Annotated in this window: 56 protein-coding genes and 4 tRNA genes (2 of these 60 only partly in view); 30 read left to right on the top strand and 30 right to left on the bottom strand. The window is 67.9% G+C overall.

The features are described from left to right. The 3 genes in view from pstC to pstB are tightly spaced (at most 9 nt apart) and all read left to right on the top strand, a layout consistent with a single transcriptional unit that may run on beyond the window. Positions 1-333, top strand: partial view of a phosphate ABC transporter permease subunit PstC gene (pstC, locus tag AB0M22_RS36165; protein WP_364736639.1) — the 3' end only. The gene continues 639 nt to the left of window position 1, outside the view; only the last 333 of its 972 coding nucleotides appear in the window; its start codon lies beyond the left edge, outside the window; the stop codon is at positions 331-333. Beyond that, positions 330-1,232 carry a phosphate ABC transporter permease PstA gene (pstA, locus tag AB0M22_RS36160; protein WP_364736547.1) on the top strand — a complete coding sequence of 301 codons (903 nt, stop codon included), beginning with the start codon at positions 330-332 and terminating at the stop codon, positions 1,230-1,232. Before pstC ends, pstA begins: the two co-directional genes overlap by 4 nt. Positions 1,233-1,241: 9 nt before the next feature. Then, on the top strand, positions 1,242-2,018 hold the full coding sequence (gene pstB / locus AB0M22_RS36155; protein WP_150403887.1) for a phosphate ABC transporter ATP-binding protein PstB: 777 nt from the start codon (positions 1,242-1,244) through the stop codon (positions 2,016-2,018). A gap of 69 nt (positions 2,019-2,087) precedes the next feature. Here pstB and AB0M22_RS36150 read toward each other — a convergent pair whose 3' ends face one another. From AB0M22_RS36150 to AB0M22_RS36105, 10 genes are all read right to left on the bottom strand, one after another. Next, entirely contained in the window at positions 2,088-2,510 is a 423-nt protein-coding gene (locus AB0M22_RS36150) for a hypothetical protein (protein ID WP_364736544.1), read from the bottom strand. Between the two features lie 178 nt (positions 2,511-2,688). Then, the gene (locus AB0M22_RS36145) at positions 2,689-4,242 is read right to left on the bottom strand and encodes a hypothetical protein (RefSeq protein WP_364736542.1); all 1,554 of its coding nucleotides are present in this window, start codon (positions 4,240-4,242) and stop codon (positions 2,689-2,691) included. Next, the gene (locus AB0M22_RS36140) at positions 4,239-4,532 is read right to left on the bottom strand and encodes a type VII secretion target (protein WP_364736540.1); all 294 of its coding nucleotides are present in this window, start codon (positions 4,530-4,532) and stop codon (positions 4,239-4,241) included. The genes AB0M22_RS36145 and AB0M22_RS36140 overlap by 4 nt, the downstream gene beginning before the upstream one ends. Before the next feature lie 159 nt (positions 4,533-4,691). Next, complete coding sequence (gene phoU / locus AB0M22_RS36135; protein WP_150403891.1) at positions 4,692-5,354, bottom strand: phosphate signaling complex protein PhoU; 663 nt, start codon at positions 5,352-5,354, stop codon at positions 4,692-4,694. 100 nt (positions 5,355-5,454) lie between these two features. Then, positions 5,455-7,683, bottom strand: a complete 2,229-nt coding sequence (locus AB0M22_RS36130) for an LCP family protein (protein ID WP_364736537.1) — start codon at positions 7,681-7,683, stop codon at positions 5,455-5,457. Between the two features lie 190 nt (positions 7,684-7,873). After that, positions 7,874-9,016, bottom strand: coding sequence for a tRNA dihydrouridine synthase DusB (gene dusB, locus AB0M22_RS36125; protein ID WP_364736637.1), 1,143 nt, complete (start codon positions 9,014-9,016; stop codon positions 7,874-7,876). A gap of 160 nt (positions 9,017-9,176) precedes the next feature. Further along, the gene (locus AB0M22_RS36120; protein ID WP_364736535.1) at positions 9,177-10,055 is read right to left on the bottom strand and encodes an SDR family oxidoreductase; all 879 of its coding nucleotides are present in this window, start codon (positions 10,053-10,055) and stop codon (positions 9,177-9,179) included. A 28-nt stretch (positions 10,056-10,083) separates the two neighbouring features. Then, complete coding sequence (locus AB0M22_RS36115; protein ID WP_364736533.1) at positions 10,084-10,518, bottom strand: SRPBCC family protein; 435 nt, start codon at positions 10,516-10,518, stop codon at positions 10,084-10,086. A 45-nt stretch (positions 10,519-10,563) separates the two neighbouring features. After that, positions 10,564-11,763 (bottom strand): lipid-transfer protein, encoded by a 1,200-nt coding sequence (locus AB0M22_RS36110; RefSeq protein WP_364736531.1) that lies wholly within the window; start codon positions 11,761-11,763, stop codon positions 10,564-10,566. Then, complete coding sequence (locus tag AB0M22_RS36105; RefSeq protein ID WP_364736529.1) at positions 11,760-12,680, bottom strand: MaoC/PaaZ C-terminal domain-containing protein; 921 nt, start codon at positions 12,678-12,680, stop codon at positions 11,760-11,762. Before AB0M22_RS36105 ends, AB0M22_RS36110 begins: the two co-directional genes overlap by 4 nt. Before the next feature lie 123 nt (positions 12,681-12,803). On the opposite strand from AB0M22_RS36105, the gene AB0M22_RS36100 reads away from it, so the two are divergent. After that, positions 12,804-13,838, top strand: a complete 1,035-nt coding sequence (locus tag AB0M22_RS36100) for an AraC family transcriptional regulator (RefSeq protein ID WP_364736527.1) — start codon at positions 12,804-12,806, stop codon at positions 13,836-13,838. 24 nt (positions 13,839-13,862) lie between these two features. Here AB0M22_RS36100 and AB0M22_RS36095 read toward each other — a convergent pair whose 3' ends face one another. Beyond that, positions 13,863-14,729, bottom strand: a complete 867-nt coding sequence (locus AB0M22_RS36095) for an SDR family oxidoreductase (protein WP_364736525.1) — start codon at positions 14,727-14,729, stop codon at positions 13,863-13,865. 145 nt (positions 14,730-14,874) lie between these two features. Next, on the bottom strand, positions 14,875-16,020 hold the full coding sequence (locus AB0M22_RS36090; RefSeq protein WP_364736523.1) for an acyl-CoA dehydrogenase family protein: 1,146 nt from the start codon (positions 16,018-16,020) through the stop codon (positions 14,875-14,877). 95 nt (positions 16,021-16,115) lie between these two features. Here AB0M22_RS36090 and AB0M22_RS36085 point away from each other — a divergent pair, with 95 nt between their 5' ends. Beyond that, complete coding sequence (locus AB0M22_RS36085) at positions 16,116-16,292, top strand: hypothetical protein (protein ID WP_364736521.1); 177 nt, start codon at positions 16,116-16,118, stop codon at positions 16,290-16,292. Between the two features lie 203 nt (positions 16,293-16,495). On the opposite strand, the gene AB0M22_RS36080 is transcribed toward AB0M22_RS36085, so the two are convergent. The 3 genes from AB0M22_RS36080 to AB0M22_RS36070 form a co-directional block, all read right to left on the bottom strand. Next, entirely contained in the window at positions 16,496-17,467 is a 972-nt protein-coding gene (locus AB0M22_RS36080) for an acyl-ACP desaturase (RefSeq protein WP_364736519.1), read from the bottom strand. A 284-nt stretch (positions 17,468-17,751) separates the two neighbouring features. Then, positions 17,752-18,342 carry a DUF937 domain-containing protein gene (locus tag AB0M22_RS36075; protein WP_364736517.1) on the bottom strand — a complete coding sequence of 197 codons (591 nt, stop codon included), beginning with the start codon at positions 18,340-18,342 and terminating at the stop codon, positions 17,752-17,754. Between the two features lie 243 nt (positions 18,343-18,585). Beyond that, positions 18,586-18,658 (bottom strand) — tRNA-Lys (locus AB0M22_RS36070). Positions 18,659-19,518: 860 nt separating this feature from the next. On the opposite strand from AB0M22_RS36070, the gene AB0M22_RS36065 reads away from it, so the two are divergent. From AB0M22_RS36065 to AB0M22_RS36025, 9 genes are all read left to right on the top strand, one after another. Next, complete coding sequence (locus AB0M22_RS36065) at positions 19,519-20,184, top strand: TetR family transcriptional regulator (protein WP_364736515.1); 666 nt, start codon at positions 19,519-19,521, stop codon at positions 20,182-20,184. 95 nt (positions 20,185-20,279) lie between these two features. Further along, positions 20,280-20,352, top strand: a tRNA-Glu gene (locus tag AB0M22_RS36060). 28 nt (positions 20,353-20,380) lie between these two features. Further along, positions 20,381-20,454, top strand: a tRNA-Asp gene (locus tag AB0M22_RS36055). 59 nt (positions 20,455-20,513) lie between these two features. Continuing rightward, positions 20,514-20,587, top strand: a tRNA-Phe gene (locus AB0M22_RS36050). Between the two features lie 221 nt (positions 20,588-20,808). Next, positions 20,809-21,126 (top strand): metalloregulator ArsR/SmtB family transcription factor, encoded by a 318-nt coding sequence (locus AB0M22_RS36045; protein WP_364736513.1) that lies wholly within the window; start codon positions 20,809-20,811, stop codon positions 21,124-21,126. Continuing rightward, complete coding sequence (locus tag AB0M22_RS36040; RefSeq protein WP_364736511.1) at positions 21,123-21,617, top strand: SRPBCC domain-containing protein; 495 nt, start codon at positions 21,123-21,125, stop codon at positions 21,615-21,617. The genes AB0M22_RS36045 and AB0M22_RS36040 overlap by 4 nt, the downstream gene beginning before the upstream one ends. A gap of 94 nt (positions 21,618-21,711) precedes the next feature. Further along, on the top strand, positions 21,712-22,392 hold the full coding sequence (locus AB0M22_RS36035) for a GAP family protein (protein WP_364736509.1): 681 nt from the start codon (positions 21,712-21,714) through the stop codon (positions 22,390-22,392). 79 nt (positions 22,393-22,471) lie between these two features. Next, positions 22,472-22,639 carry a hypothetical protein gene (locus tag AB0M22_RS36030; protein ID WP_191094086.1) on the top strand — a complete coding sequence of 56 codons (168 nt, stop codon included), beginning with the start codon at positions 22,472-22,474 and terminating at the stop codon, positions 22,637-22,639. Positions 22,640-22,880: 241 nt separating this feature from the next. Beyond that, positions 22,881-23,600, top strand: coding sequence for a polyprenol monophosphomannose synthase (locus tag AB0M22_RS36025; RefSeq protein WP_364736507.1), 720 nt, complete (start codon positions 22,881-22,883; stop codon positions 23,598-23,600). Between the two features lie 60 nt (positions 23,601-23,660). Here the strand turns inward: AB0M22_RS36025 and AB0M22_RS36020 are convergent, their stop codons facing one another. From AB0M22_RS36020 to AB0M22_RS36010, 3 genes are all read right to left on the bottom strand, one after another. After that, positions 23,661-24,098, bottom strand: coding sequence for a DUF6069 family protein (locus tag AB0M22_RS36020; RefSeq protein WP_364736505.1), 438 nt, complete (start codon positions 24,096-24,098; stop codon positions 23,661-23,663). Positions 24,099-24,255: 157 nt separating this feature from the next. Further along, a complete protein-coding gene (locus AB0M22_RS36015; RefSeq protein WP_364736503.1) occupies positions 24,256-25,680 on the bottom strand; it encodes an HAD-IB family hydrolase in 1,425 nt (474 codons plus the stop codon). Continuing rightward, entirely contained in the window at positions 25,677-28,139 is a 2,463-nt protein-coding gene (locus AB0M22_RS36010; RefSeq protein WP_364736501.1) for a glycerol-3-phosphate 1-O-acyltransferase, read from the bottom strand. Before AB0M22_RS36010 ends, AB0M22_RS36015 begins: the two co-directional genes overlap by 4 nt. A gap of 133 nt (positions 28,140-28,272) precedes the next feature. Here AB0M22_RS36010 and AB0M22_RS36005 point away from each other — a divergent pair, with 133 nt between their 5' ends. Together AB0M22_RS36005 and AB0M22_RS36000 are read left to right on the top strand one after the other, a co-directional pair. Continuing rightward, complete coding sequence (locus AB0M22_RS36005; protein WP_364736499.1) at positions 28,273-29,037, top strand: DUF2127 domain-containing protein; 765 nt, start codon at positions 28,273-28,275, stop codon at positions 29,035-29,037. Positions 29,038-29,141: 104 nt separating this feature from the next. Then, the gene (locus tag AB0M22_RS36000; RefSeq protein WP_364736498.1) at positions 29,142-30,458 is read left to right on the top strand and encodes a salicylate synthase; all 1,317 of its coding nucleotides are present in this window, start codon (positions 29,142-29,144) and stop codon (positions 30,456-30,458) included. A 54-nt stretch (positions 30,459-30,512) separates the two neighbouring features. Here AB0M22_RS36000 and AB0M22_RS35995 read toward each other — a convergent pair whose 3' ends face one another. Beyond that, positions 30,513-32,126 carry an AMP-binding protein gene (locus tag AB0M22_RS35995; protein WP_364736496.1) on the bottom strand — a complete coding sequence of 538 codons (1,614 nt, stop codon included), beginning with the start codon at positions 32,124-32,126 and terminating at the stop codon, positions 30,513-30,515. A gap of 107 nt (positions 32,127-32,233) precedes the next feature. On the opposite strand from AB0M22_RS35995, the gene AB0M22_RS35990 reads away from it, so the two are divergent. Next, positions 32,234-33,112 carry an oxidoreductase gene (locus tag AB0M22_RS35990; RefSeq protein ID WP_364736494.1) on the top strand — a complete coding sequence of 293 codons (879 nt, stop codon included), beginning with the start codon at positions 32,234-32,236 and terminating at the stop codon, positions 33,110-33,112. 9 nt (positions 33,113-33,121) lie between these two features. Here AB0M22_RS35990 and AB0M22_RS35985 read toward each other — a convergent pair whose 3' ends face one another. Further along, entirely contained in the window at positions 33,122-33,751 is a 630-nt protein-coding gene (locus AB0M22_RS35985; protein ID WP_364736492.1) for a disulfide bond formation protein B, read from the bottom strand. Next, positions 33,751-33,915, bottom strand: coding sequence for a DUF5993 family protein (locus AB0M22_RS35980; protein WP_364736489.1), 165 nt, complete (start codon positions 33,913-33,915; stop codon positions 33,751-33,753). The genes AB0M22_RS35985 and AB0M22_RS35980 overlap by 1 nt, the downstream gene beginning before the upstream one ends. Before the next feature lie 143 nt (positions 33,916-34,058). On the opposite strand from AB0M22_RS35980, the gene AB0M22_RS35975 reads away from it, so the two are divergent. From AB0M22_RS35975 to AB0M22_RS35960, 4 genes are all read left to right on the top strand, one after another. Further along, on the top strand, positions 34,059-34,529 hold the full coding sequence (locus tag AB0M22_RS35975) for a carboxymuconolactone decarboxylase family protein (RefSeq protein ID WP_364736488.1): 471 nt from the start codon (positions 34,059-34,061) through the stop codon (positions 34,527-34,529). 227 nt (positions 34,530-34,756) lie between these two features. Continuing rightward, positions 34,757-35,848: a 3-deoxy-7-phosphoheptulonate synthase gene (locus tag AB0M22_RS35970; protein ID WP_364736486.1), complete on the top strand. Its 1,092-nt coding sequence runs from the start codon at positions 34,757-34,759 to the stop codon at positions 35,846-35,848. 127 nt (positions 35,849-35,975) lie between these two features. Continuing rightward, positions 35,976-36,620, top strand: a complete 645-nt coding sequence (locus tag AB0M22_RS35965; protein WP_364736484.1) for a LysE family translocator — start codon at positions 35,976-35,978, stop codon at positions 36,618-36,620. A gap of 54 nt (positions 36,621-36,674) precedes the next feature. Then, positions 36,675-37,382 carry a trimeric intracellular cation channel family protein gene (locus AB0M22_RS35960; RefSeq protein WP_364736483.1) on the top strand — a complete coding sequence of 236 codons (708 nt, stop codon included), beginning with the start codon at positions 36,675-36,677 and terminating at the stop codon, positions 37,380-37,382. Between the two features lie 4 nt (positions 37,383-37,386). On the opposite strand, the gene AB0M22_RS35955 is transcribed toward AB0M22_RS35960, so the two are convergent. Next, the gene (locus AB0M22_RS35955; protein WP_364736481.1) at positions 37,387-37,932 is read right to left on the bottom strand and encodes a dihydrofolate reductase family protein; all 546 of its coding nucleotides are present in this window, start codon (positions 37,930-37,932) and stop codon (positions 37,387-37,389) included. A 43-nt stretch (positions 37,933-37,975) separates the two neighbouring features. After that, complete coding sequence (locus tag AB0M22_RS35950) at positions 37,976-39,148, bottom strand: pyridoxal phosphate-dependent aminotransferase (RefSeq protein WP_364736480.1); 1,173 nt, start codon at positions 39,146-39,148, stop codon at positions 37,976-37,978. 174 nt (positions 39,149-39,322) lie between these two features. Here AB0M22_RS35950 and AB0M22_RS35945 point away from each other — a divergent pair, with 174 nt between their 5' ends. Beyond that, positions 39,323-39,526 (top strand): hypothetical protein, encoded by a 204-nt coding sequence (locus tag AB0M22_RS35945; RefSeq protein WP_364736478.1) that lies wholly within the window; start codon positions 39,323-39,325, stop codon positions 39,524-39,526. Positions 39,527-39,570: 44 nt separating this feature from the next. Here AB0M22_RS35945 and AB0M22_RS35940 read toward each other — a convergent pair whose 3' ends face one another. Further along, complete coding sequence (locus AB0M22_RS35940) at positions 39,571-40,476, bottom strand: sigma-70 family RNA polymerase sigma factor (RefSeq protein WP_364736477.1); 906 nt, start codon at positions 40,474-40,476, stop codon at positions 39,571-39,573. A 106-nt stretch (positions 40,477-40,582) separates the two neighbouring features. On the opposite strand from AB0M22_RS35940, the gene AB0M22_RS35935 reads away from it, so the two are divergent. From AB0M22_RS35935 to AB0M22_RS35915, 5 genes are all read left to right on the top strand, one after another. Then, a complete protein-coding gene (locus AB0M22_RS35935; protein ID WP_364736475.1) occupies positions 40,583-41,170 on the top strand; it encodes a GNAT family N-acetyltransferase in 588 nt (195 codons plus the stop codon). Positions 41,171-41,251: 81 nt separating this feature from the next. Further along, on the top strand, positions 41,252-42,910 hold the full coding sequence (locus AB0M22_RS35930) for a DNA repair helicase XPB (RefSeq protein WP_364736473.1): 1,659 nt from the start codon (positions 41,252-41,254) through the stop codon (positions 42,908-42,910). Between the two features lie 41 nt (positions 42,911-42,951). Beyond that, positions 42,952-43,620: a DUF3239 domain-containing protein gene (locus AB0M22_RS35925; RefSeq protein ID WP_364736471.1), complete on the top strand. Its 669-nt coding sequence runs from the start codon at positions 42,952-42,954 to the stop codon at positions 43,618-43,620. A 50-nt stretch (positions 43,621-43,670) separates the two neighbouring features. Beyond that, the gene (locus AB0M22_RS35920; RefSeq protein ID WP_364736469.1) at positions 43,671-44,309 is read left to right on the top strand and encodes a LysE family translocator; all 639 of its coding nucleotides are present in this window, start codon (positions 43,671-43,673) and stop codon (positions 44,307-44,309) included. Positions 44,310-44,370: 61 nt separating this feature from the next. After that, a complete protein-coding gene (locus AB0M22_RS35915; RefSeq protein ID WP_364736467.1) occupies positions 44,371-45,774 on the top strand; it encodes a M1 family metallopeptidase in 1,404 nt (467 codons plus the stop codon). A 708-nt stretch (positions 45,775-46,482) separates the two neighbouring features. On the opposite strand, the gene AB0M22_RS35910 is transcribed toward AB0M22_RS35915, so the two are convergent. Next, positions 46,483-47,298 (bottom strand): hypothetical protein, encoded by an 816-nt coding sequence (locus tag AB0M22_RS35910; protein WP_364736465.1) that lies wholly within the window; start codon positions 47,296-47,298, stop codon positions 46,483-46,485. 300 nt (positions 47,299-47,598) lie between these two features. Here AB0M22_RS35910 and AB0M22_RS35905 point away from each other — a divergent pair, with 300 nt between their 5' ends. Beyond that, complete coding sequence (locus tag AB0M22_RS35905; RefSeq protein ID WP_364736463.1) at positions 47,599-48,120, top strand: hypothetical protein; 522 nt, start codon at positions 47,599-47,601, stop codon at positions 48,118-48,120. On the opposite strand, the gene AB0M22_RS35900 is transcribed toward AB0M22_RS35905, so the two are convergent. After that, a complete protein-coding gene (locus AB0M22_RS35900) occupies positions 48,121-50,415 on the bottom strand; it encodes a helicase-associated domain-containing protein (RefSeq protein WP_364736461.1) in 2,295 nt (764 codons plus the stop codon). A 205-nt stretch (positions 50,416-50,620) separates the two neighbouring features. On the opposite strand from AB0M22_RS35900, the gene AB0M22_RS35895 reads away from it, so the two are divergent. After that, positions 50,621-50,809, top strand: coding sequence for a hypothetical protein (locus AB0M22_RS35895; protein ID WP_150403929.1), 189 nt, complete (start codon positions 50,621-50,623; stop codon positions 50,807-50,809). Between the two features lie 74 nt (positions 50,810-50,883). Here the strand turns inward: AB0M22_RS35895 and AB0M22_RS35890 are convergent, their stop codons facing one another. Together AB0M22_RS35890 and AB0M22_RS35885 are read right to left on the bottom strand one after the other, a co-directional pair. Continuing rightward, positions 50,884-51,516: a resuscitation-promoting factor Rpf1 domain-containing protein gene (locus AB0M22_RS35890; protein ID WP_364736460.1), complete on the bottom strand. Its 633-nt coding sequence runs from the start codon at positions 51,514-51,516 to the stop codon at positions 50,884-50,886. Positions 51,517-51,983: 467 nt separating this feature from the next. Then, on the bottom strand, positions 51,984-52,250 hold the full coding sequence (locus AB0M22_RS35885; protein ID WP_364736459.1) for a hypothetical protein: 267 nt from the start codon (positions 52,248-52,250) through the stop codon (positions 51,984-51,986). Positions 52,251-52,452: 202 nt separating this feature from the next. Between AB0M22_RS35885 and AB0M22_RS35880 the strand changes: the two genes are divergently transcribed. Next, on the top strand, positions 52,453-52,884 hold the full coding sequence (locus tag AB0M22_RS35880; RefSeq protein ID WP_191094095.1) for a cold-shock protein: 432 nt from the start codon (positions 52,453-52,455) through the stop codon (positions 52,882-52,884). 68 nt (positions 52,885-52,952) lie between these two features. Here the strand turns inward: AB0M22_RS35880 and AB0M22_RS35875 are convergent, their stop codons facing one another. Together AB0M22_RS35875 and AB0M22_RS35870 are read right to left on the bottom strand one after the other, a co-directional pair. Beyond that, a complete protein-coding gene (locus AB0M22_RS35875) occupies positions 52,953-53,468 on the bottom strand; it encodes a DUF2771 domain-containing protein (protein ID WP_364736458.1) in 516 nt (171 codons plus the stop codon). After that, on the bottom strand, positions 53,465-54,833 hold the 3' portion of the coding sequence (locus AB0M22_RS35870; protein WP_364736457.1) for an MFS transporter. Its footprint extends 485 nt past the window's final position; 1,369 of the gene's 1,854 nt are visible here — the last part of the coding sequence; its start codon lies off the right edge, out of view; the stop codon is at positions 53,465-53,467. The genes AB0M22_RS35875 and AB0M22_RS35870 overlap by 4 nt, the downstream gene beginning before the upstream one ends.

The raw sequence follows: 54,833 nt of genomic DNA, 5'->3' as shown, positions 1-54,833 counted from the left end.
GCGCTCGGCGCGACGAAGTGGGAGATGGTGCGGATGACCGTGTTGCCCTACGGCCGCAGCGGTGTGATCGCGGGCTCCATGCTCGGGCTCGGGCGCGCACTCGGTGAGACCATCGCGGTCCTGGTCGTGTTGAAGACCTCCGCGCAGGCAGGCGGCTGGTCGCTGTTCGACGGTGGCTACACCTTCGCCTCCCGGATCGCCGCCTCGGCGTCGGAATTCAGTTCACCGCTGCCGACGGGTGCCTACATTGCGGCCGGTTTCGTGTTGTTCGCGCTGACCTTCATCGTCAACGCCCTGGCACGGCTCACGGCAGGCGGAAGGGTTAACGGATGACCACCACAACGCTCGACAAGCCGATCAAGGCGCCGACGTTCCGCGATGTGAGCTTCAGCCGCAAGATCCGCAACAACATCGCGACCGTGGTGGTGTGGCTCTGCTTCGGCATTGCCCTGATACCGCTGGTCTGGGTGCTGTTCACGGTGATCAGCCACGGCATCGAAGCGGTCGCGTCGCTGGACTGGTGGCAGAAGTCGCAGAAGGGCATTCTGCCCGAGCAGACCGGTGGCGGCGTATACCACGCGATCTACGGCACCATCGTGCAGTCGGCGGTCGCCGCGGTGATCGCGGTGCCGATCGGCGTCATGGCCGCGGTGTATCTGGTGGAGTACGGCCGCGGCACGCTGGCCAAGGTGACCACCTTCATGGTCGACATCCTCGCGGGTGTGCCGTCCATCGTCGCGGCGCTGTTCATCTTCGCGCTGTGGATCGCCACGCTCGGCTTTCCGCAAAGCGCGCTGGCGGTGTCGCTGGCCATGGTGCTGTTGATGCTGCCGGTCGTGGTGCGCAGCACCGAGGAAATGCTCAAACTGGTGCCGGACGAACTGCGCGAGGCGTCCTACGCGCTCGGCATTCCCAAGTGGAAGACCATCGTCCGGATCGTCGTGCCGACGGCGCTGCCCGGCATGATCAGCGGCATCCTGCTGGCGCTGGCCCGGGTCATGGGTGAGACCGCGCCGGTGCTGGTGCTGGTCGGCTACAGCAAGTCGATCAACACCAACCTCTTCGACGGCAACATGGCCTCGCTCCCGCTGCTGATCTACCAGGAGCTGGCGAACCCGGAGGCGGCAGGTCGCGAGCGTGTGTGGGGTGCGGCGCTGACGCTGATCCTGCTCATCGCGCTGCTGTACGCGGCGGCCGCGGTCGTCAACAAGCTGCTCACGCGGAATCGATAGGAAACTCAGATGGCCAAGCGGATCGACGTCAAAGACCTGAACATCTTCTACGCGAAATTCCACGCGGTCGCCGACGTGGACCTGACCGTGCTGCCGCGCAGTGTCACCGCCTTCATCGGCCCGTCGGGTTGCGGCAAGTCCACCGTGCTGCGCTCGCTCAACCGCATGCACGAGGTGACGCCGAACGCCCGCGTCGAGGGCGCGGTGCTGCTCGACGGCGAGGACATCTACGGCTCGCAGGTCGACCCGGTGGGCGTGCGCCGCACCATCGGCATGGTGTTCCAGCGCCCGAACCCGTTCCCCACCATGTCGATTCGCGACAACGTGGTGGCCGGGCTGAAGCTGCAGGGCGTGCGCAACAAGAAGGAACTCGACGAGGTCGCCGAGCGCTCGCTGCGCGGCGCGAACCTGTGGAACGAGGTGAAGGACCGCCTGGACAAGCCGGGTGGCGGCCTGTCCGGCGGTCAGCAGCAGCGTCTGTGCATCGCCCGCGCGATCGCGGTGTCGCCCGACGTGCTGCTGATGGACGAGCCCTGTTCGGCCCTGGACCCGATCTCCACGCTGGCGATCGAGGACCTGATCACCGAGCTGAAGAAGGAATTCACCATCGTCATCGTCACCCACAACATGCAGCAGGCTGCCCGCGTGAGTGACCAGACCGGCTTCTTCAACCTGGAGGCCCAGGGCAAGCCCGGCCGCCTGGTCGAGATCGACGACACCGAGAAGATCTTCTCCAACCCGGGCCAGAAGGCGACCGAGGATTACATCTCCGGCCGCTTCGGCTAGGCCACGCGCTGCGCTCGAAAAAGCCCCGGTGCCAGACCTTTCGGTCGGACACCGGGGCTTTCGCGTCGGCTACTGGTTCCAGACGCTGTTCTGGAACTTCCAGCCGCTGCAGCTTTGGCCGTCGCACACCTGCAGGCCGATCCGCCACACCCGGGCCAGGCCGTTCGAGTAAGGGCTGTCATGGGCCGGACGGCTGCTGCCGTACTGCACCGTGTCGATCTGGCCCGACTGCAACTTGAACTGGGCTTGGACCTCGAAACTGCAATTGGCTTTCGAATTGTCGTTTCGGCCCGTCTTGATATACCAGGAATTGCCGTAACCGTCGCGGGGAAGCCCGCCGATGTGGACGACGTCCGCGGACCATACGCAGCTGCCCTGCGATTGACTGACCACCGGACTCGCGCTCGCCAATCCGGTGCCGCCGATCATCATGCTGAATGCCGCTGCCCCTACGGCGGCACTCGTGATCAGGCTCGTCTTGGTACGTGACATGGTTTCCCCTCCATTGGTGAATTGTGTTCTCGAGGCGGATATTTCGGTGCGCTTCCGGCCTCGGTGACAACTATGCTTTGTCGCGCTTAACGAGACCTTGGGATGATCTTGTCAACGCTGCGCATGAAAAGCGAAGGCGCGGTACCGCTTTGCGATACCGCGCCGAATTCGAGGCTGATTATTGTTGGGCTGCTTCGGGTTCCGCTGGTTGGATCACGTAATTGTTCGGGCGGTGCTCGCGATCGGATTCGTTGCCGCGGGTCGGCGACGGGAGGCCGAAGAGGCTGCTGCTCGCGGGTGTCGTCGCGGCGGGGTTCCCGGTGTAGGTGGCCGGGTTGCTCGGGGCGGGAGCTTGCTCGGCTGACTGGGTGTGGGTGTTGGCCGGTGGTGTTTGTGGTTGGCCGGTCTGCGTGTTGGCCGGCGGAGTCTGCGGCTGCCCGGTCTGGGTGTTCGCTGGTGGTGTCTGCGGCTGCCCGGTCTGGGTGTTGGCCGGCGGTGTTTGTGGTTGCCCGGTCTGGGTGTTCGCCGGTGGGGCTTGTGGCTTGTCGGTGGTGCCGGGCTGCGTGCTGTCCGGAGTGCCTGGGGCGCTGGGCTTCTGCGGATCGGCAGGTGTTGTGTTGTCGACCGCGTGATCCACACTGGTGATGATCTTGTCCGCTGCGCTGGCCAACTTTTCGGCCGCGCCGCCCGCCGAGTCGACAAGGTTCTTGCCTGCCTCGCCGCCGGCCTTGATGATGTCGTCCCAATCGTCGTCGAGTTTGCCGATGGACTCGATCAAGGTGGGCACATTGCCGGTGATCGTGCCAACCGTGCTGATCAGGCTGATGACATTCGCCGGTGTCCAGGAATTCGGATCATTGGCCGAACCGGACCCGACCTTGGTGGTATCGGGGGTAGTCGGTTCGACCTTGGTGGGTTGGTCCTTCGTATCGGTCTTGACCGGCTGGTCTTTGGTGTCGGTCTTGACCGGCTGGTCTTTGGTATCGGTTTTGACGGGCTGGTCTTTGGTATCGGTTTTGGCCGGAGCCGCCGCACTGGGATCTACGGTCTTCTGCTCCGTAATATTCTTCGGGCTGCCCGCCGCAGGCACCTGTTCCTGGGCCTTCTCCTGAGTGGCCGCGGGAACCGTGCTCGCGGGCTGGTCGGCGCTGATCTGCTGCGCGGTCAGCGTCGACTTCGGTGAGCCGGTGACCGTGTCGATCGGATCGCCCTCGCCGAGCGCCGCGCTCTGCGTCTGCACCGCCGTGTTCGCCTGCTCGATGGCGGTGGTGATGCCGGCCTGGGTGCCGACCATCTCGTTGAGCGCGGTGGTGATCGCCGTCTGATGGGTGTGCAGGTCCTCTTCGCCGGCGCCGTCACCCGACGCGGTGACTTGCCAATCGTCGGACACCTTGAAACCGGCGGTGGTGGCCTCGGTGACCTTGTCCAGCAACGACTGCCGGTATCCGGTGAGCGTGTTTCCGCCGTTGATCAACGCATTGGCGAGCTCGGTCGTCTCCTGTGCCATTTTGTTGGCAGTGTCGCGATCACCGGCTATCCGGTCGTAGGCCGCGTAATAGGCGTCGCCGCTCCAATGCGAACCAGCGTCCCTGATCTGGGTGACCGTCTGATCGATCAGCGTCCCGAACTCGGTATTGCGCGTCTTGATTTCTTCGCCGGCCTCGTTGAGTTTCCAAGGCTGCCATTGGTTTTGGACCTGGCTGAGGGTCGGGGTCTGGTCGCCGCTCTTCATTGCCCGTTCCCCAGCTTCTTCAGACTCGCCTGGAAGTCGGTGTCCGTCACCTCGTAGTCGGCGGCACCGCCCTTGGCGATATTGGATATCGCCTTGCCGCGCTGCGCCATGCGCAGCCAACCGGCCTCGATGGTCGCGCCGGCCGTGGTGCAGGCGTCGGTCACCGTGGAGCCGGGCAGCACGGTACTCAGCGCGGTGATGGTCGTGCTCACCTTCAGCGCGGCGATCTCGCCACTGATTTTGTCCATCGATGCGGCCAGCGCGCGCAGCTCGGTAGGATCGACCTTCATTTCCGCCCCCTCTGTGCCGTAACTCCCATAACGGCATCCGCGTAGCGAGTCATCCAACGCTCAGCTACGCGGCTAATCTTTCATTCTTCGCCCGTGAGACGTCAAGTCCCACAACGTGAAACTGCCTGCCATCTTATTCGGACGGCAGGCAGTTCCCGATCAGGACTCGGCGTCCGGGTCCGGCGGCAACACGCCCGTAACCAAGAAGATGACCCGGCGGCCGATCTCGACGGCGTGGTCGGCGAAGCGCTCGTAGTAGCGGCCGAGCAGGGTGACGTCGACGGCCGCGGCGACACCGTACTTCCAGTCGCGGTCCATCAGCAGCGTGAACAGGTGACGATGCAGATCATCCATCGCCTCGTCGTCCTCGTTGAGCTGCGCGGCGCGCTCCGGGTCGCGGGTCTCCAGCACCTCTTTGGCGCCCGCGCCCATGTTGACCGCGATCCGGCCCATCTCGGCGAAGTAGCCGTTGACCGCCTCGGGCAGCGCGTGATTGGGGTGCCGCCGCCGGGCCACCTTGGCCACGTGCAGCGCGAGCGCGCCCATCCGGTTGACATCGGCGACGATCTGGATCGCGCTCACCACCTGTCGCAGGTCACCCGCGACCGGCGCCTGGAGCGCGAGCAGGGCGAACGCCCGTTCCTCGGCATCCTGGATCAGCTCGGCGATCCGGTCGGACTCGGTGATCACCTGCTCTGCCAGAGCGAGGTCGGCCTGGAGCAATGACTGGGTGGCCCGGTCCATGGCCGAGCCCGCCAGCCCGGCCATCTCGCCCAACAGGTGGGCGAGATCGGCCATTTGCTCGTTGTAGATGACACGCATAAAACCAGACATTAGTTCCCAGCGCTGACCAAGTCACGAACGGAGGGTGAATGACCGGTGCCGAAGGTTAGCGCCGGTGTTGCCGCAGGTCCCGTCCGGCTTACTTACAGGTCTCGTCGGCCGCGTTGACGTGCTCCAGATCCGACGGCAGGGTGACCGGCGTCGCAGGGGCCATCGAGGGCATGTTCGAGATCGGATCGCCGACCGGCGTCGGCGTGCGCACCGTGCCGTTGAAGTCGCCGCCGATGACCACCTCGACGATGCCGCCGAGATCGCTGGCCGATTCCATCAGCGCGCCGGGGATCGCGCTGGCCACCGTCGCCGCGGCGGCCTCCTGCCCGGCCCCGTACCTGACCTTCGAGGTGACCTCGCTGCCGCCGGAGTAGTTGCCGATGTTGAAGATGCCGAAGCCCTGGTTGCCGAGCTTGGTCGCGGCCCGCTGGGCCAGGCCCGAGGTGCCGGAACCGTTGGAGACCAGCAGCGAGACCGTGCTCGGATCGACGGCGGTCAGCTTGGGCGGGGTCGGCGGCGCGGACGGGATGGAGCCGGGGGCCGGGGTGATCTTCTTCTCGCCGGGCAGCGGCTGATCGTCGCGGACCGCCTTGAAGATCGCCTTGATGTCCTGCTCGCGCGGGATCTCGTTGCCGTAGGAGGTGGTGCCCGCGGTCGGGATGGTCAGGAAGGTGACGGTGCCCGCGTCCAGCTTCTGCAGTGAGCGGCCGAGGGTGAGCAGGTCCTGGGGGGTGACCCGGTCGACCGAGGTGTGGTTGGTGAACGCGTTGATGAAGCCGTTCAGCTTGCCCGGATCGAAGAGCACCTTGCTGGAGAGCGCGCCGCGCAGCAGCGAGGCCATGAAGCGTTGCTGCCGGTTGATCCGGTCGTAGTCGCTGCGCTCTTCGCCGTAGACGTGCCGGGCGCGCACGTAGTTCAGCGCGGTCGCGCCGTTGACCTTCTGCTTGCCCGGGGTCTCCAGCACGGTGCCGAGGATCTCGTCGTTGATCGGCTTCGGCGAGCACACCTCGACGCCGCCGATCTGATCGACCATGGCCTCGAAGCCGGCGAAGTCGACCGCGATGAAGTGATTGATCGCGCTACCGGTCATCCGCTGGATCGTGGTGAACAGGCACTTGGGGCCGCCGAGCGCGTAGACCGCGTTGAGCTTGTCGCCGATCGCCGACGGGAAGGTCTCGGCGGTGTACTGGGCCTTGTCGTTGTCCCAGCCGTTGCACTGCGGCCGGGTGACGTCGAGGTCGCGCGGGAACGAGACGACCACGACCCGCGAGCGGTTCTTCGGGATGTTCACCAGCATGACGGTGTCCGCGCGGGAACCCTCGGCGTCGTCGAGCGTGCCCGCGCCGACCTGACTGTTCACGCCGGCGCGGGTGTCGGTGCCGACGAGCAGATAGTTCTCGTCACCGAGCTGCGCGTCCGAGTCGACCACGTCGTCGCTGTTGTCGTCGATCGCCGAGATCTGGGTGAAGTTGTTGCCGGTGGAGCGCAGGTAGCTCCAGCCGCCGCCGGTGACCAGCAGGCAGAGCACGGCGAACATGGTCAGGGCACTGCGGCCGGCCAGGCGTAGCCGCTTGTTGCGGCGCTGCTTGCTGGCGGCCAGCCGGGACAGTGGCGCGGCGCCGACGGACTTCGGTTGTGCGGCACCGGATTCGTCGTTGGTGGGCCACTCGGTCTGCTTGCGCTTGGCCCGGGTGGTCTCGGCCAGCGGCGGCAGGATGTCGGTGACCTCTTCGGCCGTTTCCTGCTTCGCCCTGGGCGCGGCCGGGGTGGCTTTGCGGCTGTCCTCGCCGCGCCGGTTCGGCGTGCGGGGCGCGGGCGCGCCCGCGATGTCCTGGACGACCGGTGAGCCCGCGGTGCGGGTCGGCGGGGCCTCGGCGGGGCGCCGGGGTGGCTGTTCGGGCGGGCGGCCCGGCGCGGGCTGGCGACGGGTCGGCTCGCTCGGGCGCCGGGCGGCCTGGTCCGGCTGGCGCGGCGGGTCCTGTCGGCGCGGCGGTTCGGCCGGGCGGCGCTGGGTCGGTTCGGCGGGGCGCGGTTCGGGTCCGGCGGGGGCGGGCTGGCGTGGGCCGCGACTCTGCGCGGCACCGGTCTCCGGCGGCTGGGCGGCGCGCCGACCACGGCGGCCGGAGCGCTCGTTGTCGACCTTCTGCACCAGGTCTTGCACGGTCAGCGGGGCGGAGCCCGCGTCGGCGGTGGCGTCGGTATGCCGGGATCGCCGGGACGACCGGGAGCCGTCTCGGTCGTTGTCCTCCGTGGGATAGCGCTCCCACGGGGCGCGATCTCCGGGCCGTGGCGAACGCCCGTGCCGATCGTCACCCACCAACGAACCTCGCTTTTCGTCTACGTCGCCGCCTCGGGCCGTACTCGACCGGCTTGACCGATTCCGCAATGATAACGATTCCGCCACGGTGAGCCACCTGAGTGCGAAATCGAATTTGCCACACGGTGGTTTGGATACCCGAACCGGCGTCGCTTCGCCTGGGTATCAGCCGTGCGCTATCGTCCGGTTCTCAGCCGCCACTGTGCATTACGTCGGCGGCGTGCGGTACGGCCGGGTCCTGCGGGTCGTCCAGCCAGCCGTGCGGCAACGCGACTTTGCCTGGGGAGCCTTGTCTTCCGCGCGGACCCTCGGCGTCCTTGGGGAACGGCGCGGTCGGATCCAGCTGCCCGACAAGGTCTTCCAGCTCGGTGAGCTGGGACACCGTGGCGAACGCGCGGCGCAGATCGGCGCCGACCGGGAAGCCCATCAGGTACCAGGCCATGTGCTTGCGCAGGTCGCGCATGGCCTTGTCCTCGCCGAAGTTCTCCGACAGCAGCGCGCCGTGCCGGTACAGCACCTCGCCGACCTTGCCGAGATTCGGCGGCTCGGGCAGCGGCTCGCCGCGCAGCGCCGCCTGGAGCTCGGCGAACAGCCATGGGCGGCCGAGGCAGCCGCGGCCGACCACGACACCGTCGCAGCCGGTTTCGGCCATCATCCGGACCGCGTCGGCGGCGGAGAAGATATCGCCGTTGCCGAGCACCGGAATCGTGGCGACGGCTTCCTTGAGTCGCGCGATGGCCGACCAGTCGGCCTGGCCGGAGTAGCGCTGCGCCGCGGTCCTGGCGTGCAGCGCGACCGCTTGCGCCCCTTCGGCTTCCGCGATGCGCCCGGCGTCGAGATAGGTCAGGTGCTCGTCGTCGATGCCGATGCGGAACTTCACCGTCACCGGGACGCCGGCCGGTTCGGCGGCGGCCACCATGGCGCGCACGATCTGGCTGAACAGCGCCCGCTTGTACGGCAGCGCGGCGCCGCCGCCGAGCTTGGTGACCTTGGGCACCGGGCAGCCGAAGTTCATGTCGATGTGATCGGCCTTGCCCTCGCCGACGATGATCCGCACCGCCTCGCCGAGGGTGGCCGGGTCGACGCCGTAGAGCTGCATCGAGCGCGGCGACTCGTCCGCGTCGAAGGCCATCATGTCCAGGGTCTTCTCGTTGCGCTCGACCACCGCCCGCGCGGTGATCATCTCGCAGACATAGATGGAGGTGGGGCTACCGAACTCGCGGCACAGCTTGCGGAACGCCAGATTCGTGATGCCCGCCATCGGCGCGAGCACCACCGCCGGATCGACCGGATACGGCCCGATCCGCAGCGCACTCTTCGCCCCGGTAGTCATCGTCACGCCGTCCAGTGTCTCATTTCCGCACGTAAGGGGCCTGTGCGGCCCCAAAAGGGCTGCTGAGACCCGCAATGTCGGCTGGTGCGCGGGACCGGTTGTGGTGCACCTCACGTCCTGTGCTCGCCGGCGCATCGTCCACGCCGGCGAGCACGATGCGTCAGACGATGTCCGGGAGGCGTTCGGCGAGATCGGACAATTGCCAAGGGCCGTCGGTCTCGATGGTTTGAGTGGCGGTCCAGCCGTTGAGGGCGGAGATCGCGCCCCCTTGGACGGCGAAGACCTGGCCGGTGATCGGGCACTTCTCCTGGGCCAGGTAGGCGACGATGGGGGAAATGTTCTCCGGGGCAAAGGCATCGAACTCGCCTTCGGGGACCTCCTCGGCGAACATGGCGCCCATGCCGGGGGTGGCCAGGGTGAGCCGGGTGCGGGCGACGGGGGCAATCGCGTTGGCGCGCACGCCGTATCGCTCCAGTTCGAGCGCGGCGACCTGGGTGAGGGCGGCGATGCCCGCCTTGGCCGCGCCGTAGTTGGCCTGGCCCGGGTTGGGCATGAAGGTGCCGGACGCGGAGGCGGTGTTGATCACCGACGCCGCGACCTGCTGCCCGGCCTTCGACTGCGCCTTCCAGTACGCGGCCGCGTGGTGCAGCACCGCGAAGTGGCCCTTGAGGTGCACCGCGATCACCGCGTCCCACTGCGCCTCGTCCATCGCGGCGATGAACGCGTCGCGCAGGATGCCCGCGTTGTTGACCAGGATGTCCAATCCGCCGAAGGCGGTGATCGCCTGCTCGACAAGGGCTTTCGCGCCCGCCCAGTCGGCGATGTTCGCGCCGTCGGCGACCGCGCGCCCGCCCGCCGCGACGATCTCGTCGACCACCTGCTGCGCGGGCCCGGCGTCGGCGCCGACGCCCTCGTTGTCGCCGCCGAGGTCGTTGACCACGACGGCGGCGCCTTCGGCGGCCAGCAGCAGCGCGTGTGCCCGGCCGATGCCGCGCCCAGCGCCGGTGACGATGGCGACGCGTCCGTCCAGCGAACCCATGATGTTCCTTTCGAGGGGGAGAGCCAGGTCAGGCGAGCAGACCGGCGAGGTTGGCGAGCGAGGCGTCGAGTTCCTTGGTGGAGGCGCGCTCGATGGCGCCGCCGATCGCGCCGACCATCATCTGGCTGATGAACTCCGCGTCGATGGTGACCAGGGAAGCGTTGTCGCCCTTGGCTTCCACAGTGAGGGTGAAGCTGATCTGCGCGCCGGCCAGGCCGACGCCGGAGAACTTCGTCGAGTTCGGCGCGTCGTAGGCGTCCACGGTGAAGGTGATGGTGTTCGCCATCCCCATGATGGTGAGCACCTCGGTCATGGTGGCCCCGGTGGACAGCTGCGCGGGTGGCAGTTCCTTCCACTTGGTGTGCACGGTCAGCCACTCCTCGAACCGGTTCGGGTCGGACAGCACCGCCCACACCTTCTCCTGCGCGGCGGCAAACTCCTTGGACACCTTGGCTTGTGCCATGGTCGTTCTCCTTACTTCGGTAAAGCGATTGGCGTGGTGCCGATTTCAGCGTTCGGCGGGGCGGTAGGCGGTGACGATGGCCGCGCCGCCGAGGCCGATGTTGTGTGCGAGTGCGACTTTCGCGTCGCCGACCTGGCGGGCGTCCGCCTCGCCGCGCAGTTGCCAGGTCAGTTCGGCGCACTGGGCCAGGCCGGTGGCGCCGAGCGGATGTCCCTTGGAGATCAGGCCGCCGGACGGGTTGACCACCCAGCGCCCGCCGTAGGTGGTGTCGTCGGCGTCGATCAGCTTGTGTCCCTCGCCCTCGCCGCACAGGCCGAGCGCCTCGTAGGTGAGCAGCTCGTTGGGGGAGAAGCAGTCGTGCAGCTCGATCACGTCGAGGTCGTCCGGGCCGATGTCGGCCTGCGCGTACACCTTTCGCGCGGCCGCGGCGGTCATGTCGACGCCGACGAGTGCGCGCGCGGTCTTGGTGGCGAAGGTGGATTCGAGGTCGGTCACCATGGCCTGGCCGACGATCTCCACGGCTCGGCCGCCGAGGTCGTGCTCGTCGACGAAACGCTCGCTGGCCAGCACCGCCGCACCGGAACCGTCGGAGGTCGGCGAGCATTGCAACCGGGTCAGTCCGAGCGGCTCGTAAACCATTTTGGCGCTTGCGATCTCGTCGAACGTGTAGACATCCTGGAACTGCGCGTACGGATTGTTCGCCGAATGCCGGTGGTTCTTCTCGGCGATCTTGGCGAAATGCGCACGGGTGGAGCCGTATTGCTCCATGTGCTCGACCCCCGCCGCACCGAACATCCACGGCGCCACCGGCATCGCGAACTCACGCAACTGGGCCAGCGCCTCGATGTGGCGCAGCAGCGGCTGCTCCCGATCGGTGTAACCCGCCTCCAGCGAGCCGGACTGCATCTTCTCGAACCCGAGCGCCATGGCGCAGTCGGCCAGCCCGCCGCGGATCGCCCTGGCGGCCAAGTAGAGCGCCGAGGATCCGGTAGAGCAGTTGTTGTTCACGTTGACCACCGGCAGGCCGGTCAGGCCGAGTTCGTAGATGGCGCGCTGCCCGCTGGTGGAATCGCCGTAGACGTAGCCGACGAACGCCTCCTGCACCTGGTCGTAGCGGATGCCGGCATCGGCCAGCGCCTTGGCGCCGGACTCCTGCGCCATGGCGGGGTAGTCCCAGCCCTCCCGGCGGCCCGGCTTCTCGAACTTGGTCATGCCGACACCGATGACGAAAACCCGGTTGCTCATATCGTTTCCTTGTCGATTGCGGGCTCGAACTCCGCGAGCCCGTCCTGGATGACGAATTGGTCACTGTCGGAACAGGTCTCGAACGAGTAGCGGTCACGGCCGCCCTGTGGTCCGGTCGCCCACACCGCGGTGTCGATGGTCTGCTTCGGGAACGCCGGCGAACTCAACCGCACGGCAAGCCTTTTCAGGCGCGTCGGATCCTCCGGGCTGATCCGGGTGATCAGCGCGTGCGAGATGAACGCGATGGTGCACAGGCCGTGGATGATGATGCCGGGCAGCCCCATCGCCTGGGCGAACTCGTCCACCAGGTGGATCGGCATCGGATCGCCCGCGGGCTGGGCGTAGCGGAAGGTCTGGTCCGCGTCGAAGGTCTGCGCCGCGCGGAAGTCCGGTTCCCGGGCGCGCAGCCGCTCGTCGAAGCCGTGTTCGGGGCTCGGTTCGCCGCGGGCGCCGTCGAATTCGCCGCCGCGGAAGAAGCCGACGAAGTACTGCTCGTTGACCAGCTCGTCGCCGCTGTAGGTCTCGATGTGCGAGGTGACGACCACGCCCGAGGATTTGCCCTCGATCCCGATCGGCCGGGCCCGCACCTGTAGCGTCTCGCCCGGCACGATCGGCCGGTGGAAGCGGAAGTCGTGCTCGCCGTGCAGGATTCGCAGCATCAGATCGTCCGGCACCACCGACATGGCGGCGTCGGCCATCATCACCGTGATCGGCACCACCGCGAAAACCGGTGGCGCGTATATCCCGTCGACGTGCTGCCGGATCGGATCGTTGGTCGCGGCGGCGTAGGCGATCGTGCGTTCCCGATCCACCACGAAGGTGTCGCGCGCACCCCAGTTGCCCAGCCGGTCCAGGTTGAAGGTGGTCCCGTCCGGCACCGCGGCCGCGGCCGGCCTGGTCGACGCGTCGTTGCTCATACCAGCAACGCTAGGAATCCGGGCGCGTCCCCGGGATGACCGCGCGGCGCACGTTCGGTGACCGCCGCGCTCACCGCATCCGGCCTGGTAGGTTCGCCTCGACCAGGGACGCAGGAGGTATGGGTGGCGGCAAGGACGGTGCCGATCGACTTCGTGCGCTCCGCCGTCGCCACCGCCCAGCGCCAGGGCGTCGACATCACCGAGTTGCTGGCCGGCGTGGGCGTCGCGCCCGAGCTGCTCGCCCAGGACCGCGCGCGGGTGACGGTCGATCAGGTGGCCGCGACCATGCGCCAGCTGTGGCGGATCACCGACGACGAACTGTTCGGCCTCGGCCCCGCGCCGGTGCCGCGCGGATCGGTCCGGCTGGTCGGCTTCGGCCTGATCGCCTGCCGCGATCTGGGCGCGGCCATCCGCCGGTTCGGCGAATACCAGCGCCTGCTGCCCGGCCTGCCGCCGATGACGGTGACCACCGACGGCGAGCGCACCCGGTGCACGCTCGACACCAGCGTGCTGGCCGCGGGCGAAGAGCTGCTCACCGTGTTCCTGCTCGCGGCGATCCACCGGATGATCTCCTGGGGCATCGGCCGCCGAGTTGCCTTGCGCCAGGTCGAGTTCCCGTATCCGCGCCCGCGCAATATCGCCGACTACGACCTCGTCTTCGGCGCCCCGCTGGTCTTCGACGCCGCCACCGCCGCAATAACTTTCGACAGCGAGCTACTGCACGCGCCGCTCACCCGGACCGAGGAAGACCTCATCGACTGGGCCCGCAACGCCCCCGTCGACGTGCTGTCCCGGCGCGACTACGGCGCCTCGCTCGCCGAACAGGTGCGCAAGATCCTCACCCGCGGCCTGCGCGGGGTCCGGGAGACGGCCACCGCCGATCGCTGGCCCACCGCCGACGAGGTGGCCAAGCGCCTGTCCATGAGCCAGCAGACGGTGCGCCGCAAGCTCGGCGAGGAGGGCACCTCGATCACCCAGATCCGCGAGGACATCCTGCGCGACGCGGCGGTGGCCAGCCTGGTGCGCGGCGACGAGACGGTTGAGGCGCTGTCCGCCCGGCTCGGCTTCTCCGAACCGAGCGCGTTCCGGCGTGCGTTCCGCCGCTGGACCGGCAGCCCGCCCGGCTCCTATCGCCGGTCCGCGCCGACCGCGGGCTGAATCTCCTTGCGCGGCAGCCGGTCTCTACTGGTCGCGCAGCCTGCGGTGGTACTTCTCCCTGATCTCCGGGTCGGGCTGCGCGTAAGCCGTTGTCGCCCCGGTGAATCGCGCGACCACCAGCTGCGCCCGATACGGCAGCAACTGCGCGGTCTTGATGATCGCGGCCAGCTTGCGCGGCACCGTCACCAGCGGCTTGCCCTTGGTCACCGTTCGCACGATCGCCTGTGCGACGTCCTCCGGATCGACGGTCGTCATCGGCTCGATCCAGCTCGGCATGTTCGCGCCGGCCGACAGCTCGGTACGGACGATCCCGGGCAGCACCGCCGAGACCTGCACGCCGTGCTCCTTCAGTTCCAGATGCAGCGCCGAGGTGAAGCCGACCACCGCGTGCTTGGTCGCGCAATAGGTGGCCAGCCCCGGAAACCCTTGCGTGCCCGCCAAAGACGCGATGTTGATCAGATGCCCGCTGCCGCGCGCGAGGAACCGCTTGGTGGCCAGCCGGGACCCGGTGATCACCCCGCGCAGGTTGATGTCGACGATCCGGTCGGTCATCGCCTCGTCCTCGTCCGCGAACAACCCGGTCGGCATGATGCCGGCGTTGTTGACCAGCACGTCCAGCGGACCGAGTTCCTTTTCCAGCGCGTCGAGGAACGCGGCGAACGACTCGCGATCGGTCACGTTCAACGGCAGGCCGATGATCTTGGCGTCTGGGTCCGCGCCGAGCTCGACGGCGGTCTTGTCGACCAGCTCCACATCGATGTCCCCGATCGCGACCGTGGCGCCCGCCCCGAGGAACGCCTCGGCGGTGGCCCGGCCGATCCCGCGCGCGCCGCCGGTGATCGCGACGACCTTCCCGGTCAACGGGGCCTCGCCGTGGGGTGCACTGGTCATGTTCTCGGCCTTCCTGATTCGATCGGCGAGGTCCGGCCTGCGCGAACGGCCGACCGGTACGGCGCGATACACCCAGTGTCGGCGTTCCCACGGCGCTCGTCGGCGGATTCGGCAATCACGAAGCGGCGCAGCGGAACCGACGCGCTCAGAGCCCGCGCGCGATGATCTCCTTCATGATCTCGTTGGTGCCGCCGTAGATCTTCTGGATCCGCGAATCGGTGAAGATCCGGGCGATCGGATACTCGGCCATGTAGCCGTAGCCGCCGAACAGCTGCAAACAGCGGTCGGCCAGGATGTTCTGCTGCTCGGACAGCCACAGCTTCGCCTTGGCCGCGGTCGGGATGTCGAGATCGCCCCGGACGTGCTTCTCCACGCAGTCGTCGAGGAAGCTCCAGCCGACGGTGACCGCCGTATCGCATTCGGCCAGCGTGAATTTGGTGTTCTGGAAGCCGAAGAGCGGCTTGCCGAAGGCGGTGCGCTCCTTGGTGTATTCCAGGGTCAGCTCGACCGTCTTCTCCATCGTCGCCATCGCGGTGACGGCGATGATCAGCCGTTCCTGCGCGAGCTGCTGCATCAGCTGGATGAAGCCCATGTTCTCGGCCTCGCCGATCAGGTTCGTCCGCGGCACCCGCACCTCGTCGAAGAACAGCTCGCAGGTGTCCTGCCCGTGCTGGCCGATCTTGTGCAGGTTGCGTCCGCGCCGGAAGCCCGCGCGCGTCGTCTCGACCGCGACCAGCGAGAGGCCGCCCGCGCCGCCCTGCTCGTTGGTCTTGGCCACCACCAGCACCAGGTCGGCCAGGAAACCGTTGGAGATGAACGTCTTCGCGCCGTTGACCACGTACTCGTCGCCCTGCACCGTCGCCGTGGTGCGGATCGCCTGCAGGTCCGATCCGGTGCCGGGCTCGGTCATCGCGATCGCCGCGACGATCTCGCCGGAGGCCAGCTTGGGCAGCCAGGTCTTCTTCTGCTCGTCGGTGCCGTAGCCGGCGATGTAGTGCGCGATGATCGTGCTGTGCACCGGTCCGCCGAAGCTGGGCGCCAGCGCGCGCACCTGCTCGATGGCGATCACCGCGTCGTGCCGGAAGTCCCCGCCTCCGCCGCCGAACTCCTCCGGCACGCTCGGGCACAGCAGTCCGAGCTCACCGGCCCGCAGCCACACCTCGCGGTCGATGTGCTGCTGCTCGGCCCAGCGCTCCTCGTGCGGGGCGCACTCCTCGCCGAAGAAGTCGCGCGACAGCTCCGCCAGCGCGTCCATTTCCGCATCCATCCACCGTGAGCGGTGCTTTGCCATGTTCGCCCGTCCCTTCGCGCAGCCGACGCCGTCGTCGTGTCCCCACGGTAGGAATTCGCAGGTCCCGCGGGTAAGGACCGGGCCGCCCGAATCCGATGACCGCAGCGCTTGCCCGCGGCGATATCGCCGATCGAAACGCGGGCGAACAGATATCGACCGAATACGCGGTCGGCACCCGCGACACCGAACTCCCAGGACATCAATGGCTGAGCGAACCGGCGGAAGTCGAATACCGCGCGGCAGTGCCGAACATGGCGACACCGACAAGGTGAATGCGTTCGTGAATGTGAACGGCGGTACCGCGCAGAACCCTATTGCGGTGCGCACGACGTTTGTAGGTTTATTGCGTCGAAGTTCGTACTTCGACGCAATAAACCGTCGAAGTAGGTAATTGCTGGATACGGGGTTAGCCGGACATACGCGAGCCGCCGCCCGGTGCTCCGGACGGCGGCTCGTGGTCGATCGGGGTGCGAGCTCAGCTTGCGGTGCTGCTCGCCATCTGGCGGTCGGCCTTGGCGGCCTCGCGGGCGAGCATGCGGTCGCGCTGTTCCTCGAACTTCACGACGTCCTTGCCGAGCTTGTCGAGGTAGGCGGCGAGCCGTTCGCGGCAGGCCTCGCCGCGGCCGGTGAAGTCGTCGCGCTCGAAGATGCTCCACTTCTTGAGCACCGGCTGCACTACCTCTTCCATGTGCTGGCGCAGATCGTAGATGCCGTGCTTGGCCATCAGGACGCCGTTGCGGCGGAAGTTGGGCATGCCCGCGCCGGGCATCTGGAAGTTCTCCAGGATCAGCGTGATGGCCTCGATCGCCTGGTCCGGAGACAGGTCGAGCGCGGCGGCGCACATGTTGCGGTAGAAGATCATGTGCAGGTTCTCGTCCGCGGCGACGCGCTGGAGCATGCGGTCGGCGATCGGGTCGTCACAGACCTTGCCGGTGTTGCGGTGGCTGACTCGGGTGGCCAGCTCCTGGAACGTCACGTACGCGACGGAGTGCAGGAAGCCCGCGTCGGCCTCGGTCGGCGACGCGAAACCGTTGGTCATGTGGATCATCCGCGCCTCTTCGAGGGCGACCGGATCGACGCCGCGGGTGACCACCAGGTAGTCCCGCATCACGATGCCGTGCCGGTTTTCCTCGGCGGTCCAGCGGCCTACCCAGGTGCCCCAGGCGCCGTCCTGGGAGAAGTTCTCGGCGATCTCGCGGTGGTAAGAGGGGAGGTTGTCCTCGGTCAGCAGATTGGTGACCATGGCAGCCTTCGCGACCTCGCTCAACCGGGACTGCTCAGGATCCCAGTCGATGCCCCCGAGTGCGGCGAAATTGCGGCCTTCATCCCACGGGACGTAGTCGTGCGGATGCCATTCCTTTGCCAAGGAGAAGTGCCGGTTGACGTTTTCTGCGGCAACCGGCTCCAACTCCGTAAGAAGCTCGAGTTGAGTCAGATCCCTTGCCATGTATGAACCCTTCAGTCTGTGCGTCCGGTCGAGCAGGTCATCCCCCCAAGGTAGACCGATGCCGTGCGGCCATACCTTACGGCACCGTAGGTGTGATGCGAAACGCATCCGAATGCCTGTTGATGCCCCGTGATGCACGTCATACGCCGTCGTTGGCGTTCGGCGACCACTTCCGAGTGTATGGCTTCGGCCCGCAGCGAGTGGACTATCGCTACGGGCCTTGGAGTGTTAGCACCGGCGTGCTGCACTGCACACGCCGGCGCGAATTGCATAGTGCGCCCAGCTCAGCGTTTCCCGCCGAACAGGCCGCCGAGCACGTTCCCCAGCGCGCCGCCGGCATTCTTGGCCAGCGCCTCGCCGATCGCGCCGCCGATGCCGCCGCTCTTGCTGCTGCCGCCCAGCAGCCCGCCGAGGATGTCGCCGATGCCGCCGTTGCCGGCCGACTGGGTCTGCGGCGCCGCGTTGCCGCCGCCCCCGGTCATCTGCTTGGCCAGGTAGGCCAGCACGATCGGGGCGAGGATCGGCATCAGCTTGGCGATCAGGTCGTTGCCGCCGGTGCCCTCGGTCGCGCCGAGGGTGCTGATCACGGTGTTCTTCTCCTGGCCGAAGACGTTCTCGACGATCTTCGAGCCGTCGGCGACGTCGACCTTGTCGATGTCGACCTGGCCCTCGCCCTCGACCAGTCCGCCGTGGTTGTCCAGGGCGCCGACCAGTGAGGCCGCGCCTTCGGGCTGGGTCGCGTTGGCTTGCAGCCCGCCGAGCAGGGTGGGCAGTGCGGCCTTGACCGCGTTCGTCGCAGTGCTCTCGTCGACGCCGAGCTTCGCGGCGATCTGGCCGATCGGTACCTGGGAGAGCAAATCATCGAAGGAAGTCATCAGCTCCGCCTTGTCGAGGGGTGACCGGGATTGCCCGTGTCGCGCTCACAGTAGGGGAATGCCCGGAGGGAGTGTGGTGTTTCGAACCCGCGCGCCGGAGGCGCGTTGCAAGTGTGGCCTCGCGCATTCGCGCTCGCAAGCACTCCCTGTGGCCTCGCGCATTCGCGCTCGCAAGCACTCAGGAGTCGGCGACAGTACGGCCGAAACGAGAGCGGGCGCCCGGTTGACCGGGCGCCCGACGAGTGCCCCCAGTAGGGCTCGAACCTACGACCTGCGGATTAAAAGTCCGTAGCTCTACCAACTGAGCTATAGGGGCGCGGTGGGCCAGTGTAGTGGGCGCGGCGCGATGGCCCAAATGGGGGAGCGACGCGAGTCGCGGGCCGGCCGCGGCTCGGATCGCAAGGGAAGGCGAGTAGTGGCAATCTGACGCCGAGACTTGTTGTCGCGCCGAGTAACGCGCGAAGAGTGGCCCACGATCTTGCCGGTAAACATTTGGTACCCAACTTTGTTCATTGCGCCGAGAATTGGCTACGATCCAATCATGTTGGCTAGCAATGTCTTTGGATTTGCGGGGGGTGAGGGGCCTGAGCTCGGGTGTGCGTGCGGGTGGGGTGAGCGGGCGGGCTGCCCACGATGGCCGGCGCTCCGGTCGGCCGGTCTCCTCGGGTGAACGTTGCTGGGACGCTGTCGAATTGGGGGAACGAGCACAGAGGGAAGCTTGGTTGCTTGATGTTTGCTGTAACAGTAAACCGAACCGGTCAGTTACCTGACTCGTCGGTTTGCCGCGTGTCGGAAGGGGATTCCGGGTACGGTGACGACTTGATGAATTCCGTAAGAATCGTCTACTCGTCCGGTGATTCGGAATTCGGCTTATCGTTGATGTGCCCGAACGTGTCGCGACCGGTCCGGCCGATCGTGACTTCCCTGGAGACAACGCCGCAGGAGGCAGATCCGAGACGAAGAAATACCCGGGTGCGCACCCCCTGCGGCGCACCCGGGCAGGAAAACTATACCAGCTGGTGTGTTTCAGGTTTTTCGCAAGTTTTCGTACCGAAAGTTTGAAACTGGGCGAAAACCCGGTTTGAAGTATTGATAAAACTCATAACTTCGCGCCAAGGGCCCGTTCCTTTGGGGGTGGCTGTTTGGCGGCGAGTAGGCTTCGGAGGCGTTTCGAGCATGGCACGGCAGCAAGAGCGGGCCCGCCGGACACGTGCGGCGATTATCAGGTCCGCCGCCGTTGAGTTCGGGAAGAGCGGCTATGCCGCTGCATCGCTCAACCGCATATTGGAAGGGTCGCGTGCCACCAAGGGCGCCATGTACTTCCATTTCGATTCCAAGGAAGATCTCGCGCGCGCCGTACTGGAGACGGCGATCGAACGCTATCGCGCATCGGCCGAGCGTTGGCTCGGCCGAACGGATCTCGGACCACTGGACGTCATGCACGGCATGATCGACGAGATGGCATTACGGCTCGAGCACGACATCATCGTGCAGGCCGAATACCGGTTGATCATCGAGCCCGACTTCTATCGGGACGTGCAATCCGGCGGTGGACGAATACTCGGGCGCGCCATCCGCGCGCTCGCGGTCCGGTCGATAGACCAAGGGCAGTTGCGCGCCGACGCGGACGCGGACCGGTTCACCCGCACGCTGACCGCCGCGCTGGCCGGCCAGCGCTACATGGTCGACGCGCACGGCACCGGCATCGATCTGCGCGCGCGGTTCGAGGAAGCACTCGAGGTGGTCATCGAATCCATGTCCACCTCCGAGTGGGCGGAGAAGTTCCGCAACGACGGCTGGCGCACCCACGCCCGCCTCGAAGAGCTCAGTTTGGGACTCTGAACAGCCGATTTGGGAATCGAGTCCGGTCTGTCATAAGCTAACCGGGCTCCCAACGGATAGCCGTTGAAGCCGGTTCCGGAGAAATCCGGAGACGAGCCCCCTTCGTCTAGCGGCCTAGGACGCCGCCCTTTCAAGGCGGTAGCGCGGGTTCGAATCCCGTAGGGGGTACGGTCTTCGGACCGTTGGTAGTATGCAAGGCCCTGTGGCGCAGTTGGTTAGCGCGCCGCCCTGTCACGGCGGAGGTCGCGGGTTCGAGTCCCGTCAGGGTCGCAAGTGAGGCGCCGGAGCAATCCGGCGTTTCGCGTATGGCATTCAACTCGGGTGCCTGCGGCCAGGTAGCTCAGTTGGTACGAGCGTCCGCCTGAAAAGCGGAAGGTCGCCGGTTCGATCCCGGCCCTGGCCACTCGGAAGCGGGGAAGCCCTGCGTGCGAAGAGCGCACGCTGGGGCTTCCTCGTCTTTTTTTATTTGTGGGGTGCAACCCCACACCCGCCCGGAGGGCTTCGCCCCCGGACCCCCTCCCCTGTATGCAATCCTGCGTGAGCCAGCCTTTGGTCCAGTCGCGTCTTCTCCGCTTGTCTCTTACATGCCTTGACAGTTATATACCTGGAAGAGAATATAGAGAAGTGACCACGGCTAGCGTTTTTCAGGTGTTGGGGGAGCCGAGCAGGTTGGCGATCTTGGAGGTTTTGCGGGAGGGGGAGCAGGCGGTGGGGGTTTTGGTGGGGCGGGTGGGGCTTAGTCAGCCTGCGGTTTCCAAGCATCTTCGGGTGTTGAAGGAGGCGGGGTTGGTTGAGGTTCGGGTGGATGCGCAGCGGCGGCTGTATCGGATTCGGACGGAACCGCTGGTGGGGGTTGACGATTGGCTGGCGCCTTATCGCCGGTTGTGGAACAGGCATCTCGATCTATTGGAAGAACATCTCGAGCGACGGAGGCAGGAATGAGTCAGGCAGAGCTTCGTATCGATGGGGCACGGCCGGCGGTGCGGCTGGAACGGGAGTTGGTGGATCCGCCTGCGGTGGTGTGGCGGGCGATAACCGAGCGGGAGCAGTTGCGGGCTTGGTTTCCGTGTGATGTGGAGGTTGTGGGTGGGGTGTGGGAGGTGGGGGCGGTGCTTGCCTTTCGGTTCGGCGAGGAGACGAGCGACGCGACGTTCAGCGGGGAGGTGTTCGTTGTCGACGAGCCGAAGGTGCTGGCGTTCAGTTGGGGTGAGGAGCGGTTGCGGTTCGAGTTGACGCCGCAGGGGAGCGGGACTCGCCTGGTCCTGATCGATGAGCTGCCCGGCGATGCCGCGGCCCGCAATGCGGCCGGCTGGGACGTGTGCCTCGACCGTCTCGCGGGCCTGGAGCCCGGCGACTGGAAAGCCCGGTTCGATACCTACGCCGCGGCCTTCGAGCCGCTCGTCGGTCCCCAATCCGGTCCGCCCACCGAGTGATTCGCATCGAACGGGACCTGACGGCGGTGAAAGGCGAGTAGCGCCGCCGTCAGGTCCCGTTCGGGCGGGCGGGGGTCAGTAGGCTGGGCGGGTCATGCTGACCCTTCTGCTAGCTCTCGCGGGTTTCGCGTTTCTGGATTCGCTGGATGTGCTGTTGGTGGGGGTTACCACGGCGGTGGTGGCGGACAGCCGGATCGGGCGGCGGTCGCCGGTGGCGGGTGGGGTGAGTTTTATCGCGGGGGTTTTCGCGGTGACGACCACGTTCGGCATCTGTACGGTCCTCGGGTTGAACTTCCTGACGGGACTGGCGGAGTTCGAACTCACGCCGGGGGTGCGGTATTGGGGCGAGTTGGCGCTGGGGATTGTGTTGATCGCGCTCAGTCGGGTTCCGGTGACCAAGCGGACCGAGCCGCCGGCGTGGGCGGCGGCGGTGCGGCGGCGGCCCTGGTTGTTCGGATTCGTCGGGATGGCAATCGGTCTTGTGCAGGCGCCGACGGCGGTGCCGTATCTGGCGGGGCTGGCGATGATCTCCGCGCAGGATCCGTTGCCTGCGTTGTGGCCGCTGATCGTGGTCGCGTATTGCGCGCTGGCTTTGTTGCCGCCCTTGCTGGTGCTGCTGCTTTCGCTGCGCCGGACGGTCAGGGCGCGGCGCGTCTATCGCGCGGTGGTGCGGATCCTCACTCGATACGTGCCGCCGGTATTGCGCGTCCTTTTCGTGGTGTTCGGCACAGTTCTGGTGATCGACGCGCTCGTCCACTTCCGTCACCTCTGGTAACCCCCGGATGCGGGACACCGGGCCGTCGATGATCTTGGAAATGGGGTTGAAGGGGCGGTGACGGTGGAATGCTGGGGGCATGGCTGAGCGCTGGTATTACTGCTTGAAGCACAAGCGGGCCGAAAAGGGGCGGCAGTGCTGGTTCCAGGATCGGATGGGCCCGTATCCGGACCAGGCGACCGCGGAACGGGCATTGGAGATCGTCAAGGCGCGCAATGCGCAAGCCGATTCCGGGGATGAGGACTGACCGGGGGCGGTAGTCCGGTGTGCGACAAGTGATCTGACCGCTTCGGTGGACGCGGGCGCGAAAACGCAGCGCAAAAGTGATCTTGTGACGTGCGCGGATGCCCGCCCGATATCGGCCACCAGGTAGATCCACTCAGGCCTTCTTCAGTTGTATCAAGTACGGTTTCTCCGAACTCAAACGATTGCTCGGTGGTCCTGACGTGGGCTGCGAGCTGGACCAGGATCAGCAGGGAGGGCGACCCTTGAGGGTTACCGTTGTTGTGCCGACCTACAACGAGCGGGAGAATCTGCCGGTTGCGGTGGAGCGCCTGACCGCGCTGCCGGTACCCGACCTGCACGTGCTCGTGGTCGACGACAGTTCGCCGGACGGCACCGGTGACGTCGCCGACAAGCTGGCCGCCGAACTGCCGAACGTGGTCGGCGTGCTGCACCGCACGGAGAAGGACGGCCTCGGCCGGGCCTACATCGCGGGCATCACCCGGGCGCTGGACGAGGGCGCGGACGTGGTGATCCAGATGGATGCCGACCTGTCGCATCCGGCCGAGGTGATTCCGGCCATGCTGGAGAAGCTGACCACCACCGACGCCGGCGTCGTGCTGGGCTCGCGCTACGTGCCGGGCGGCTCGACCGCGGACGAGTGGAAGTGGCACCGCAAGGCGCTGTCCGCGTGGGCCAACTTCTACGTGAACCTGATCCTGCGGCTCGGTGTGAAGGACGCGACCGCCGGATTCAAGGCGTGGAAGGCGGACACGCTGCGCGCCATCGACGTGGCCTCGATCCGCAGCAACGGCTATTCGTTCCAGGTCGAGATGAACTACCGGACGGTCAAGAAGGGCATCGAGATCGCCGAGGTGCCGATCCGCTTCGAGGAGCGCACCCTTGGCGCCTCGAAGATGAGCCTGAAGGTGCAGCTGGAGTCGGCGCTGATGCCGTGGAAGCTGCTCTTCGGCCGTTCGGTCTAGGACAGACACGCGTAGGGCCCCACATCCGCAAAGGATGTGGGGCCCTACGTCGTTGCTGGTTCAGTTGGCGAACAACCCACGGCGCATCGCTTCCAGCCCGACGACGAGCACCGGCGCCAGCACCAGGTGCATGACCGACAGGGCGACCGTGGTCACGGTGTCGAAGTCCGCGGAAATGGTCAGTCCGATGGTGCCCACCGCGAGCACGCCGCCGACGATCTGGGCGACCCGCAGCACGCCGGCCCACAGGTAGGAGATCAGCGCGGCCAGGGTCATGCCGACGAACAGCGGGATCGCGGCGGAGCTGATCACCGTGCCCGCGCCGACCTGGGTGGTGACGCCCCGATCGACCAGCTCGAACGAGCCGCCCGCGGCCTCGCCGATCAGCCAGACGACCAGGTTGACGGCGACAGATACCGCGACGCTGCCGAGGATGGCGATCGGCCGGTTCGCGGCCGGGATCCGCAGGGCGGGGGTGGTGGTTTGGGCGATGGTCATGATGTTCTCCTCATCCGAAGCTGTGTTGCTTGGTGTTGAGAACAATCTTCAAACCTGAACATTTCTTGAGGTCAATTCGAGCGAGTGTGACCTGTATCACTTCAGCCAGGACTGCCGCAACGGAATTCGGTGCGGCTCATGGTGGTTCGCGCGGGGATCAGTCGGGCTTCGGCCAGTCCAGCAACGTGTCGATGTAGAGCTGGCGGACCGCGGCGACCTGGTCGTCCATGTCGTTCGGATCCCAGGCGCTGACGTCGATGGGATCGAGGATCGCCACGTCCACGGTGCCGGGCCGCGCGACCATCGAGTTGCGCCAGCAGATTTCGCCCGCGTTGCGGATCACGATGGGGATGACCGGCACGCCCGCCTGGATGGCGATGTGGAACGCGCCCTTCTTGAACGGCCCGACATCCGGTGTGTAGGAACGGGTTCCCTCGGGCGCGACGGCGATCGACAGTCCGCCGCGCAGCGTGTCGACCACCGGCGCGAGCGCGGCCTTGGCCTTGTCGGTGCTCGACCGATCGATGAAGGTCACGCCCACGAAGCGCATCAGCGGGCCGAAGACCGGGTTGCGGGTCAGCTCCTTCTTCCCGATTCCGGTGACCCCGCCGTGCAGCACCTCGGGGACGATGATGATGTCGAACTGGCTCTGATGGTTGAACAGGAACACCGCGGGCCGTGGGGCGCGCGCGTTCTCGGCGCCGCTCACCCGCAGGTGCACGCCCGCGAGGCTCAGGGTGTTTCCGGCGGCGTGCTCCAGCAGCGCATCGGCCATCTGCCGGTGGTCCCTGGTCGGCGATTTGGCCGCTACGCCGTAGAACGCGCCGCCGAGCAGTCCGGCGAAACCCACTGTGGTGCGGGCATAGTCGGCCGGGCGCGCGCCTTGGCGCGGGGAGAAGCGCAGGGTCGGCCACTCGCGTTCGGCAGCCACCGCGGTGAGCTGCTGGTCGGGGTTCACCGCGGCCGGATGACCGACCAGGGACAGCAGCGGCAGATCGGCGGTGCTGTCCGCGTAGGCATAGCTGCGGGTGAGATCCACGTCGTGATCGGCGGCGAATTCGCGCACGGACTCAGCTTTGCCGTTGCGCCACAACGTCTTTCCATCCGGATACCCGGTGAGGATGCCGTCCTGGGCGGCCATCGGGGTGTAGAGCACATGCTCGACGCCTAGTTCGGCCGCCGCGGGCGCGACCTGGAAGCGGGTCAGCGAGCTGGTCAGCACGATGGTGTGCCCGGCCGCCTGGTGCGTCCGAATCAGTTGCCACGCTTCGAAATACAGGTGTCCGTAGATTGCGTGCCGGAACAGCCGCTCGCCCAGCGCATCCAGGTCGGCTTCCGATTTGCCCGCGAGCACCTCGGTGAGCTGGTTCAGGAACAGGCCGTACTCGCCGTCGGTGGTGCCGTTGCGGATGCCCCGCAGCAGCACCTCCTCGGTGCTGCGCCGGCGGAATATGCGCCGGAACAGCCCTTGCCGCGGGAAGCCGTCGACGACGGTGCCGCCGAAGTCGAAGATCGCGGCAACCTGCGCCCCCTGTGGCCCGGAACGGATCTCGGCCAGCACGCCGTCCAGCTCGGCACTCACCGGGTCTCCCGATTGGACGGATCCAGCGCCGCGGCCCGCGAGATCCGCGCCCCGATGGTGCGCAGCTGATCGGCGAATTCCACTCGCCGCTCGGTCAATTCCGCCCTGCGCTTGGCCGAATCGTGGGACACCCCTTCGAGCAGCCCGTAGTTGTCCGCGAGTTTCAGTGCGCTGGTGAACAATTCGGTGGAGACCGATTCCGGGCTGTGCAGCCGCTGTTGCAGCATCATCTGCTTGCCGACCGCGACGCAGTCGGCGATGAACTGCTTACGGTCGAGTTCGACCTCGGGGTCGCGGTCGGCCAGCCGCTCGGCCACCACCAGTTGCGCGTCGAAGAACGAGCGAAGTACGCGATGCGCCATCATGAAGCCGGAGTCGGTGAGCTTGGCCATCACCTCGGAGCCGAGGGTGTTGTCCCGGGTGTGGCTGTGCCACTGCGGATCCAGCAGCAGCATCTCGGCGGTCATCTGCTCGGCGAACTCGGCCCGCTCGGGGAAGAAGAACTCGAACTTGAGCAGATCGCGCAGCCGGAACGCCTCGTCCCAGCCGGTGGTCAGCTGGTCGGCGCCGTCGCTGTCCAGCGCGGCCAGGATGGACAGCTCGAGGATGGCGCGGTTGACGAACCAGTGCACCGCGCTGTTGCGATAGAACGCGGCCTCCAGGTGCGCGCCCGCCTCGATCGAGTAGACCGGCTCCAGCCCGCCGCGGTAGACCGTCACCACCTTGGCCAGCGAGAGTTGTTCCAGCACAACGGCCAGACCCTGATCATCCTGCAATGCCGCCAGCTCGCCGTGCGGCAGGTTCCGCTCCTCGATGTAGCCGAGCACCGGCGCGAGCACCGTGCGCACCTCGCCGAGGGTGAGGGCGCGCTCGTGCACGCCGAGCAGCGCGAGGGTGACCAGCGCGTTGACCGTGACCGGGGTGACCGCATTGATGCCGACGGCGATCTCGAATGCCAACCGCTGCACGGCTTTACGTTCCAGCTCGGCGATATCGGGCGCGTCCGGCGCGCCCTGCCCGGTCTCGGTGAGCCCGGCGGGCGCGGGTTCGGTGCGGTGCAGCGGGATGGTGAGCGGCGGTGTGGTGAGCGGATCGCCGTGCGCGGCGAGCCGGTCGCGGGCCGAAAGTGGTTCGCCGAAGCGCACATACACGTGCCCGGCCGAATGCTGTTGGCTGCGTACATAACGCGCGAGCCAGGCCAGCCCCTCCGGCTTCTTCTTGCCGCCGACCTGTTCGGTGGAGATGGCGCCGAGCTCGTTGAGCCGCTCGTAGGTGATCGACACCGGCACCAGCATGACGTCCTCGACCCGGTCCGCCCGTACCGCCGCCGCAAGGTAATTCAGCAATCCGTAGCGCGGCGGGCGCAGCTTGCCGGTGCGGGTGCGGCCGCCCTCGAAGTACCACTCCAGGTTGAAGCGCTTGGCCAGCAGGTAGGCGAAGTACTCCTCGACCACCGCCTTGTACACCTCGTCGTCGCCGAAACTGCGCCGGATGAACACGGTTCCGGTGCGCCGGGCGATCGGACCCATCGGCCAGAAGCTGAGGTTCGCGCCGCCGATCACGTGGTTCGGCGGGAAGTCGTTGCGGGCCAGCACATCACCGAGCACGAACGCGTCGACATAGGAGCGGTGCGACGGCAGGAACACCAGCGGGTAGCGGCGGTTGAGGTCGCGCAGGCCGGCCAGCCCCGAATCGTCGGAGTCCACCTTCCAGGTCGACGCGTGGATCGGCCGCATCGCCTGGGTGAACAGGTCGGAGACCAATCTGCTTTGCGCGGCGACGAGTTCGTTCAACGCCTTCTCCGCGCGCCGGTACACCTCGTGCGGGCCGGCGCCGATCTGGTCGGCGATGAGTTCGAGCCTGCGCACGAAGTCGGGGGAGTCGAGGATCTCCTCGGCCACCAGCCGCGGCACCTTGTACCGGTCGCCGATGATGGTGCGCTCGGCCCGTTCCAGCGCCACCACCGCGGCGCGCACGATGGCGCGGGCGAACGGCTCGCCGGTGCCCTTGGTGACCAGCGCGGCGGCTTCCGGATTGTTCGTGCGCAATTCGCTGAGCAGCGCGGGCTGCCCAGTCAGCACCACGTGCCGGTTCGGCTGGGCGACCAGCTTGCGCTGGGCCAGCCGGTTCGGCTTGCGCGGGTTGGTCAGCAGCGCCATGTCGGCGAAGGTGATCCGGCGGACGCCGTCGCGCTCCGGCGGGCGCCAGAGCACCCGCACCGGCACCACCAGCGGATCGTCGTGGCGGCCGACCAGCCGGGACGCCACCGCGCCCGCGTCGAGATCCAGCTGGGTGATCGGCGCGTCGGTGCCGAACTCCTTGGCGATCCCGCCCTCGGTCAACCAGGCTCCGATGAGTTCGCGCTCCACGCCGGAGGCCGCGTCCACCAGCGCCACCACCGACCCCGGTGCCGACGCTCGCTCAATATCCGCGGGCGATCCGCCACGGTGCTCGATCATTACCCGATTCCCTCCGCCAGACGATCTCCCCATTGAATCCCCTGAGCCGGTCATTGCGCAGGCACTCGGGCCCGCAAGTTGAACGCGCGGCCATGTTCCCGCGTTCCGCGCGGGTGCGAATTACGCTGCGCTTATGGATTGGGCGTTGCGCGCGTGTGGCTGGCACGGTCATTACACCTACGCGCCAGACGAGGCGGACCTGGCCGATCGGCTCCGGGTCGAGACCGTGGCCGGGGTGGCCTGGCGCTGCCTGCGCTGCGGGACCTTCGTGCCCGGCGACCCGATCGGGTCCGGTCCGGCCGACCACGCGCCGGAGGTGCCGCGCGGGCGGCTGCTGCGCGATCGCTGGTTGATGCGCGCGCTGGCGATCGAGCGGTTGCTGCGCGGGTTGGTGCTGGTCGGTGTGGCGTTCGCGGTGTTGAAGTTCCGCACGTCGCGGGAGACGATGCGGGCCGCGTTCGACCATGACTTGCCGCTGCTGCGTCCGCTGGCCGACCAATTCGGCTGGGATGTCGACCGATCCAAGATCGTGCACCTGATCGATCAGGCCTTCTCGCTGTCGAATACGACGCTGCTGTGGGTCGCCGTCGGCATCTTCGGCTACGCGGGGTTGCAGGCGATCGAGGCGCTCGGGCTGTGGCTGATGAAGCGCTGGGGCGAGTACTTCGCGGTCGTCGCGACGAGTCTGTTTCTGCCGCTGGAGATCTACGAGTTGACCGAGAAGGTGACCGTGCTGCGGATCGGCGCGCTGCTGGTCAACATCGCCGCGGTGGTCTGGCTGCTCTACTCGAAGCGGCTGTTCGGACTGCGCGGTGGCGCGGCCGCGTACCACGCCGAACACAGCGCGGAGAGTTTGCTGAGCGTCGAGCGTTCGGCCCTGGCGGTCCCGTCGAACTGACCGTTCGTGGGTCGGACGGTGTGTTTGCGGGCACAGTACCAAGCTAATCAGGTAATGCTAACCTTACCTCCAAAGCAGGGCCAGTTGGAACTTTTGGAGGATCGTTGTCGACCACGGACGAACGCTTGCGGGTGGAGTATGTGACCGATCCGGCGGCAGCGATGTCCCGGCTGGCGGGCGCCGATCGGTTCGGTGAGTACGTGATGTACGAGCGACCGGGTGAGTGGGTATTCGCTGCCGATCCGATCGGCGGGATCGAATTGGATGTCGAGGAGCTGCGGGTCAGCTGGGACGGGCAGACCACGGCGACCCCGTGGTCGGGCCGCCCGGCGGGGGTCGTCGATCGGGCGCTGGCCGCGCTGCCGCTCGACGGCCGTAATGCCTACGGCTGGATCGGATTCGAGTTCTGCGCGTGGGCCTATGACGCGACCGCGCACCTGGACCCGCGGACCACGCTGGTGCAGTTGATGATTCCGCGCATCGAGGTGCGGATCGGTGAGTACGGCATCCAGGTGTCCGGCGCCACCCCGGCCGAGACCGGCGACATCCACGACCTGATCACCGAATCGCAGGAAAGCGAACTGCCGCAGGCGCATCCGACGGATGTCCGGCTCGACCCGACCGGCTACGCGGGCCGGGTCGCCGAGGCGGTGAGCGAGATCCAGGCGAACCGGTATCAGAAGGTCATCCTGTCCCGGAAGGTCGATCTGCCGTTCGTGGTGGATGTGCCTGCCACCTATCGGCTCGGCCGCGCGCACAACACACCCGCACGGTCGTTCCTGCTGCGGCTCGGCGGGCTCGAGGCGGCCGGGTTCAGCCCGGAACTCGTTGCCTCCGTGGACGAGAACCGCATGGTGACCACCGAACCGGTGGCCGGCACCCGGGCCTTCGGCCGGGGCGCGGACATCGACGCGGCGGCCCGCGCGGACCTGCTCGCCGACCCCAAAGAGATCGTGGAGCACGCGATTTCGGTGCAAACCTCGTTCGCGGAGATGGCCTCGGTGGCCGACCGGGGCACCGTCGCGGTGACCGACTTCATGGCGGTGCGCGAGCGGGGCAGCGTGCAGCACATTTCCTCCACCGTGTGCGGCACGCTGGCCGCCGACCGGACCAGCTGGGACGCGCTCGAGGTGCTGTTCCCCTCGGTCACCGCGTCCGGGATTCCCAAGGCCGAGGGCATCGACTCGGTGTTCCGGCTCGACCACGACGCGCGCGGGCTGTACTCCGGTGCGGTGGTGACGATTTCGCCGACCGGCGCGCTGGAGGCGACGCTGGTGCTGCGGGCCGTCTATCAGACCACCGAGGGCGCCTGGTTGCGGGCCGGGGCCGGCATCGTCGCGCAGTCGCGGCCGGAGCGGGAATTCGAGGAGACCTGCGAGAAGCTGGGCAGCATCGCGCCCTACGTGGTGCAGGCGCAGTAGCAAACCGATCGGAACAACGGGCGGCGCGCCGAACGGTGCGCTGCCCGTTGTCGTTCATGCCTCGGTGGCGCGCAACGCCTTCTTGTCGATCTTTCCGACCGCGGTGATCGGCAGCTGGTCCGCGCGACGCAGGACGTCGGGGAGCTTGTAGGTCGCCAGACCACGCTCGGTGAGGAAGGTCTTGATCTCGGCCAGCGTGGGCATCTCGCCGTCGACAACCAGTACGGCACAGACTTTTTCGCCGAGCGCGGCGTCGGGCAGCCCGACCGCCGCGGCGTGCCGGACGGCCGGATGCGCGAGCAGATGCTCCTCCAGCTCGTCACACGAGACGTTCTCGCCGCCGCGGTTGATGACGTCCTTGATCCGCCCGGAGACGATCAGGTGTCCGCTCGGCAGCCTGCGCACCAGATCGCCGCTGCGGTAATAGCCGTCCGGGGTGAAGGCGCGTGCGTTGTGCTCGGGCGCGCGGTAGTAGCCGCGAATGGTGTACGGCCCCTTGGTGAGCAGCTCGCCCTCGGCGCCCGGCGCGACGTCGTTGCCGTCCGCGTCCACCACCCGGATCTCATCGGCCGGCGAGAGCGCCCGCCCCTGCGTGGTGTGCAGCAGTTCGGCCGCGTCGTCGAGCCGGGTGAAGTTGAGCAGCCCCTCGGCCATGCCGAACACCTGCTGCAAGGTGGCGCCGAGCGCGGGGGTCACGTCGCGGGCGTTGACCTCGGCCAGCCGGGCGCCGCCGACCTGGAGTAGCCGCAGCGAACTCAGGTCGGCCTCTTCCCATTCGGTGGCGGCACACCACAGCTGGGCCAGCGGCGGGACCACCGCGGTGACCGTCACCCGATGCCGCTCGATGGCGGCGAAGGCGCTCTCCGGGCTGGGATCGGTGACGAACGCGACCGCGCCGCCGACGCTCACCGTGCCGAGAATCCCCGGGCAGGCCAGCGGGAAGTTGTGCGCCGCAGGCAAAGTCGCGAGATAGACGTCGTCCGCCGTCAGCGCGCACACCGCGGCGCTCGCGGTGGCGTTGTAGACGTAGTCGTCATGCGTGCGGGCGATCAGCTTCGGCAAACCGGTGGTGCCGCCGGAGACCAGCATCAGCGCGATATCGCTCGAATCGATCGCCGGCAGCGAATCGCCCTCGCGCGGTACCGAGTTCAGGTCGAGGCCGAATCCCGGCTCGCCCAGCACCAGCACGTGCCGCAGCGAAGGCACCGACTCCCGCACGGCGGCGGCCAGCTCCCGATAGTCGAATTCCCCGAGCCGATCGATCACGATGTAGGCCACGGCCTCGGAAAGCGCTGCCAGATGCTCGATCTCGGCTCGCCGGTGCGCGGGCAGGGTCAGCACCGGAATGATCCCGGCGCGCAGCAATCCGAACAGCACCGTCGAGAACTCCGGCACATTCGGCAACTGCACCACCACTCGATCGCCGGGCGAAATCCCGAGCGCGAGCAGCCCGTGCGCCATCCGATCGGCCGCCGCGTCCAGCCACGCATAGCTGCGCACGCTGTCCGCCTCGAGCAAGGCGGGCCGATCCGGATGCCGCCGGGCCGTGTGCCGCAGTAGGTCACCGAGAGCCCGCCCGTCCCAATACCCGGCGGCCCGATAAGTCTCGCCGACCTCGGTCGGAAAGGGCACATAACCATCGCGATGCGGGGTGGATGTCGAAGTCACGGTCGTACCTCACGGCTAACCCGAGCCGAGCCCGGTGAAAATAGGTAAGGCAACCCTATCTCACGGCGTTCAGGTGTGACGTCGCGTCTCGGTTTAGACTCCCCGCCATGAGCAGGTGGGATACCTCGGCGATGCCCGATCAGACCGGTCGGAAGTTCATTGTGACCGGCGCGAACAGCGGGCTGGGGGCGGCCACGGTGCGGGCTTTGGCGGCGGCCGGGGCCGAGGTGGTGCTGGCCTGCCGGAACGTGGCCAAGGGCGAGCAGGTGGCCGCGGAGCTGGGCGAGCGGGCAGTGGTGCGGAAGCTGGATCTCGCCGACCTGGCGTCGGTGCGGGAGTTCGCCGAGGCGACGGATCGGGCCGACGTGCTGATCAACAATGCCGGGGTGATGGCGTTGCCGGAGTCCCGGACCGCGGACGGTTTCGAAATGCAGGTCGGCACAAACCATCTCGGGCACTTCGCGCTGACCGGGCTACTGCTGGACAAGATTTCGGCGCGGATCGTCACGGTGGCGAGCGGTGCGCACGTCATCGGGAAGATCGATCTGGACGATCTCAACTGGGAGCGGCGCCCATACCGGCGCTGGCAGGCCTACGGGCAGGCGAAGCTGGCCAACCTGATGTTCGCCTACGAGTTCCAGCGCAGGCTGAGCGCGGCGGGCTCGCCGAAGATCTCGGTCGCCGCACATCCCGGTTATGCCGCGACCGAGCTGATGTCGCACACCGAATCGGTCCAGGACGCGGTGATGTGGCTCGGCAATCTGCTGCTCGCGCAGAGCGCCGAAATGGGCGCGCTGTCCACGCTTTACGCCGCGACGACCGACGTCGAGCCGGGCCGCTACTACGGGCCGACCGGCTGGCGCGGGCTGCGCGGCTACCCGGGTCGCTCCGGCTCGACGAAGGCGTCGCGGGACGAGGCCGTCGCCCGCGGGCTGTGGGAGCTGTCGGAGAAGCTGACCGGCGTCACCTACGACTTCGCGAAGTAACCGCCCGCCTCAACTCAGGATGTGCAGGTCGTAGAACACCTGGTACCGGCTCGGATCGTCGGGCAGGAACCAGTGGAAGCCTTCCAGCAGGAAGACCGCGACCAGGTTGATCGCCAGCACCAGGCCGAGGAACCACAACGCGATCAGACCGACCAGCCGATGCGGCGTAGCGGGGATCGTCTCCGCCGCGGTGCTGTGCGAAAACGCCAGCACCGCACCGACGGTCGCGATCGCGGCGATGAAGAGGATCCATGCCCAGACGTAGAGGTGCAGCCCGAGCACGGGCTCGCCGTAGCCGGGATCGCCGGGCAGGATGTGCAGCATCGTCTGCCGCCAGGACGCGAATCCGCCTGCCACGCAGCCGACTACGGCCAGGCCCCAGCCCATCGCGTAGTCGCGCGCGGCGATCGTCCCGGTCATGCCCTTGCGCACGATGACCGCCGCCCCCAGCGCGGCCAGCGCCATGAACATCCGCTGCACCATGCACAGCGGGCACGGATAGTCCCAGCTGCCGAACTGCACGCCGAGCCCGCCGCAGATCACCCCGGTCCAGCCGATCACGAAAATGACGGCCAGCCAGTATTGCAGTTGTCCTGCAACGGTTCCCGCCGTCCGGTCGGGCACGGTCGCGGTGGCCATCAGTAGTTCAACCCGAGGCCGAGCCCGCTGGTGATGTGCTGGGCCATCAGCGCGATCGTGGCGAGCAGCAGCACCCACCATGCCGCGAGCACCACCCGCCGCGAGCGCTGCCCGACCAGCACGACCAGAGCCGCGAGTAGCCCGCCGAAGATCAACGTGTCCATAGCTGTCGGACATTACTTGCGGTTGGGGAGGCGGGCCGTGGACACGCCGCGCTCTGAGCTGCGACGATCCTTCATGTCACACATCGCCTGCCCGTGTCGTCCTCTCTACGAAGACGCAAAACAACCACGGAGGAAGGCACATCATGGACGCCCGCATCAACCTCTTCGAAAACCCGGTCGCCGGCAGCTTCATCAAGCGGCTCAACAACGCCGGCCGGATCATCAACGACTCCACGCTGCCCGCCGCCACGCACGAGCTGATCAAGATCCGCGCCAGCCAGATCAACGGCTGCGGCTACTGCACCGACATGCACACCAAGGACGCCGCGCACCACGGCGAGACCTCGGTGCGGCTCAACCTGGTCGCCGCCTGGCGCGAGGCCACCGTGTTCACCGAGGCCGAGCGGGCCGCGCTCGAGCTGACCGAGGCCGCCACCCGGATCGCGGACAGCAGCGGCGTCAGCGACGAGGTCTGGGCGGACGTGCGCAAGCACTACGACGACGACCAGATCGCCGCCCTGATCTCCGCCATCGCGATGATCAACGCCTGGAACCGGCTCAACGTCATCGCCCGCACCCCGGCCGGCGACTACCAGCCGGGCCAGTGGGGGTGAGGCAGACCGGCTCGACCGTGCTGTGGCCTGCGGCACGGTCGAGCCACCCCTCGATATCTGCCTGGTACAGTCCCTGACGTGCAGCGCGTCTATTTCTGGTTTAGCAAGCCGGCCCCGGGTGGGCTGGTCTGCGGCAACCACTTGCGCTGACGACATTCCACCCCGAGCCGGAAGACCGGCTCGACGGGGTTTCGCGTCCGTGGGTCGGCCGAAGAAAAGGAACCCACATGACCACCGCTGTTGACGTCGATCCACGGCATTCCGACCTGGATGACCAACGCACACTGAGCGTCAGCCCACTGCGATCTCCCGCAGAGGTACGCCAGGTCCACCGGATCACCGACGCCCTCGCCGATACCGTTCGCCGCGGTCGCGCGGCCACCGTCGACGTGCTCAACGGCGTCGACGACCGCCTGATGGTGATCGTCGGCCCGTGCTCGGTGCACGACCCCGCCGCCGCCCTCGACTACGCCCGCCGCCTGGCCGCCAAGGCCGCCGAGCTGGACGACCGGCTGCACGTGGTGATGCGGGTCTACTTCGAGAAGCCGCGCACCACCCTGGGCTGGAAGGGGCTGATCAACGATCCGCACCTGGACGGCTCCTTCGACGTCAACACCGGCCTCGGCATCGGCCGCAAGCTGCTGGTCGACATCACCGGTCTCGGCCTGCCGGTGGCGTGTGAATTCCTCGACCCGATCACCCCGCAGTACATCGCGGACCTGGTCGCCTACGGCGCGATCGGCGCCCGCACCGCGGCCAGCCAGGTGCACCGGCAGCTGAGCAGCGCGCTGTCCATGCCGGTCGGCATCAAGAACGGCACCGACGGCGACGTGCAGGTGGCCGTCGACGGCGTGCGCGCCGCCGCGGCCAGCCACGTGTTCCCCGGCACCGATCTGGACGGGCGCGCCGCGCTGATCCGCACCACCGGCAATCCCGACTGCCACGTCATCCTGCGCGGCGGCACCTCCGGCACCAACTACGACGCGGCCTCGGTCGCCGAGGCGTGCGTGCGGCTGGAGAAGGCGGGGCTGCCGCAGCGGGTGGTCGTCGATGCCAGCCACGGCAACAGCAACAAGGACCACAACAAGCAGGTCGACGTGGTCACCGATATCGCGGCGCGGCTCGGTGCAGGCGAACCCGGTGTGGTCGGCGTGATGCTGGAGAGCTTCCTCGTCGAGGGCCGGCAGGATCTCACCCTCGGGCACGCGAGCGAACTGACCTACGGCCAGTCCATCACCGATGCCTGCCTCGATTGGGACACCACCGCCCGCCAGCTCGACGTGCTGGCCGACGCGGTGCGGCAGCGCCGCAATCCCTGACTGCCACACCGGTTTCGGCCTCCCGCGCGGTGCTCCGTGCGGGAAGCCGAGAACGCGGTAGGTCACCGGGCCAGCAACGTTCAAGTGGACCGAGACTCGACAGCACTGGTCGGCGAGGATCGACAGCGTGATCGAAATGGCGGCAGTTCTCGGTGTGGCGGCCGTGGCGTTGGGACTGGTCCTGACGCCAGGGCCGAACATGATGTACCTGGTTTCCCGGACCGTATCGCAGGGCCGCCGCGCCGGTTTGGTGTCGCTGGGCGGGGTCGCGCTGGGGTTCGGGGTGTACCTGGTGGCCGCGACGGCCGGCATCACCGCGGTGTTCGCGATGGTGCCGGGGCTGTACCTGGCGGTGAAATTGGCCGGTGCCGCGTACCTGCTGTGGATGGCCTGGCAGGCGCTGCGGCCCGGCGGCACTTCGATATTCGAGCCCACGACGGTGCCCTCGGACCCGAACCGGCGGCTGTTCATGATGGGGTTCCTGACCAACCTGCTGAACCCGAAGATCGCGATCCTGTACATGGCGCTGATCCCGCAGTTCGTCGCGCCCGAACGCGGGCAGATCTGGTTGCAGAGCCTGATCCTCGGCGCGGTGCAGATTGTGGTGGCGTTGACGGTGAACGGACTGATCGTGCTCGGCGCGGCCGGCCTGGCGACCTTCCTCACCGGCCGGCCGCTCTGGCTCCGCATGCAGCGCTACCTCATGGGCACCATGCTCGGCGCCATCGCGGTCCTGCTCGCCACCGACCGGGCCCGCCCCACCCCCGCCTGACCGCACGGGCCTGTCGGCGCGGAGCGCGCGGCGGGGTGTGACACGGTGAGCGGCATGGTGGATTTCGAAGCCGCGGTGCTGGCCGGCCCGTTCGGGTCGGCGGTCGGCGCGGCGCAGCATGCCGGGGAGTTGTTCGGGGTGTTCGCGTTCGCGAGTTCGGGCGCGTTGCTGGCCGTGCGGCGGGACTTCGACATCTTCGGCATCGTGGTGCTCGCCTGTGCCACCGCGCTCGGCGGCGGCATCATCCGGGACCTGCTGATCGGCCGGACGCCACCCGCGGCGTTCGTCGATCTCAGTTATCTGTGGACGGCGGTGCTGGCCGCCGCGGTGATCTTCTTCTGGCATCCGTCACGGCGGCTGACCAGGGGACCGCTCGAGGTGGCCGACGCCTTCGGGCTCGGCTTGTTCTGCGTGACCGGGACGGTCATCGCCTACTCGCGCGGACTCGGCGCGCCCTCGGCGGCGCTGCTCGGCCTGGTCACCGCGATCGGCGGCGGCGTGATCCGCGACCTGCTCGGCGGGCAGACGCCGAATGTGCTTCGGCCGGACCAGATCTACGCGGTGCCCGCGCTGGCCGGCGCCGTCGCCACGGCGACGCTGCTGCACTTCGGCGTCTACCAGGCGTGGACCGGGGCGCTGGCCGCGCTCGGCGCGATCGCCTTCCGGCTGCTCGCGTTGCGCTTCGGATGGCATGCGCCGCAAGCGCGCCGGTATCCGCGGACCAGGCCGCCCGCGGATCCGACCCTGCCGCGCCCGTCCTGATCGGCTACTTCACCAATCGATACCGCAGCTGCGCGAACTGACCCATCTGGGAGACGTCGACGAGCTGCATGCGCGAGGCCAGGATTCGCCGCGGCAGCACCGGCGCACCGGCGCCCAGGGTCACCGGTGCGACGCCCGCGATGATCTCGTCGAGCAGCCCGGCATCGGCGAACAGCCCGGCCAGCTCGCCGCCGCCGACGATCCAGATGTGCTGTCCACCAGCGGCTTCCAGCATGTCCCGGTGCACCGGTTCGACCGCGCCGGAGACGAACCGCAAGTTCGCGCCCGGGACGGCGGGCAGCGTGCGATGGGTGAACACCCAGCACGGGAGGTCGCCGTAGACCTTGGCCCAGTTCTCCGGCGGGTCGTTGGCCATGATCCATTCGTAGGTGGTCGCGCCCATGCACATCGCGCCGACGCCGGCCAGGAACTCGGTGATGTTGTGCTCGGCGCTGCCGTCGTCGTCGACCTCGAACAGCCAGCTGAGCGAGTGGTCCGCGTCGGCGATGTAACCGTCGAGGCTGGTCGCGGTGAAGTATTGGGTTGCCATGAGTCATACCCTGCCAGCGAAACCTGGCAGGGTATGACAAGTTTTATCGCCCGCCGGCGCGGAGCCTGCGCACGCCCTCGTCGAGCGTCTCGTCGCGCTTGCAGAAGGTGAAGCGCACCAGGTGACTCCAGGCCGCGGCGTCGTCGGCGAACACGCTGACCGGGACGGCGGCGACGCCGAGCCGCTTCGGCAGTTCGCGGCAGAAGGCGAGGCCGTCGGTCGCGCCGAGCGGGGTGATGTCGCCGCACACGAAATAGCCGCCCGGACTTTGCTTCACCTCCAGCCCGGTGTCGGCCAGGGCGGCGGCGAGCCGAAGTCGTTTCTCGGACAACGTGTCCCGCAGCCCGGCCACCCACTCCAGCTCGTGGTTCAACGCGTGTGCGACCGCGGGCTGGAACGGGCCGCCGGCGACGAAGGTCATGAACTGCTTGGCCGCGAGCACGCCGTCGATCAGCGGCGCCGGACCGCACGCCCAGCCGGTCTTCCAGCCGGTGACGCTGAAAGTCTTTGCCGCGCTGGATACCACGACGGTGCGCTCGGCCATCCCGGGCAGCGTGGCGAGGCTGATGTGGTCGGTGCCGTCGTAGACCAGGTGCTCGTAGACCTCGTCGGTGAGCACCAGAATGTCGTGCTCGCAAGCGATCTCGGCGATCGCCGCCAGGTCGGCGCGGCCGAGCACGGTGCCGGTCGGGTTGTGCGGGGAGTTGACCACCAGCATCCTGGTCGCCGGGGTGATCGCGGCGCGCAGGCTGTCCAGGTCGAGCACGAACCGATCGCCATCGGCGACCAGGCGCGCGGTGCGCCGCTGCGCACCGGCCAAAGCGACTGCGGCAGCATAGGAGTCGTAGTACGGCTCGATCAGCACGACCTCGGCACCGGGCTCGACCAGGCCGAGGATGGCGGCGGCGATCGCCTCGGTCGCCCCGACGGTCACCAGCACCTGGGTGTCGGGGTCGTAGTGGGTGCCGTAGCGGCGGGCGCGGTCGTCGGCGATGGCGCGGCGCAGCACCGGCATCCCGCGCCCGGGCGGGTACTGGTTGAGGCCGTCGGCGATGGCCTGCCGGGCGACCTCGAGCATGCCGGCCGGGCCGTCGGTGTCGGGGAATCCTTGACCTAAGTTGACCGCGTCGAACCGGACGGCGAGCTCGGTCATCTCCGCGAAGATCGTGGAGGCGAAGGGGCGCAGGCGAGCAACGGTGGCGGGTTGCGGAGGCATAGTCGGAGACTAGCTCAGCATTCGCTATTGTTGCTATTCAATAGCGAATAGCTATGCTTCACTTTGATTTTGGGCCTTCTACCTGCATGGTTGTGCAGTTTCCCAGCGGCAGCTAGCCTCGCCGTGTTCTACCTCACAGTCCCGCACTCTGCGGGTATCTCGAAAGGGGCATTCATGGCCTCATATCTGGACCTTGTTGTGAATCCGGCCACGTCGGAGGTCGCCGGATCCGCTCTCGGTCTGTTCCGACACATCATGCAGGACTTCATCTCGGGCTTCGGCTCCTCGACCCCGGACTGGGGGCTCGGTTCCTCGACCGGCAACCCCGGCCTCGGCTCATCCACCGGCAACTGGTTCTCCGGCTCGGCCACTCCCTGATGGCAGCCCGCCGGGCCGGTCGTGAGGGGGCCGGCCCGGCGGGCTCAGCCCAGCCGAATGCCGGTCAGCTTGGCCGGATTCGCCAGATCGTAAGTGCCCCAGACCAGTCCGTCGCGGATGGTGAAACCCATGACCCGCGGCGGGTGTCCATAGCCTGCGGTGACGACCATGCCCAATTGCCCGTTGACCGAGGCGAATTCGTAGTTGTACGCGGGATCCACGGCGGTGCCGTCCAGGCCGTACTTGCGCACCAGGCCCAGGTAGAAGCGCGCGATCCGATCCGCACCGCGCAGGATGTTCACCGCGGTCGAGGTGGTGCCGTCGGCATCGCCGATCACCACCGAATCCGGGTGCAGCGCAGCGGTAACCGCGCGCACGTCACCGGAGCGCAGCGCGGTCAGGAAGCGCTGCACCGCGGCCTCGTGCTCGGCGTCCGACACCGGCGGCGGCGTGTCCGCCACCGCCTTGCGCGCCCGCACCGCGAGCTGGCGCGCGGCCTCGACCGATACGTCGAGGATCTCGGCGATCTCGTCGAACGGCACCGAAAGTCCTTCGTGCAGAACGAAAGCCACTCGCTGCGGCGGGGTGAGGCGGTCCAGCACCACCATGGCCGCGAGCCGGTATTCCTGCTTGCGGACCACCGCCTCCAGCGGGTCCGGCGTGCTCGACGGCGTGCGCGCGGTCACCACCGGCTCCGGCAGCCATTGCCCCACATAGCTTTCCCGGCGCACCGCGGCACTGCGCAAGCGGTCCAGGCAGATTCGGCTCACCACGGTGGTCAGCCAGGCGCGCGGGTCGTCGATCTCGGATTGGTGGGCGCCGGCCAGGCGCAGCCAGCTCTCCTGCACCGCGTCCTCGGCGTCGCCGACGCTGCCCGTCAGCCGATACGCGACCGAGAGCAGATGCGCTCGATGTGATTCGAACAATCCGGCAAGCAGAGCGGCAACCATCAGGGAGATTCTACGATCTCCGGGCCGGTCGGTTTACCGCGGTGCCCCGGCCCGGCGCGCGGCAAGGCCGATGCTCAGATCCGGCGTTTCGTGACAACATGACTCGATGGACGCACGCGCGCTGTCGAACGGAACGGTCTGGCTGTCGATCCCCACCGCCGCCGATATCGATGCCATCACCGAGTGCTGTCAGCATCCGTCCATCGGCGAGTGGGTGACCATCCCGGTGCCCTATACCCGGGACAACGCGCAGACCTTCGTCGATGACATCGTCCGCCCCGGCTGGGCGGGCCGCAGCCCCACCTGGGCGCTGCGCCTGCGCGAGGGCGGCACCGTGGTCGGCATGATCGGCCTCGGCGAGCGGGACGAGTCCTCGGCCGAGATCGGCTTCTGGCTGGCCCCGGGCGAACGCTCGCGCGGCCTGATGACCCAGGCGGTGAACCTGGTCTGCGACTACGCCTTCCGGCCCGACGGCCTGGCGCTGCGCCGGATCAGCTGGCGCGCGTTCGTCGGCAACTACCCCTCCGCCGCCGTGGCCCGCCGCACCGGTTTCCGCTACGAGGGCCTGGCCCGGCAAGGCAGCCTGCAACGCGGCCGCAGCCGCGACCACTGGCTGGCCGCGCGTCTTCCCACCGACCCGCCGGGACCCGCGGAGGGCTGGCCCGCCGAGTTCGACCGGGCCCTGCAACGGTAATTGTCGTGGTCAGGGGACCGGCCGTGCCGGGCTGTCGGGGGTCTCAGGGAGAATGGTCCGGAATCGATGCGAGGAGGGGCTGTGACCGACGGTCCACTGATTGTGCAGAGTGACAAGACGCTGCTGCTGGAGGTCGACCACGAGTTGGCCGACGCGGCGCGGCAGGCCATCGCGCCGTTCGCCGAGTTGGAGCGCGCGCCCGAGCACGTGCACACCTATCGGGTGACGCCGCTGGCCTTGTGGAACGCGCGCGCGGCCGGGCACGACGCCGAGCAGGTGGTGGACGCGCTGGTCAACTTCTCCCGGTACGCGGTGCCGCAGCCGCTGCTGGTCGACATCGTCGACACCATGGCCCGGTACGGGCGGTTGCAGCTGGTCAAGCATCCGGCGCACGGGCTGGTGCTGGTCAGCCTGGACCGCGCGGTGCTCGAGGAGGTGCTGCGGCACAAGAAGCTCGCGCCGATGTTCGGGGCTCGGCTGGACGACGACACCGTGGTCGTGCACGGCTCCGAGCGCGGCCGGATCAAGCAGATGCTGCTGAAGATCGGCTGGCCCGCCGAGGATCTGGCCGGCTACGTCGACGGCGAGGCGCATCCGATCGAGCTGGACTACTCCGACGACAAGTGGCACCTGCGCGACTATCAGGAGATGGCCGCCGACTCGTTCTGGGCGGGCGGCTCCGGGGTCGTGGTGCTGCCCTGTGGCGCGGGCAAGACGATGGTCGGCGCGGCCGCCATGGCGAAGGCCAAGGCGACCACGCTGATCCTGGTCACCAACACGGTGGCGGGCCGGCAGTGGCGCCGCGAGCTGCTGGCGCGCACCTCGCTGACCGAGGAGGAGATCGGCGAATACTCCGGCGAGCGCAAGGAGATCCGCCCGGTCACCATCGCGACCTACCAGGTGATCACCCGCCGGACCAAGGGCGAATACCGGCACCTCGAGCTGTTCGACAGCCGCGACTGGGGCCTGGTCATCTACGACGAGGTGCACCTGCTGCCCGCGCCGGTCTTCCGGATGACCGCCGACCTGCAATCGCGCCGCCGCCTCGGCCTCACCGCGACCCTGGTCCGCGAGGACGGCCGGGAGGGCGACGTGTTCTCGCTGATCGGCCCGAAGCGCTACGACGCGCCGTGGAAGGACATCGAGGCGCAGGGCTGGATCGCCCCCGCCGAGTGCATCGAGGTGCGGGTGACGCTCACCGACGCCGAGCGGATGTCCTACGCCACCGCCGAGCCGGAGGAGCGCTACAAGCTGTGCTCCACCGCGCGCACGAAAATCCCGGTGGTGCAGTCGATCCTGGCCAAGCACACGGATGCGCCGACCCTGGTGATCGGCGCCTACCTCGACCAGCTCGACGAGCTGGGCGCCGCGCTGAACGCGCCGGTGATCCAGGGTTCGACGAAAACCAAAGAGCGCGAGGAACTCTTCGAGGCGTTCCGGCAGGGCGATATCCCGGTGCTGGTGGTCAGCAAGGTGGCGAACTTCTCCATCGATCTTCCGGAAGCCTCGGTTGCGGTGCAGGTTTCGGGCACCTTCGGCTCCCGCCAGGAGGAGGCGCAGCGCCTGGGCCGGTTGCTGCGGCCGAAACACGATGGCGGCCAAGCCCATTTCTACTCGGTGGTGGCCCGGGATACCCTCGACGCCGAATACGCGGCGCACCGGCAGCGTTTTCTGGCCGAACAAGGGTATGCCTACCGAATCATGGACGCCGACGACCTGCTCGGACCGCCCATCGGATAAGTGGAGGCGACTCCTCCGTAAACTGTGCTAGGAATAGGGACGTGCGACGCTTCGAATTCCCGGTGGACCGCAAGCATGCCCGCGCGGTCAACGAAGTCTTCGCCGACCAGCGTCGACTACGTATAGGGGCGATTGCCGCAGCGATCATCGCGACCGCAGGCGCGGCGTATTTGATCTACCTGGACCACCCGTGGGCCTACCTGCTGACCATCGCATTCATCCTCGGCGCGGTGGTCTCGCTGTGGGTGGCCTTCTGGACCGCGCGACACGCGAGCATCGACAAGCTCTACACCGACGGTGAGCTGGTGCCCGCGGTGGTCTCGGAGACCTATCCGGCGAGCGTGGTGCTGCTTGCCCTGGTCGACGTGGCCAAGCCGGACGCCACCGATCCGCGCTACGCGCTGGTCATCCGCCGGGTCCGCGCGCTGCCCGGGCACGAGATGGCCGCGGGGGAGCGGGTGCCCGCGGTCGCGGTGCGCACCGATCGCGCGCCGCGGCAGGTCGGGGAGCGCTGGCAGTCGGTCAGCGCCATGCCGATCGCCTGGGGCACCACCGACGACGAGGTGATCGAACGCGCCCGCGCCGCGATCAGCGACGCCGAATGGCGTTTGCTCACCGACAATCTCGCGCTCACCGAGAAGGTCCGGCGCGCGCCGGCCAAGCGGCTGCTGCTCGATCCGCACCAGCTGCCCGACGATCTCGGTTCCTGAGCCGGGAAAAATCCCTGATTTCGGGTTGCGCCGCCGCTTAGACTCCGAAGATGGTTCCGATGTCCAACCTGCTGGCGTTTCTCGCGGCGGCGACCGTCCTCATCATCGTCCCCGGGCCCGGGGTGCTGTTCACCATCGGACGGGCGCTCACGCTCGGCCGGCGCGCGGCGTTGCTGTCTGTAGTCGGGCATTGCATGGGCGTGTTCGTCGCGCTGCTGCTCGTCGCGGTGGGGCTGGGCACGTTGCTGATGGCCTCCGCGCTCGCGTTGACCGTGATCAAGTTCGCCGGTGCGCTGTACCTGATGTACATCGGCGTGCAGGCGATTCGCGAGCGTAAGACGCTGCTCGACGCGCTGGGCGCCAAGGTCGACCTGGTACCGGACGCGAAGGTGCTGCGCCAGAGCGTGATCGTCGGCGTGACCAACCCGAAGGCGATCATCTTCTTCGCGGCGATCCTGCCGCACTTCGCCGATCCTGCCGCCGGGTCGCTGCCGCTGCAATTCCTGATCCTCGGCTCGATCTTCCTGGCGATCGCGGTGGTCTCGGACAGCGCGTGGGCGCTGCTCGCGTCCTCCGCGCGCAGCTGGTTCGCCCGCTCGCCGCGGCGGCTGGAGGCGGTCGGCGGGGCCGGCGGGATGATGATCGTCGGGCTCGGCGCGTCGGTGGCGCTGAGCGGCAGCACGGACTGAACCGGCTACCATCCATCGGGGTTGGTACGGCTGTACCGGAAGTAAGAGGGGTGGTTGTCGAATGAGGTTGTCCGGCTGGATGTGTGCGGTGGTCGTGGGCGCGGTCGTCACCGCGGGGGCGCCTGCCGCCGCGGACCCGCCGCCCGATCCGTTCACCGGATCGTCCGGCCTCGGCGACCCGTACTACCCGGAGGACGGCAACGGCGGCTACGACGCCCGTCACTACGACGTCACCATCGACTACGAGCCGGCGAGCCATCAGCTCACCGGGAAGACCCGCATCGACGCCCTCGCCACCCAGGCGCTGCGCGCGTTCAACCTCGACTTCGCCGGCCCGGACGTGCGTGCGGTGACGGTGAACAACCTGCCCGCCGGGTTCAACCGCAACGGCGAGCACGAACTCACCATCACCCCGTCGGTTCCGCTGCTACCCGGCCTGCCGTTCACGGTGACCGTGGACTACGCGGGCATCGCGCAGAACACCGAGGGCAACGGCTGGACCTACGCGCCGAGCGGCGGCGCGTTCGCCGCGGGCGAGCCGCACTCGGCGACCAGCTGGTACCCGCTCAACGACACGCCGCAGGACAAGGCCACCTTCGCGCTGCACGCGACCGTCCCCGCGGAGTGGGAGGTCGTCTCCAACGGCCTGCGCACCCAGGACGAGGTGCAGGGCGAGCGGCGCACGGTCAGCTGGGCGGCCAACCAGCCGGTGATCGGCTACCTGACCACCATCGCGATCGACAAGTTCAGCTTCCTGGAGCAGCGCCGGGCCAACGGCACCCCGCTGATCAGCGCCTTCGCCCCGCAGGCCGAACGCAACCGGGAGACCGAGCAGCGCCTGCCGGAGATCCTCGATTTCATCGAAAGCCTCTACGGCCCTTATCCGTTCGAGTCCTCCGGCGGCATCTACGTGGACGCCGACATCATGTTCTCGCTGGAGACCCAGACCCGGCCGATCTACGCGCCCTGGACCGACCTGCCGACCGCGGTGCACGAGATCACCCACCAGTGGTGGGGCGATTCGGTGTCGGTGCGGCAGTGGTCGGACGTGTGCCTGAACGAATGCTTCGCCAGCTACACCGCCGACTACCTGTGGCCGGAGCAGAAGGAGGGCAAGGACGTCGACGCGGAATACCGGCAGACCCTCCAGAAGTACTTGGCCAACAGCGAGTTCTGGGAGATCCCGCTGGCGAACCCCGGCGCCGGAAAGGAATTCACCTCGGTCTACTACCGCGGGCCACTGTTCCTGCACGCGCTGCGCAGGCAGCTCGGGGACGCCGTATTCTTCGCCGCGGTACGGGAATTCAACGCGGCGCACGCCTACGCGAACGCGTCGATGCCGGAGTTCCGCACGTTCGTGCAGTCGAAGTCGCCGACGGATCTGACCGGCTTCTTCGACGCCTGGCTCAACCAGAACACCCCGCCCCCGGACGAGTACCTCTACCCAGGCACCCTGCGCGGCTGAGCCACCATCGAGGTTAGTCAAATGGTCGCTAAATGATCTTCAACAGCAACCATTTGACTAACCTCGATGTTCGAGAACGACCATTTGACTCACCTCGAATTCCTTGCCGTCTCTGAACCGGACCACAGCCAAGGAACCACGCCGGAACTGCCACGTTGCCCATCCCAACTGCGGGAGGTAAGCCGGGTACCCCACCTGACGCGCCCAGCATTACTCGATCATCCCCAGGGACCAGGTACACCTATCCAGGCAGGCACAACAACAGACATCCCAGAGTGACCTGGCAATAGAAAGCTGAAGACCTACACAGGTTTTCACTGGAGCAGTGCTGGGCGCGTCGTGTGCCGTACCCGGCTTACCTCCCGCAGCCAGGTGCGTGTTCGTCGAGTTCCGGCGTGGTTCCTTGGCTGTGGTCCGGTTACAAACGCTTCGGACAAGAGCGGGTCGGGTCGGTGGCGGTTTCGGTGGTGGTCCAGGGGTGGGTTCGACGGTGAACCTGCCTGCGAAGCGGGTGAACCTGCCTGCGAAGTGCCCCTCGAGCCGGTTTCTCCCAAGATCCGCACTCGCTCTCGGGATCCGCACCGAGAATAGGGCCCTAAAGCCAGTGCGGATCCCGAGTCAGGGTGCGGATTCCGCTGTCCGCGTGGCGAACTGGGGGCGCACATCGTTTGCAGTCTGTGCTGGCTGGTCGGTGTCTGCGGCTGATCCTTATTCGCCGTCGACGCGCTCGCGCGCTCGCTCAACCCAGCGTTCGGCTCGGTCGAGTTGCTTTTGCGCCGAACGTAATTGGTCTTGGGCTGCGCGTTCGGCCGCGCGGGCGAACTGCCGTTCCTGTTCGGCCTGGGCGAGCGCTTCCTTCAGTTCGGTGATCCGGGAGTCGATGTCGCCCAGCTGATCTGCCGCACGGTCGGCCTCGTCGTGCGCTGAATCCCTGGTTGTGCGTGCGGATTCGAGGGACTCCAACGCGTCGTCCAGATCGTGGCGCGGATTGTCCTCGGCGGGAGCCTCGGCCGGTTCGGCCGCGTCGTCGACCGCGACCAGCCCGGGACCGGCCGGACCGAACCCGTCATAGGTCGCCGAGGTGGCCAACGTCCCGTTGTGTACCTGCTCGGCCACCTCCGGATCGGCCAATGCCGCGTTCAGCGTCTGCCCGACCTCGCGCAGCACGCTCTCGTTCACCGGACGCTCGTGCTCCGCGGCCAGCGTGCCTGCCTTTTTGGCCAGTGCGTTGACTGCCTGTTGCCGCTGCCCGGTCAGGCTGCGCAGCTCGGCGCCGGACAGCTTGCGCTGCGCCGAACGCAGCGCCGCACCCAGCTGGAGCAGCGCCGCCACGTCCTCGGGCGCCTCGCGGGCCAGCAGGTTCACTGTCCACGCGGTGATCGTGGGTTTGCGCAATTTGCCGATGGCGGTCGCGAGTTCCTTGTCGCCCGCCTCCTTGGCCGCGTCGGCCTTGGCCGTGCGGGCGGCGACGAACTCGCCCGGGGCGAGTCCGTACAAGTCGCGGGCAACCTCGTCCAGCGTCATACTGGCCAAGCGTAACGACTCGGTCCGCCGGAGCGAAAGAACCCACGTGTTGGACGAATGTCCACGTTATGGGTAATACGCGAAAGGCATTGCTAGTGAATAGCTTTGGATTCCAACTGCTCGGCCGCCTACTGCCCAGCATCCTCGGGTACGCCCTGCTCGGCATGTGGAGCACCTGGTAGTCCGCACGTCCGCAAGTCTCGATATCACCCGTAGAGCTGATGCGGTCGCACTCGGCGTCCGGGTATCCTCACCGCGTTCGCGAGCGGCGTGAATGTGTTCGGTGAGAGAGGTTTTCAGGTGAAGTTTCCAGGAGCGAGGCTGCTGGCACGCGTGGTGCTTGCCCTCGTCGCGGTGGCGGCGGTAATCGTCACGCTGGTCGGTTGTTCGTCGGCCAAGGATGACAGCAAGGCCGGCGGGTCGTCGGCCAAGGTCGGTGACTGCATCGTCAAGGGTGCCTCGGCCGATGCCAAGACCGAGACGGTCGACTGCTCGTCCGACAAGGCGGTCTACAAGATCGCGCAGAGCTCCGACAAGAAGGTCGACTGCGCGACGGACTACACCGCCTACCAGGCGAACCTCGCAGGCGGCACCGCGTTCCTGTGCCTGGCGCCCAATTTCAAGCAGGGCAGCTGCTACAACGAGAGCAGCGCGGCCGGCGTCAAGAGCGTGGACTGCGGTTCCACCGAGGCGACCTTCAAGGTGGTGAAGCGGATCGACGGCGAGGCCGACGAGCTGCTGTGCGGGGCCGACGCGGACAGCTTCCGGCTGATCTCCGAGGCGCCGAAGACCACCTTCTGCCTGGCCAAGCCCAAGGCCTGATTATTCGAGCAGGGCGACCGACGCGATCCGGTGCAGCGTGAAGTGCCGGACCGCGCCGGTCACCGGGTCGAGCGCGTCCAGCTGGCCGTTGCCGACCTTGAGCGGTTCCACCACGCGCTGGGTCGCCACGCCGGACGCGTCGACGTAGCCGATATTCACCGAGCGCCGCACCCGCGCCGCCAGTTGCAGCAGGGCCAGGGTCGCCGCGGTGTTGGTCCGGGTGCCGTCCATCCGCACCGATTGCGCGGAGCGCGCACTGGTGGCGCGTTCGGCCGCGCGCAGCTCGGTGACGAGCAGTTCCAGCTGTTCGGTGCTCGGCGGCATCGGCCGCCACGGCGGCCGGGCATTGGGCCGGGCGGAGATTCGCGCGCCGCGCTGCCGCAGATCCACGATGATGCCCGCCGAATCCTCGCCGGCCGGCGCGAAACCGGCCGCGCGCAGCTGCTCGAGCACCTCGCCGAGCGGCGCCTGGGCGATCGCCACGGTCGGCGCGATGGCCCGCAGCGCGAGCGTGCCCGCCACCGGTGCGGCCAGCACCTGGGCCAGCAGCGCCGGGTCGTCGCTGCGCAGGAACGACTGGGCCATGCCCGCCCGCAGCTGTCCGTGCCGCCGGGCGACGTCGTCGATCAGATAGGTCAGCGCCTGCGGGATCGGGGTGCGCGAGTGCTTGGTGAACAGCGCGTGCAGTTCGGCGGCGGTCAGCCCGGCGTCGAGCGCGCGGCGCACGGACGTCTCGCTGATGCGGTAAACCGTTGCCGCACCGGCGGATTCGACGTCGGCGACCAGTTCGATCCGCTGCTGTAGGTCCGCGGTGAGCGGGCCGGGGGCGATCACCGTCAGATCCGCCTGGACCAGCACGTGATCGACCGGCGCAGGCAACGCCGACTCCATCGCCGCCTCGGCATCGGCCGCGCTGGTCGGCGAGCCGTGCAGCAGCGCGCGGGCCGGGGAGCCGAGCGCGCCGCGGCCGACGAAGCCGAGCGCCGCCGCCTCGGCCAGCGTGTGTTCCACCGCCTCCAGCCGAAAGTGCCTGCGCCAGCGCGGTTGCCGCCAGGCGAGCACCCGGCCGAGGTCGGCGGGGGTGAGGGCACTGCCGGATGGATATTCGGCGAGCAGGCCGAGGATCGCGTGCCGGTCGCGGGGCGCGTGCGGGGTGCGCAGCTCCAGCGAGAGCGCCGCGAGGGGTTTGTCGTTGGCGTCGCGGAGACCGATCATCCACGGCATTCGGTCCATATCGAGCCACGCCATGGCCAGTGCGGCCCAGCGCCGGGCGAGCGGCGCCTCCAGCCAGGCGTCGACCGCGGGCGTCGGCGCCCAGAAGTCGTCGGTCGAGTCGACCTCCGGCGGCGGGTCCGGCAAACCCTTTTCGATCAGTCGTGCGGCGGCCAGCAGTTCCACCAGCAAACCCGCCCGCGGCTCGTCGATGCCGGCCTGCTTGGCGATCCGGCGCAGTTCGCGCACGCCGAGCCCGCCCGCGCGCAAGGCGGGGGCCGGGGCCTGCCCGAGGATGTCCAGGATGGCGGTGCAGTGCCGCAGCAGCTCGCCGACTTCGCCTGCGGCGACGGCGTTCACGTCGGCGGAGGTCTGTTTCTTCGGCTTCGGCGCGGGCGGGGTCAGCGCGTGCGGGTGCGTCACCGGCTCGTTGCGCAGCACCTGGCCGACCGTGACGGGCAGTTCCACCGTCTCGTCGTCGATCCGGTTCAACAGCCTGCGGGCAAGTAGCTGCTGCACCGGACGATCGGCCGGGGTGCCCGGCGCGGCGTCCCTGGTGCGCCCGCGCGGGCCGGTGGTGGCCAGCTTGTCCAGCAGCGCCCGGGCGGCCGAGCCGAGCTCGGGCAGGACCTCGCGGACCTCGGGTTCGGTGAGCGAGTCGGGGATCTCGGTGGTGCTGCCGATCGGCCAGGGCAGCGCCTCGACCGCGGCGGTGATCAGGTGCAGCGCATCGTCGCTGGTCCAGACCAGTGCGCGGGCGGTCAGCCGCTCGATCGCCGCATCGATGGCCGCGGTGCTCACCCGTTCGTTCAGCTGCACGTGCAACTCGGCGCGGGTCAGCGGAGCGCCGTTGCTCTCGGTGCGCGTCACCCCGTGCACCGCAAGGGTTTCCAGGATCGCGAAATCGAGAGTGTCCAGGTCATCGGTGGCGCGCAGCACCGAGGCACGCTGCTCGGCCCGCGCGGCCAGCACGGCCATCGACGAGGGCAGCGGCACAGCCAGATCAGGCCGGAGTTCGAGCAGCGTGACCAGTTGGGCATCACTGCGTGCACCGAGCCATCCGGCGAGGGAGGTCGCGGTCATCCGATCCAGCCTACGGTCTCGGATCGGGGTACGCCGGTGCGGCGTTGACTGCACAGCAGATACCCAGGTCATCGCCGATTTCGCGAGTGCATGGACAACCGGCCGACTTACCTACGCGCACACCACCGGTCGCCGACGCGAAGAGTTTGCCGACTAGCTCTGGCCTGCGGCTCGGAGCGGCGGACGAGCCGCTAGCATGAGGGTCGTGGTGAACAAATCGAAGAAACCGTATGTCGACAACGGCTGGCCGAAGGTCGCCGAAGGTGACCACGCGGTCACCGAACTCTCGTCGACCCGTTCCGGTGGACTCTCGCCGTACGGTGAGGACACCGAGTTCCCGCTTCCGGCGGATCAGCTGCCTTACATGCACCCGAACACGGTCATCAACCGCTGATTTTCCGGACGGGAAGTCCGACAGATACGAATAAGGCCCCGCATCCGAGGATGCGGGGCCTTATTCGTGGTTGATCAGGAAGGCAGCAGACCCTTGTTCGCCTCGTAGAAGTTCACGATGGCGGGATCGAGCTTGGCGTTGCTCGCCTTGGCGGCGTTGAAGAAGTCGAAGGCTTCCTTGGGCACCTGGACGCCCTGGCCCTGAACGACCTCGAGTGCGCGGTCGACGGCCGAGAAGACCTGCTGGGTGCTGTCCGGCGCGGCCTGAGCGGCCTGCGGCGCGGGCTCGGGGCTCCAGCGCGGGGTTTCGTTGGTGGTGGGGGCGGAGCGCTGGGTGGGCGCGCTGCTCAGGCCCAGTTTGGAGGAGCAGCTCGGCCAGGCGCCCCAGCCTTGGGAGGCGAGGACCTTCTCGGCCACGGCGATCTGCTGCTCGCGGGAGGCCTGGTTGGCGCTGGCCGCGTACTCGCCGCCACCGTGGGCCTGCCAGGTGCTCGGGGAGAACTGCAGTCCACCGTCGAAACCGTTACCGGTCTTGATGCCCCAGTTACCGCCGGCCTCACACTGTGCGAGGCGATCCCAGTCGGAGTCGGGTGCCGCGCTGGCGTTGCCAGCGAGGGCCACACCCGCGGTGCCGATGATCGCACCGGTCACAGCAACCTTGGCTACCGTGCGTCCGGTGGAGCTTGGCTTGCGATGGCGTCCACTCATATCGGGTTCGTCTTCCTCTCGACGCACCTGCGAGGTCATCGGTCGGGCTGGACTGAGAGGTCGTCATGCCCGCCCTCGCCCCTACGTTTCCGTCGGGTTTCCGGTGTCCCGCGGGGCGAGGTTCGGTGCGGCGGGCCGGTGTGTGCCGGTTGTCCCGGCTCGGTAAGAACGGTACGACGATCGGCGGGAAAAATCACCATTTGGTAACCGGCGTGTACGAGCGGGTCTCGGCCCGGTCTCGGCCCGGGCGTAGACCCTTCTTTGCAGCTAGACGCGGTGCGCTCAGACGAGTGCCGGGCCGTCACCGGTCCGTGACCTCCCCGTTATGTGACGAGGATCACAACGGGGATTTGGTAACGACAGACTCGGGTAACCCGTTCGCAGCGCACCGGTGACCTTCGAGTCAGATCGATCCGAACACGGGTTCGATCATCCCCTGTGGCCAGGGCCGATCGCCGCCGGGCCGATCACCGCGAGCGCCGCCCCGACCGCAGGGCGAAGACGATCGCGAACAGAAATCCCAGCGGCGCGAGCAGCGCGGCGAAGTAGAGCCACAGCCCCGGCGATCCGTCCGACAGCACCGGGATCAGGAAGATGGCGACGATCGCCAGCAATCCCAGCGCGAACAGGCCGAGCGCGAGCTGTAGCAACCAGTCGCCGGGCCTGCGCTGCCCGCCCCCGGTCGACGAGGGATCGGCGTTGTGCGGCGGTGGTGAAGCGGAGGGGTTCGTCACCGGACGACCGTAAAACTGATGTGCTTGCGTTATAGGCACCGGGGTAGACTCGTAGGCAAGCGCGTCCCGCATCACTGCTGGGCGCGTTCTTTTCGCAAACAGAAGAGAATCCGTTCCGGGCGTTGTGCCGCAGCGGATTCCGTGAACAGATGTGCTCGGGCCGGTGGGGTTCGAGTTTTTCGATGATGAACGGGTGAGCGCAGTGCCGACCGGCAGGGTGAAGTGGTACGACGTCGAAAAGGGCTTCGGCTTCCTTTCCCAGGACGAGGGTGAGGACGTCTATGTCCGTTCGTCCGCGTTGCCCGATGGCGTCGAGGGACTCAAGCCGGGGCAGCGCGTCGAATTCGGCATGGCCGCGGGCCGTCGTGGCCCGCAGGCGCTGAGCCTGAAGCTGCTCGAGGCCCCGCCGTCGGTTCGACAGGGCCAGGAGCGGCAGGAGCGCGAGCGCGTCCGCAAGGAGCCGGTCGCCCGCAAGCACACGCCGGACGAGCTGCACGGGATGGTCGAGGACATGATCACCCTGCTCGAGGCGACGGTGCAGCCGGACCTGCGCAAGGGTCGCTACCCGGATCGCAAGACGGCGCAGCGCATCTCCGAGGTCGTCCGCGCGGTCGCGCGCGAACTCGACCACTGAGTTTCGACTGATCGATAAAACCAGCGCGTGGGCTCATGAGCCCACGCGCTGGTTGTCGTAGCTGAGGGTCAGGCGGCGGTGCTGATCGACCAGGCCGCGTGCGGCAGGTAGAACTCCTTGCCCGTGTCCTTGTCCCTGGCCAGGATCGGCAGCTGCAACTCCACCCCGACCAGCCGCAGATCCGGTTCCGGATGCGAGTCGATGGTGACCGCCAGCGCGCCGGCGTCGAAGTTCGCGTGGCTGATCACCCGGTCGATCCGGTCGCCGTTGGGCAGCGCGTAGACCAGCTGAGCCAGCCACGGCGCGTCTGCCACCTGCTTCGGCAGCGACAGCTGCAACGGGTAGTCCTTGGGCACCTTCAGTTCGATGGTCTGCCCGTAACGGCAGTCCTCCATCTGCACCGTGCAGTACACGTACGGGGTGACGTCCACCGTCTTGCCGTGGGCGTAGGCGGTGATCACCGGATCGTGCTCGTCCGCGTTGCGCACCAGCACCACCAGGACGCCGACGAAGGCGACGGTGAACACGAGTAGTGCGGCAACGACGAGTGCGCCGATCGCGCGCGGGCTGAGCTTCTCGCTCACTGGCTCGGGTCTCCTATTCCTGGCTGGATACGGCTGGTCTCGCCGCCGCTCGTCCCTGGTCGACGGTATGCGTTCGAAGTCTGTGGCATCGGCCGGGTCGCGGGAACCTCCTGTTCCGCGTGTTGCGGACGATTTCCGCCGAGGCCGGGCAGCAGCGAATGCCCGCGGTAGCTGACGAAGGTCTGCACCAGGCCGATCACCAGGATCGCGGTGACCACCGCGAAGCCCTTCCAGTAGTCGGTCGGCAGCAGCACGCCCGCCGCGCCGCCGACCACCCAGCTCAGTTGCAGCACTGTCTCCGAGCGGCCGAAGCCGGACGCGATCGACTCCGGCGGCAGATCGTCCTGGATCGAGGCGTCCAGCGACACCTTCGCCAGCGCACTGGTGCACGAGGCGATCAGGGCGGCAAGCGCCGCGCCGAGCAGGTTGTTGGCGAACGTGGCGAACAGCGCGACCAGCGTGCAGGCCGCGGTGCAGCCGAGCACGATCAGCGTCGGCTTGCCGAGCTTGAGCCGGGCGCCGGTGGCATTGCCGGTGAAGTTGCCCAGCGCGGCCATGGCGCCGACCACGCCGAGCATCGCGGCCTGCTGGGCCGGGCGGTGCTCGGTGGCCTTGGCGACGAAGGCGACGTAGAAGGTGAGGAACCCGGTCAGCACCCGGATGGCGCTGTTGCCCCACAGCGAGGTCACCACCGAGCGGCCCAGCGGCTGCCTGCGCTTGCGCGGCGGCGTCGCGGATTCCTTCTCCGGCGAAAGCGCTTCGGTCGGTGCGTGATAGCTCAGCGTCGCGGGCACCTCGCCCTCGGTGACCTCCACCCAGGACGGGATGCGCAGGCTGAGATAGGTTCCGGCACAGGCGATCACCGCCGCGAAGATCAGCGCGCCACTGGAGCCGGCGATGGCGGCGGCGAGCGCGGCGATCGCGCCCGCACCCATGGTGCCGCCGACCAGACCGAACACGGTGAGCCGAGAGTTGGTGCGCACCAGGTCGATATCGGGCGGCAGCACGCGCGGCGTCACCGCGCTCTTCAACACCGAGAACGATTTACTGCCGATCAGCATGCACAGCGCGAGCGGATACAGTGCCCAGCTGTCGAATTCGAGGATCAGCACCACCGCCACCACCGCGCGCAAGGCGAACGAGGTGGCCAGCGCCACCCGGCGGCCGTGCTGCAACCGGTCGAGCATCGGGCCGATCAACGGGGCGATCACCGCGAACGGGGCGATCGTGATCAGCAGGTACAGCGCGACTTTCGTCTTGCTCTCCGCGGTGGCGCTGGCGAAGAACAGCGTGTTGGCCAGCGAGACGGCGACCGCGGCGTCCAGCGCGAAGTTCGCCATCGTCGCGTAGGTCAGCGCGGTGAGG

Source organism: Nocardia sp. NPDC051756, assembly GCF_040681495.1.
GTDB lineage: Bacteria > Actinomycetota > Actinomycetes > Mycobacteriales > Mycobacteriaceae > Nocardia.
The sequence above is the reverse complement of the archived record's forward strand: the minus strand, read 5'-3'. Positions and strand labels throughout refer to the sequence as shown.

What these genes read in the sequence shown, in the direction of transcription:
- AB0M22_RS36040 (WP_364736511.1), top strand. Translation starts at nt 21,123, where the DNA reads ATGAGTCAGGCAGAGCTTCGTATCGATGGGGCACGGCCGGCGGTGCGG.
- AB0M22_RS36030 (WP_191094086.1), top strand. Translation starts at nt 22,472, where the DNA reads ATGGCTGAGCGCTGGTATTACTGCTTGAAGCACAAGCGGGCCGAAAAG.
- AB0M22_RS36110 (WP_364736531.1), bottom strand. Translation starts at nt 11,763, where the DNA reads ATGAGCAACCGGGTTTTCGTCATCGGTGTCGGCATGACCAAGTTCGAG.
- AB0M22_RS35900 (WP_364736461.1), bottom strand. Translation starts at nt 50,415, where the DNA reads ATGACCGCGACCTCCCTCGCCGGATGGCTCGGTGCACGCAGTGATGCC.
- dusB (WP_364736637.1), bottom strand. Translation starts at nt 9,016, where the DNA reads ATGACTACCGGGGCGAAGAGTGCGCTGCGGATCGGGCCGTATCCGGTC.
- AB0M22_RS35970 (WP_364736486.1), top strand. Translation starts at nt 34,757, where the DNA reads ATGACCACCGCTGTTGACGTCGATCCACGGCATTCCGACCTGGATGAC.
- AB0M22_RS36080 (WP_364736519.1), bottom strand. Translation starts at nt 17,467, where the DNA reads ATGGCAAGGGATCTGACTCAACTCGAGCTTCTTACGGAGTTGGAGCCG.
- AB0M22_RS36105 (WP_364736529.1), bottom strand. Translation starts at nt 12,680, where the DNA reads ATGAGCAACGACGCGTCGACCAGGCCGGCCGCGGCCGCGGTGCCGGAC.
- AB0M22_RS36065 (WP_364736515.1), top strand. Translation starts at nt 19,519, where the DNA reads ATGGCACGGCAGCAAGAGCGGGCCCGCCGGACACGTGCGGCGATTATC.
- AB0M22_RS36075 (WP_364736517.1), bottom strand. Translation starts at nt 18,342, where the DNA reads ATGACTTCCTTCGATGATTTGCTCTCCCAGGTACCGATCGGCCAGATC.
- AB0M22_RS35975 (WP_364736488.1), top strand. Translation starts at nt 34,059, where the DNA reads ATGGACGCCCGCATCAACCTCTTCGAAAACCCGGTCGCCGGCAGCTTC.
- AB0M22_RS35980 (WP_364736489.1), bottom strand. Translation starts at nt 33,915, where the DNA reads ATGGACACGTTGATCTTCGGCGGGCTACTCGCGGCTCTGGTCGTGCTG.
- AB0M22_RS35960 (WP_364736483.1), top strand. Translation starts at nt 36,675, where the DNA reads ATGGTGGATTTCGAAGCCGCGGTGCTGGCCGGCCCGTTCGGGTCGGCG.
- AB0M22_RS36020 (WP_364736505.1), bottom strand. Translation starts at nt 24,098, where the DNA reads ATGACCATCGCCCAAACCACCACCCCCGCCCTGCGGATCCCGGCCGCG.
- AB0M22_RS35935 (WP_364736475.1), top strand. Translation starts at nt 40,583, where the DNA reads ATGGACGCACGCGCGCTGTCGAACGGAACGGTCTGGCTGTCGATCCCC.
- AB0M22_RS35910 (WP_364736465.1), bottom strand. Translation starts at nt 47,298, where the DNA reads ATGACGCTGGACGAGGTTGCCCGCGACTTGTACGGACTCGCCCCGGGC.
- AB0M22_RS36120 (WP_364736535.1), bottom strand. Translation starts at nt 10,055, where the DNA reads ATGGGTTCGCTGGACGGACGCGTCGCCATCGTCACCGGCGCTGGGCGC.
- AB0M22_RS35950 (WP_364736480.1), bottom strand. Translation starts at nt 39,148, where the DNA reads ATGCCTCCGCAACCCGCCACCGTTGCTCGCCTGCGCCCCTTCGCCTCC.
- phoU (WP_150403891.1), bottom strand. Translation starts at nt 5,354, where the DNA reads ATGCGTGTCATCTACAACGAGCAAATGGCCGATCTCGCCCACCTGTTG.
- AB0M22_RS35945 (WP_364736478.1), top strand. Translation starts at nt 39,323, where the DNA reads ATGGCCTCATATCTGGACCTTGTTGTGAATCCGGCCACGTCGGAGGTC.
- AB0M22_RS36085 (WP_364736521.1), top strand. Translation starts at nt 16,116, where the DNA reads ATGACCGCAGCGCTTGCCCGCGGCGATATCGCCGATCGAAACGCGGGC.
- AB0M22_RS35890 (WP_364736460.1), bottom strand. Translation starts at nt 51,516, where the DNA reads ATGAGTGGACGCCATCGCAAGCCAAGCTCCACCGGACGCACGGTAGCC.
- AB0M22_RS35955 (WP_364736481.1), bottom strand. Translation starts at nt 37,932, where the DNA reads ATGGCAACCCAATACTTCACCGCGACCAGCCTCGACGGTTACATCGCC.
- AB0M22_RS35940 (WP_364736477.1), bottom strand. Translation starts at nt 40,476, where the DNA reads ATGGTTGCCGCTCTGCTTGCCGGATTGTTCGAATCACATCGAGCGCAT.
- AB0M22_RS36150 (WP_364736544.1), bottom strand. Translation starts at nt 2,510, where the DNA reads ATGTCACGTACCAAGACGAGCCTGATCACGAGTGCCGCCGTAGGGGCA.
- pstB (WP_150403887.1), top strand. Translation starts at nt 1,242, where the DNA reads ATGGCCAAGCGGATCGACGTCAAAGACCTGAACATCTTCTACGCGAAA.
- AB0M22_RS36145 (WP_364736542.1), bottom strand. Translation starts at nt 4,242, where the DNA reads ATGAAGAGCGGCGACCAGACCCCGACCCTCAGCCAGGTCCAAAACCAA.
- AB0M22_RS36010 (WP_364736501.1), bottom strand. Translation starts at nt 28,139, where the DNA reads ATGATCGAGCACCGTGGCGGATCGCCCGCGGATATTGAGCGAGCGTCG.
- AB0M22_RS35990 (WP_364736494.1), top strand. Translation starts at nt 32,234, where the DNA reads ATGAGCAGGTGGGATACCTCGGCGATGCCCGATCAGACCGGTCGGAAG.
- AB0M22_RS35920 (WP_364736469.1), top strand. Translation starts at nt 43,671, where the DNA reads ATGGTTCCGATGTCCAACCTGCTGGCGTTTCTCGCGGCGGCGACCGTC.
- AB0M22_RS35985 (WP_364736492.1), bottom strand. Translation starts at nt 33,751, where the DNA reads ATGGCCACCGCGACCGTGCCCGACCGGACGGCGGGAACCGTTGCAGGA.
- AB0M22_RS35915 (WP_364736467.1), top strand. Translation starts at nt 44,371, where the DNA reads ATGAGGTTGTCCGGCTGGATGTGTGCGGTGGTCGTGGGCGCGGTCGTC.
- AB0M22_RS36115 (WP_364736533.1), bottom strand. Translation starts at nt 10,518, where the DNA reads ATGGCACAAGCCAAGGTGTCCAAGGAGTTTGCCGCCGCGCAGGAGAAG.
- AB0M22_RS36090 (WP_364736523.1), bottom strand. Translation starts at nt 16,020, where the DNA reads ATGGCAAAGCACCGCTCACGGTGGATGGATGCGGAAATGGACGCGCTG.
- AB0M22_RS36095 (WP_364736525.1), bottom strand. Translation starts at nt 14,729, where the DNA reads ATGACCAGTGCACCCCACGGCGAGGCCCCGTTGACCGGGAAGGTCGTC.
- pstA (WP_364736547.1), top strand. Translation starts at nt 330, where the DNA reads ATGACCACCACAACGCTCGACAAGCCGATCAAGGCGCCGACGTTCCGC.
- AB0M22_RS36005 (WP_364736499.1), top strand. Translation starts at nt 28,273, where the DNA reads ATGGATTGGGCGTTGCGCGCGTGTGGCTGGCACGGTCATTACACCTAC.
- AB0M22_RS36035 (WP_364736509.1), top strand. Translation starts at nt 21,712, where the DNA reads ATGCTGACCCTTCTGCTAGCTCTCGCGGGTTTCGCGTTTCTGGATTCG.
- AB0M22_RS36140 (WP_364736540.1), bottom strand. Translation starts at nt 4,532, where the DNA reads ATGAAGGTCGATCCTACCGAGCTGCGCGCGCTGGCCGCATCGATGGAC.